The sequence below is a fragment of the Fictibacillus solisalsi genome (genome assembly GCF_900103485.1).
Classification (GTDB): Bacteria; Bacillota; Bacilli; order Bacillales; family Fictibacillaceae; genus Fictibacillus_C; species Fictibacillus_C solisalsi.
Genome location: NZ_FNHW01000001.1, coordinates 55066 through 111871 on the forward strand (window position 1 = coordinate 55066; position 56806 = coordinate 111871).

General features: G+C 45.4%; 60 protein-coding genes and 1 riboswitch (2 of these 61 running past the window's edge). Of the genes, 44 read left to right on the forward strand and 16 right to left on the reverse strand.

Annotated features, from left to right (window positions below; all coding sequences use genetic code 11):
* The 4 genes from BLT53_RS00310 to BLT53_RS00325 form a co-directional block, all read right to left on the reverse strand.
* A protein-coding gene (locus tag BLT53_RS00310; RefSeq protein ID WP_090231901.1) for a GNAT family N-acetyltransferase crosses the window boundary here: on the reverse strand, positions 1 to 5 show its start. The gene continues 412 nt to the left of window position 1, outside the view; only the first 5 of its 417 coding nucleotides appear in the window; the start codon lies at positions 3 to 5; the stop codon falls past the left edge of the window.
* 106 nt (positions 6 to 111) lie between these two features.
* Positions 112 to 1314 (reverse strand): hypothetical protein, encoded by a 1203-nt coding sequence (locus BLT53_RS00315; protein ID WP_090231902.1) that lies wholly within the window; start codon positions 1312 to 1314, stop codon positions 112 to 114.
* A 2-nt stretch (positions 1315 to 1316) separates the two neighbouring features.
* Positions 1317 to 1721, reverse strand: a complete 405-nt coding sequence (locus tag BLT53_RS00320; RefSeq protein ID WP_090231904.1) for a DUF6114 domain-containing protein — start codon at positions 1719 to 1721, stop codon at positions 1317 to 1319.
* Between the two features lie 18 nt (positions 1722 to 1739).
* Positions 1740 to 2336, reverse strand: coding sequence for a DUF6230 family protein (locus BLT53_RS00325; protein ID WP_090231905.1), 597 nt, complete (start codon positions 2334 to 2336; stop codon positions 1740 to 1742).
* A gap of 198 nt (positions 2337 to 2534) precedes the next feature.
* On the opposite strand from BLT53_RS00325, the gene BLT53_RS00330 reads away from it, so the two are divergent.
* Positions 2535 to 4031: a LuxR C-terminal-related transcriptional regulator gene (locus tag BLT53_RS00330; protein ID WP_090231907.1), complete on the forward strand. Its 1497-nt coding sequence runs from the start codon at positions 2535 to 2537 to the stop codon at positions 4029 to 4031.
* Positions 4032 to 4090: 59 nt separating this feature from the next.
* Here BLT53_RS00330 and BLT53_RS00335 read toward each other — a convergent pair whose 3' ends face one another.
* Positions 4091 to 6187, reverse strand: a complete 2097-nt coding sequence (locus BLT53_RS00335; RefSeq protein ID WP_090231908.1) for a DNA topoisomerase III — start codon at positions 6185 to 6187, stop codon at positions 4091 to 4093.
* 184 nt (positions 6188 to 6371) lie between these two features.
* Here BLT53_RS00335 and BLT53_RS00340 point away from each other — a divergent pair, with 184 nt between their 5' ends.
* The 8 genes from BLT53_RS00340 to BLT53_RS00375 all read left to right on the forward strand — a co-directional run bounded on the left by BLT53_RS00340 (position 6372) and on the right by BLT53_RS00375 (position 15051).
* Positions 6372 to 8048, forward strand: a complete 1677-nt coding sequence (locus tag BLT53_RS00340; RefSeq protein WP_090231910.1) for a methyl-accepting chemotaxis protein — start codon at positions 6372 to 6374, stop codon at positions 8046 to 8048.
* Between the two features lie 102 nt (positions 8049 to 8150).
* Positions 8151 to 8984, forward strand: coding sequence for an aldo/keto reductase family protein (locus BLT53_RS00345; RefSeq protein WP_090231911.1), 834 nt, complete (start codon positions 8151 to 8153; stop codon positions 8982 to 8984).
* A 457-nt stretch (positions 8985 to 9441) separates the two neighbouring features.
* Positions 9442 to 9987, forward strand: coding sequence for a peptide-methionine (S)-S-oxide reductase MsrA (msrA, locus tag BLT53_RS00350; protein WP_090231913.1), 546 nt, complete (start codon positions 9442 to 9444; stop codon positions 9985 to 9987).
* A gap of 127 nt (positions 9988 to 10114) precedes the next feature.
* Entirely contained in the window at positions 10115 to 10867 is a 753-nt protein-coding gene (locus BLT53_RS00355; protein WP_090231915.1) for an IclR family transcriptional regulator, read from the forward strand.
* Between the two features lie 21 nt (positions 10868 to 10888).
* The gene (locus tag BLT53_RS00360) at positions 10889 to 11842 is read left to right on the forward strand and encodes a sugar kinase (protein ID WP_090231917.1); all 954 of its coding nucleotides are present in this window, start codon (positions 10889 to 10891) and stop codon (positions 11840 to 11842) included.
* 19 nt (positions 11843 to 11861) lie between these two features.
* Positions 11862 to 12494 (forward strand): bifunctional 4-hydroxy-2-oxoglutarate aldolase/2-dehydro-3-deoxy-phosphogluconate aldolase, encoded by a 633-nt coding sequence (locus BLT53_RS00365; RefSeq protein WP_090231919.1) that lies wholly within the window; start codon positions 11862 to 11864, stop codon positions 12492 to 12494.
* Between the two features lie 15 nt (positions 12495 to 12509).
* A complete protein-coding gene (gene dgoD, locus BLT53_RS00370) occupies positions 12510 to 13658 on the forward strand; it encodes a galactonate dehydratase (RefSeq protein ID WP_090231920.1) in 1149 nt (382 codons plus the stop codon).
* A 58-nt stretch (positions 13659 to 13716) separates the two neighbouring features.
* Positions 13717 to 15051, forward strand: coding sequence for an MFS transporter (locus BLT53_RS00375; RefSeq protein ID WP_090231922.1), 1335 nt, complete (start codon positions 13717 to 13719; stop codon positions 15049 to 15051).
* Between the two features lie 43 nt (positions 15052 to 15094).
* Here the strand turns inward: BLT53_RS00375 and BLT53_RS00380 are convergent, their stop codons facing one another.
* A complete protein-coding gene (locus BLT53_RS00380; RefSeq protein WP_090231923.1) occupies positions 15095 to 16246 on the reverse strand; it encodes an amidohydrolase in 1152 nt (383 codons plus the stop codon).
* A gap of 193 nt (positions 16247 to 16439) precedes the next feature.
* Here BLT53_RS00380 and BLT53_RS00385 point away from each other — a divergent pair, with 193 nt between their 5' ends.
* From BLT53_RS00385 to BLT53_RS00465, 17 genes are all read left to right on the forward strand, one after another.
* Entirely contained in the window at positions 16440 to 16889 is a 450-nt protein-coding gene (locus BLT53_RS00385) for an Lrp/AsnC family transcriptional regulator (RefSeq protein WP_425284642.1), read from the forward strand.
* 71 nt (positions 16890 to 16960) lie between these two features.
* Positions 16961 to 18025, forward strand: a complete 1065-nt coding sequence (locus tag BLT53_RS00390; protein ID WP_090231926.1) for a M42 family metallopeptidase — start codon at positions 16961 to 16963, stop codon at positions 18023 to 18025.
* Between the two features lie 10 nt (positions 18026 to 18035).
* Positions 18036 to 18884, forward strand: a complete 849-nt coding sequence (locus tag BLT53_RS00395) for a M55 family metallopeptidase (RefSeq protein ID WP_090231927.1) — start codon at positions 18036 to 18038, stop codon at positions 18882 to 18884.
* 27 nt (positions 18885 to 18911) lie between these two features.
* Positions 18912 to 19841, forward strand: a complete 930-nt coding sequence (locus tag BLT53_RS00400) for an ABC transporter permease (protein ID WP_244520318.1) — start codon at positions 18912 to 18914, stop codon at positions 19839 to 19841.
* A 1-nt stretch (position 19842) separates the two neighbouring features.
* A complete protein-coding gene (locus BLT53_RS00405) occupies positions 19843 to 20790 on the forward strand; it encodes an ABC transporter permease (RefSeq protein ID WP_090231929.1) in 948 nt (315 codons plus the stop codon).
* Positions 20791 to 20800: 10 nt separating this feature from the next.
* Entirely contained in the window at positions 20801 to 21820 is a 1020-nt protein-coding gene (locus BLT53_RS00410; RefSeq protein WP_090231930.1) for an ABC transporter ATP-binding protein, read from the forward strand.
* On the forward strand, positions 21817 to 22764 hold the full coding sequence (locus BLT53_RS00415; protein WP_090231931.1) for an ABC transporter ATP-binding protein: 948 nt from the start codon (positions 21817 to 21819) through the stop codon (positions 22762 to 22764). The genes BLT53_RS00410 and BLT53_RS00415 overlap by 4 nt, the downstream gene beginning before the upstream one ends.
* Before the next feature lie 32 nt (positions 22765 to 22796).
* Entirely contained in the window at positions 22797 to 24404 is a 1608-nt protein-coding gene (locus tag BLT53_RS00420) for a peptide ABC transporter substrate-binding protein (protein ID WP_090236590.1), read from the forward strand.
* A gap of 71 nt (positions 24405 to 24475) precedes the next feature.
* Positions 24476 to 24826 (forward strand): DUF3899 domain-containing protein, encoded by a 351-nt coding sequence (locus BLT53_RS00425; protein ID WP_090231932.1) that lies wholly within the window; start codon positions 24476 to 24478, stop codon positions 24824 to 24826.
* A 26-nt stretch (positions 24827 to 24852) separates the two neighbouring features.
* Entirely contained in the window at positions 24853 to 26856 is a 2004-nt protein-coding gene (locus BLT53_RS00430) for a S9 family peptidase (protein ID WP_090231934.1), read from the forward strand.
* Entirely contained in the window at positions 26828 to 27478 is a 651-nt protein-coding gene (locus BLT53_RS00435) for a pyroglutamyl-peptidase I (protein ID WP_090231935.1), read from the forward strand. Before BLT53_RS00430 ends, BLT53_RS00435 begins: the two co-directional genes overlap by 29 nt.
* Positions 27454 to 28656, forward strand: a complete 1203-nt coding sequence (locus BLT53_RS00440) for an amidohydrolase (RefSeq protein WP_090231937.1) — start codon at positions 27454 to 27456, stop codon at positions 28654 to 28656. The genes BLT53_RS00435 and BLT53_RS00440 overlap by 25 nt, the downstream gene beginning before the upstream one ends.
* A 170-nt stretch (positions 28657 to 28826) precedes the next feature.
* Positions 28827 to 29669, forward strand: coding sequence for an STAS domain-containing protein (locus BLT53_RS00445; protein ID WP_090231938.1), 843 nt, complete (start codon positions 28827 to 28829; stop codon positions 29667 to 29669).
* Between the two features lie 18 nt (positions 29670 to 29687).
* Positions 29688 to 30119 carry a hypothetical protein gene (locus tag BLT53_RS00450; RefSeq protein WP_090231940.1) on the forward strand — a complete coding sequence of 144 codons (432 nt, stop codon included), beginning with the start codon at positions 29688 to 29690 and terminating at the stop codon, positions 30117 to 30119.
* A 149-nt stretch (positions 30120 to 30268) separates the two neighbouring features.
* Positions 30269 to 30892 carry a YhbD family protein gene (locus BLT53_RS00455; RefSeq protein ID WP_090231942.1) on the forward strand — a complete coding sequence of 208 codons (624 nt, stop codon included), beginning with the start codon at positions 30269 to 30271 and terminating at the stop codon, positions 30890 to 30892.
* 13 nt (positions 30893 to 30905) lie between these two features.
* The gene (locus tag BLT53_RS00460; protein WP_425284643.1) at positions 30906 to 31628 is read left to right on the forward strand and encodes a bactofilin family protein; all 723 of its coding nucleotides are present in this window, start codon (positions 30906 to 30908) and stop codon (positions 31626 to 31628) included.
* A 21-nt stretch (positions 31629 to 31649) separates the two neighbouring features.
* Entirely contained in the window at positions 31650 to 32360 is a 711-nt protein-coding gene (locus BLT53_RS00465; protein ID WP_090231943.1) for a cytoplasmic protein, read from the forward strand.
* Positions 32361 to 32407: 47 nt separating this feature from the next.
* Here BLT53_RS00465 and BLT53_RS00470 read toward each other — a convergent pair whose 3' ends face one another.
* Complete coding sequence (locus BLT53_RS00470; protein WP_244520319.1) at positions 32408 to 33238, reverse strand: PP2C family serine/threonine-protein phosphatase; 831 nt, start codon at positions 33236 to 33238, stop codon at positions 32408 to 32410.
* Positions 33235 to 33408, reverse strand: coding sequence for a hypothetical protein (locus tag BLT53_RS24865; protein WP_170834178.1), 174 nt, complete (start codon positions 33406 to 33408; stop codon positions 33235 to 33237). The genes BLT53_RS00470 and BLT53_RS24865 overlap by 4 nt, the downstream gene beginning before the upstream one ends.
* Positions 33409 to 33499: 91 nt before the next feature.
* Between BLT53_RS24865 and BLT53_RS00475 the strand changes: the two genes are divergently transcribed.
* Positions 33500 to 34183: a Dph6-related ATP pyrophosphatase gene (locus BLT53_RS00475; protein ID WP_090231944.1), complete on the forward strand. Its 684-nt coding sequence runs from the start codon at positions 33500 to 33502 to the stop codon at positions 34181 to 34183.
* Here BLT53_RS00475 and BLT53_RS00480 read toward each other — a convergent pair.
* From BLT53_RS00480 to BLT53_RS00490, 3 genes are all read right to left on the reverse strand, one after another.
* Entirely contained in the window at positions 34170 to 34421 is a 252-nt protein-coding gene (locus BLT53_RS00480; RefSeq protein WP_090231945.1) for a hypothetical protein, read from the reverse strand. The two genes, BLT53_RS00475 and BLT53_RS00480, sit on opposite strands and share 14 nt — an antisense overlap.
* A 95-nt stretch (positions 34422 to 34516) precedes the next feature.
* The gene (locus tag BLT53_RS00485; RefSeq protein ID WP_090231947.1) at positions 34517 to 35338 is read right to left on the reverse strand and encodes a serine/threonine protein kinase; all 822 of its coding nucleotides are present in this window, start codon (positions 35336 to 35338) and stop codon (positions 34517 to 34519) included.
* A 5-nt stretch (positions 35339 to 35343) separates the two neighbouring features.
* Positions 35344 to 35532: a hypothetical protein gene (locus BLT53_RS00490; RefSeq protein ID WP_090231948.1), complete on the reverse strand. Its 189-nt coding sequence runs from the start codon at positions 35530 to 35532 to the stop codon at positions 35344 to 35346.
* Positions 35533 to 35868: 336 nt separating this feature from the next.
* On the opposite strand from BLT53_RS00490, the gene BLT53_RS00495 reads away from it, so the two are divergent.
* Positions 35869 to 36402: a GNAT family N-acetyltransferase gene (locus tag BLT53_RS00495; RefSeq protein ID WP_244520320.1), complete on the forward strand. Its 534-nt coding sequence runs from the start codon at positions 35869 to 35871 to the stop codon at positions 36400 to 36402.
* Positions 36403 to 36448: 46 nt separating this feature from the next.
* On the opposite strand, the gene BLT53_RS00500 is transcribed toward BLT53_RS00495, so the two are convergent.
* Positions 36449 to 37807, reverse strand: coding sequence for an alkaline phosphatase (locus tag BLT53_RS00500; RefSeq protein WP_425284644.1), 1359 nt, complete (start codon positions 37805 to 37807; stop codon positions 36449 to 36451).
* 331 nt (positions 37808 to 38138) lie between these two features.
* Between BLT53_RS00500 and helD the strand changes: the two genes are divergently transcribed.
* Positions 38139 to 40472 (forward strand): RNA polymerase recycling motor HelD, encoded by a 2334-nt coding sequence (helD, locus tag BLT53_RS00505; RefSeq protein WP_090231949.1) that lies wholly within the window; start codon positions 38139 to 38141, stop codon positions 40470 to 40472.
* A gap of 79 nt (positions 40473 to 40551) precedes the next feature.
* On the opposite strand, the gene BLT53_RS00510 is transcribed toward helD, so the two are convergent.
* Positions 40552 to 40773 carry a hypothetical protein gene (locus BLT53_RS00510; protein ID WP_090231951.1) on the reverse strand — a complete coding sequence of 74 codons (222 nt, stop codon included), beginning with the start codon at positions 40771 to 40773 and terminating at the stop codon, positions 40552 to 40554.
* Between the two features lie 228 nt (positions 40774 to 41001).
* On the opposite strand from BLT53_RS00510, the gene BLT53_RS00515 reads away from it, so the two are divergent.
* From BLT53_RS00515 to BLT53_RS00535, 5 genes are all read left to right on the forward strand, one after another.
* Positions 41002 to 41634 carry an SDR family oxidoreductase gene (locus BLT53_RS00515; protein ID WP_090231952.1) on the forward strand — a complete coding sequence of 211 codons (633 nt, stop codon included), beginning with the start codon at positions 41002 to 41004 and terminating at the stop codon, positions 41632 to 41634.
* Positions 41635 to 41754: 120 nt separating this feature from the next.
* Positions 41755 to 42210 (forward strand): DinB family protein, encoded by a 456-nt coding sequence (locus BLT53_RS00520; protein ID WP_090231954.1) that lies wholly within the window; start codon positions 41755 to 41757, stop codon positions 42208 to 42210.
* 440 nt (positions 42211 to 42650) lie between these two features.
* Positions 42651 to 42761, forward strand: a riboswitch (TPP riboswitch).
* 136 nt (positions 42762 to 42897) lie between these two features.
* Complete coding sequence (thiC, locus tag BLT53_RS00525) at positions 42898 to 44655, forward strand: phosphomethylpyrimidine synthase ThiC (RefSeq protein ID WP_090231955.1); 1758 nt, start codon at positions 42898 to 42900, stop codon at positions 44653 to 44655.
* Between the two features lie 277 nt (positions 44656 to 44932).
* Entirely contained in the window at positions 44933 to 45310 is a 378-nt protein-coding gene (locus tag BLT53_RS00530; RefSeq protein ID WP_090231958.1) for a hypothetical protein, read from the forward strand.
* Between the two features lie 521 nt (positions 45311 to 45831).
* On the forward strand, positions 45832 to 46620 hold the full coding sequence (locus tag BLT53_RS00535) for a sugar phosphate isomerase/epimerase family protein (RefSeq protein WP_090231960.1): 789 nt from the start codon (positions 45832 to 45834) through the stop codon (positions 46618 to 46620).
* 35 nt (positions 46621 to 46655) lie between these two features.
* Here the strand turns inward: BLT53_RS00535 and BLT53_RS00540 are convergent, their stop codons facing one another.
* The gene (locus tag BLT53_RS00540) at positions 46656 to 47885 is read right to left on the reverse strand and encodes a glucoamylase family protein (RefSeq protein WP_090231962.1); all 1230 of its coding nucleotides are present in this window, start codon (positions 47883 to 47885) and stop codon (positions 46656 to 46658) included.
* Positions 47886 to 48024: 139 nt separating this feature from the next.
* Here BLT53_RS00540 and BLT53_RS00545 point away from each other — a divergent pair, with 139 nt between their 5' ends.
* The 9 genes from BLT53_RS00545 to BLT53_RS00585 all read left to right on the forward strand — a co-directional run bounded on the left by BLT53_RS00545 (position 48025) and on the right by BLT53_RS00585 (position 54629).
* On the forward strand, positions 48025 to 48816 hold the full coding sequence (locus BLT53_RS00545; RefSeq protein ID WP_090231964.1) for an SDR family oxidoreductase: 792 nt from the start codon (positions 48025 to 48027) through the stop codon (positions 48814 to 48816).
* Positions 48817 to 48951: 135 nt separating this feature from the next.
* Entirely contained in the window at positions 48952 to 49656 is a 705-nt protein-coding gene (locus BLT53_RS00550) for a class I SAM-dependent methyltransferase (RefSeq protein WP_090231966.1), read from the forward strand.
* Positions 49657 to 49699: 43 nt separating this feature from the next.
* The gene (locus BLT53_RS00555) at positions 49700 to 50557 is read left to right on the forward strand and encodes a DUF1028 domain-containing protein (protein WP_090231968.1); all 858 of its coding nucleotides are present in this window, start codon (positions 49700 to 49702) and stop codon (positions 50555 to 50557) included.
* Between the two features lie 118 nt (positions 50558 to 50675).
* On the forward strand, positions 50676 to 51119 hold the full coding sequence (locus BLT53_RS00560) for a hypothetical protein (protein WP_090231970.1): 444 nt from the start codon (positions 50676 to 50678) through the stop codon (positions 51117 to 51119).
* Between the two features lie 109 nt (positions 51120 to 51228).
* A complete protein-coding gene (locus BLT53_RS00565) occupies positions 51229 to 51684 on the forward strand; it encodes a GNAT family N-acetyltransferase (protein ID WP_090231971.1) in 456 nt (151 codons plus the stop codon).
* A 72-nt stretch (positions 51685 to 51756) separates the two neighbouring features.
* Positions 51757 to 52404: a GntR family transcriptional regulator gene (locus BLT53_RS00570; RefSeq protein WP_090236598.1), complete on the forward strand. Its 648-nt coding sequence runs from the start codon at positions 51757 to 51759 to the stop codon at positions 52402 to 52404.
* Positions 52405 to 52420: 16 nt separating this feature from the next.
* Positions 52421 to 53392 (forward strand): DMT family transporter, encoded by a 972-nt coding sequence (locus BLT53_RS00575; RefSeq protein ID WP_090231973.1) that lies wholly within the window; start codon positions 52421 to 52423, stop codon positions 53390 to 53392.
* Between the two features lie 79 nt (positions 53393 to 53471).
* A complete protein-coding gene (locus BLT53_RS00580) occupies positions 53472 to 53891 on the forward strand; it encodes a hypothetical protein (protein ID WP_139168355.1) in 420 nt (139 codons plus the stop codon).
* A 123-nt stretch (positions 53892 to 54014) separates the two neighbouring features.
* Complete coding sequence (locus tag BLT53_RS00585; protein ID WP_090231977.1) at positions 54015 to 54629, forward strand: DUF2238 domain-containing protein; 615 nt, start codon at positions 54015 to 54017, stop codon at positions 54627 to 54629.
* A gap of 34 nt (positions 54630 to 54663) precedes the next feature.
* Here the strand turns inward: BLT53_RS00585 and BLT53_RS00590 are convergent, their stop codons facing one another.
* Positions 54664 to 55170: a cupin domain-containing protein gene (locus tag BLT53_RS00590; RefSeq protein ID WP_090231978.1), complete on the reverse strand. Its 507-nt coding sequence runs from the start codon at positions 55168 to 55170 to the stop codon at positions 54664 to 54666.
* A 171-nt stretch (positions 55171 to 55341) separates the two neighbouring features.
* Between BLT53_RS00590 and BLT53_RS00595 the strand changes: the two genes are divergently transcribed.
* Complete coding sequence (locus BLT53_RS00595; RefSeq protein ID WP_090231980.1) at positions 55342 to 55941, forward strand: nitroreductase family protein; 600 nt, start codon at positions 55342 to 55344, stop codon at positions 55939 to 55941.
* 45 nt (positions 55942 to 55986) lie between these two features.
* Here the strand turns inward: BLT53_RS00595 and BLT53_RS00600 are convergent, their stop codons facing one another.
* Positions 55987 to 56806 carry the 3' portion of an LLM class flavin-dependent oxidoreductase gene (locus BLT53_RS00600; RefSeq protein WP_090231982.1) on the reverse strand. 176 nt of this gene lie beyond the right edge of the window, so only the last 820 of its 996 coding nucleotides appear in the window; its start codon lies beyond the right edge, outside the window; it ends in the stop codon at positions 55987 to 55989.

Consider the following 56806-nt stretch of genomic DNA (forward strand, 5'->3'; position numbering starts at 1 on the left):
TACATTTTACCTCCCCCTGCTCTATATCATTTTTTTAATTTTACCTTTCGTACGCTGTTAATGACAGGGAAAAAAGCAGCCTGGATAACGTTCTCCAGACTGCTTCTATTATCAAAAGGTACCGTCCAGCGGTTTTAAAAGATCAGGCAAAAGTTTGAGAGAAGAGTGATTCTCCATTTCTTTCTCCATCTTTTTTAACAGATCACGATCGGCAAGCTGATCTTTGTCCAGGGAAGATAAGTGAAGGTTCTTTAATAGCTGATCCTGTAAAAGCATTAGCTGTGTGGTTGCAGACTCATTATTCGGACAGAGGCCAGTGAGTGGGTTCTTTTCTTTTTGGGCCTCATCGATGAGGTTAAGTCCAAGCTTTTTTGGTACAGATCCATTTAGTTTCCCTGCCTCCTTGCAAAGCTGCAGTTTCGTTTGTTGTATCTTCTCCTTGAGTTTTTCCGGCTCGTTTTTGGCTGTTCCCTTTGTTTTATCAATGGCTTTTGGCACTTTCGCAATTTCCTTTTTTACTGGATGGGTTACATGCTCCAATGGTTTTTTTACGTGTTTTACAATATGTTCAGCATCAGGCTTTTCTTGCTTTTCATCAAGTTTTCCCTTCTTTTTGCCCGGTTTTTTTATAGAGTCCTTTGACGGTTTGGGAACTGCTTTTTTTGCTTCATCCAAAGGTGAAACAGGCTTTTCAGGAGAGTTTTCTTTGTTCTCTTTTTGGTTTTCACATGTCAGCGGCAAATGGCCATTCATGAGCTTGTCAACTGCTGCCCTTGCTTCCAACAAGGGCAGCGAGGCAAGATCCTGAAGCACTTTGGGAGCCTCTGGCCGCTGTTGTCCATGATTGCCTTTTACCGTGGAAAGCCTCAGTCTGTCCAATTCTCCCTTTGAGGCTTCCATTTTGTGTACAAGCATGGTTACCTTTTTAAGCCCAGGGTCGGGGATTGGTTTTCCCGCTGTCAGGCATGCTCCTTTTAGTGAAAATGCCGAAGCATCTGCGGTCAGATTTGTCATATGAACAGGTCCTTGTGCCTGCATAATCACAGTGACCGGCCCTTCTTCAGTCGAAAGTACCTTTGTAAGCTTCATCCCATAAAGTGTGGCATTACGGTATTGAAAGCGGATCATGGGCTTTGATTTTGCTGATGATGTTTCCCCCATGACTACTTGTGGGAGCATGATTCCGCCCTCGACCCGGTCTGCACTGACCACAAACCCTTCTTCATATTGTCCGCTTGCTGCCGCCTGTGCCTGATTTGGAACATGGAGCAAGGCCATCACAAGCAAACAGGCCAAGACTTTTATTGCCCGCATCCTCATTTCGCTTCTACCAGTTCAGGAGACTCATAGCCGGTATAGGCAACATTTTGATCATCATTCTTCTGATGGGGGGCAGGAGGGTTCCATGCAATCATCAGGGATCCCCCAGTAATGCCAAGTAATGTTCCGATGAGAAACCCACCCAGAGCTCCGATCACGGACAATATGGATAAAAAAATCGTTATAATGCCGAGCACTTTGGAGAATTGAGGGAAAGACATAGCTATAGCACCAAGCAAAAGAATCATGCCGCCAAAGAAAATGCCAATTACAGAGACAGTACCTGGGAGAAAAGCTTTCACGATAAGATTCAAGGGCACCCACAGGGTCAATGCCCCTGATATCAAGGTCAGCAGTGACCCGGTAAAGGGGCGTTCATATTTCCATTGTCTAACGGACATCTTTATTCCTCCTTGTCGTTAATTGGCTGGTTTGTTGATGCGTTCCACCGTAACTTTCATTCCATTCATCACAATCTTCTCTTGGAAAAGGTAATGCGTTTTAATTTTTGCATGATTTAGTTCAATAGTTGAAGACATTTGCTGAAACTGTTTCTGCCAGTCACTGCTCTGTTTTTCTTTCAATGCAAGGTTGCTGAACTTGGCATCTGCATTGATCACAGATGCGTCCTGCTGCAGACCGGAGATATGAACCGGTTTACTGGCGGCAATTTTAACACGGATCCATTTGTCACCGCTAATATTGAAATCTTTATACAGCTGCAGATGATCAATGGTTAAATCCTTAATCAGGTTGGTGCCCTGAGGAGCCGATTTCTCCTTGCTGGATTCACCCATTTTCGGGTAGAAGGTATAGCCGTTTCCTTCCAGGTGATCAAACTCAACATAGAAATTGCCCACTCCTGCCATAGGGATGGCGTAAGCAGTTCCGGATATTCCCATAAAGCTCAGCAGTGCAGCCAGTACCACCATGCCTGATGCAAAAGCTTTCCAAAACACTTTTTTGTTCATGTTTCCTTTGTTGATGGTTGTTTTCAATTCGATCGTTTTACCCATCAGTATCCCACCCTTTTTTAAAATGTTGAAAGCGCTTTAATAATGTAACTGTACGGTTTGGTTAGTATGTTGACAATTCCGATAAGTATCGTAATTAAGATGATTACCCCGACATTTGTCGGGGTAAATGGGCGGATATTGTAAAAAGATTTCGAAAACTATAAAGTGAATGTAAGCAGTGGGGAGGAGGGGCATGAGATGGACGAGCTTTTTTTAAATGGCATGGCATTATTGGCGAAGTATGGCGGAGACATATTAAATAACTGGAAAACGATAAAAACTGAGCTATCCTCTTTGCATGAACAGGACCTCATTACGGAATTTGACGGAATGATGACTTACTCCTTTGAAGAATTGCTGAAAAAGAACGATTGTCAGCATATCAATCAGCTCATACTTGCCATGATTTCACAATGGAGAGATCATTATTCCATGGATGTTGACTACAGCCAGGTTATTTTTTTGCTGTCAGCCATTGAAAATATGATTCACCACATTCTTGAACAGGAAGAAAATCCAAGGATTATCGATCATCAGTCCATTCAGTATATTTTCAACAAGCTTTTAGACCACGTCCTGATTCCTTTAACATCGGAAACGAGCGGGCGCCAGTGGCTGGATACGATGATTACCTCTAACATTATCCCGCTTTATTGGGCTGCGCTGCTGCGAATAGAGGATGTCGAGTATAAAGTAATCGATCTGAAAAGCGTGGATACCGGCCAGGACAGTCAATCGCTCATAGAAATCTGTAAAACGATGTCCGCTCCCACCTCCGAACAGCTGTCCCTTGCTTTGTGCCGCCTGATGAATCCTGGTACCCAACAGCCGATAGTCATACCTGTTTCCTTTTCTAAAGAAACCTTGCTGCTTTGTGTAAAATCAACCGAAGCGGGAAGCATTTCTTCCCAGCGTATTGAATTGATTTCGAACATGTACAAAAAGCAGCTCAAGATGAATACACTTGAAAGTGAAAATGAATGGAAGGATGCAGCGCTTTTATATACACTCCGATTGCTTATGGCACAAACATGTACCGAAACGCTTAAAACGGTTACGGATGGATTTGTGGATTATTTAAAATTTGAAAGAAGTGCCCTCTTTCTTTACTCCCCGCGGGTGGAGCGGGTTGTATTTGCGGCTCACCGCAACCTGGGTTATAATCTTCAGGATATCCAAGTTAATTTTACTGAGGTTGCTTTTTTAAAGAATCATTTGCAGAAAATTCTTCAATCCAAGCCCATTTATCTTGAGGATGCTTCCAAGCAGATCCCTAAAGAGCTGACAGACCAATTCAAGGTGGCATCACTCATTGCCGTTCCGGTGTTCACACCGCGAAAAGGACGTTTTCTCGGTCTCGTATTGCTTGATTGTAATGGAGCACAGTTTGAGGAACCGACACCAAACGAGCAGGCCATGCTTATGAAATTCGGTCAGTATGCTGGAGAGGCTCTTTATAAGCAATGGAGAACGGTTATTCAGCTGCTTGACATGGATTCACCAATCTTGACACCAAGAGAAAAAGAGGTACTGAAGCTGATGGCACAGGGGGAAACCATCCAGCGGGCCGCTTCACTTCTTCATTTAAGCCATTACACCGTAAGGGATTACGTAGCCGGTATCATAAAAAAATTAAAAGTGAAGAATCGGACGGAGGCTGTTGTGAAAGCCATTCGGATGAATTTTATTGAATAAAAAAGGCCAGAGGCTGCTGATGAGCAATCATCAACGGACTCTGGTCTTATTAATTGGGTTTAATCTTTTTTCTCGAGGGCCGCTTTCAGTGCATCGGCCAGGCTGTTGCCCATTGGGGCTTCTTCTTTTTTCTTGTATTTATTCATCAGCTGGCGTTCCTCACGTTTGGATACGGTCTTTTTGCGGTCCTCTCCTTTTTCAACCACGTTACATGGCCGGCATTGGAAATAGATCCCGGCTTTGCCGTTGTGGATCTCCATTTTTTTATGGCATTGCGGACAGCGGCGGTTGGACAGCTTGGGATCCTTTCGCTTTCTGTAGCCGCATTCTCTGCTTGAGCATACGAGCATTTTTCCGTCGCGCCCTTTGACTTCCTTCATGAATTCTCCGCACTCCGGGCACTTCGAACCGGTCAGGTTATGCGCTTTATAGGTTTGTTCACTGCCTTTGATTTCCTTGACGAGCTGCTTGGTCTGCGTTCTGATATTCTCGAGGAAATCTTTTGGATTGCCTTTGCCCCGAGCGATATCCTCCAGTTGTTTTTCCCATTTTGCCGTTAATTCCGGCGACTTCAGCTCACTGTTGACCAGATCAATCAGCTGTTTTCCCTTTGGTGTAGGGTGGAGACGGTTATTCTGGCGGTCAATGGTTTCGGTGCTGAGGAGACGCTCTATAATATCGGCGCGGGTTGCCGGTGTCCCGAGTCCGAATTTTTCCATGCGCGCAAGCAAATCAGCTTCATTGAAGCGGGCAGGCGGCTCGGTGAGTTTTTTTTGCATCCGTGACTCTGTTACACTGAACTCCTGTCCGGATTTCAGATTTCCAAGCGGTTTGCCTTGGGAATCTTCCTCGTCCTTACCGGTGATTTTTTTGAACCCTGCGTCAACAACCTTTGTTTCTCTGGCCGAAAAGGTTTCGCCTTTTACATCAATGACCGCATGAATGGTTTCGGTCTGGTACGGTTCGTAAAATAATGCGAGAAACCGGCGGACAATGATGTCATACAGCTTCCTTTCATCGGCTGACAGATCACCCAGGTGCGGAGGTTCATCTGTTGGGATGATCGCATGGTGATCGGACACTTTATCGTTATTAAAGACTTTTTTGACAAGTACCGTTCCTTTATTTTTCAGGGCAGGCTGAACTTCGTCACGATACGCAAAAGAGAGGGCCTTCAGCCTGTCATTCATCGTACTTTTCATATCCACAGTCAAATATTTGGAATCTGTACGCGGGTAGGTAACAAGCTTATACCGTTCATACAGATTTTGCAGGACACTGGAGGTTTTCTTGGCAGAGAACCCGAAGCGCCGGTTGGCATCACGCTGCAGTTCCGTTAAATCATACGGCAGGGGCTGCTGTTCTGATTTTGATTTCGTATTCAGGGAAATAACTTGCCCTTTTTCGTTTTTTACAAGCTCCACTACATTTTCCGCTTTAGAACGAGTAAAAATCCGGCGTTCGCCATTCTTCTCCCACATCGCCTCAAGAGGGCCGATTTTGGCATCAATCGTAAAATATTCTTTTGGCACAAACGCTTTGATGTCTGCTTCGCGTTCCAGGATCATGGAAAGAGCAGGTGTCTGAACACGGCCAGCGGAGAGCTGTTCATTATATTTCGTAGTTAAAGCCCGTGTGACATTCAAACCAATCAGCCAGTCCGCTTCGGAACGGCATACGGCGGATTGATAAAGAAAATCATATTGCTTGGCAGGCTTCAGGTTTTTGAAACCATCCTTGATGGCCCGGTCGGTCTGTGAAGAAATCCAGAGCCGTTTAACGGGTTTTTTCCAGCGAAGCTTTTCAAGAATCCAGCGTGCAACCAGCTCTCCTTCACGGCCGGCATCTGTTGCAATAATAAATTCACCCACGTCTTTTCTGCGGGCGAGCTGTTCAATCCCCTTATATTGGTGGCTTACTTGACGAATCAGTTTTAATCCCATTTCTTTTGGAATGATGGGCAGGTCTTCCATCCTCCAGGTTTTATATTCTTTGTTATAATCCTCGGGCATTTTTAGCTCTACGAGGTGGCCGAGTGCCCAAGTTACAATGTATTTCGGTCCTTCTATATAGTGTTTTGATTGCTTACTGCACCCAAGCACACGGGCCAGGTCTCTGGCAACACTCGGTTTTTCAGCAAGTACAATGGATTTCATAAAATGAATAAGCTCCCTTCTACAACAGCAGTTTCCTAAACTGCATCCCATACCAGTATAGCCGATTGAAGGCTTCTTCGAAAATGATATGAAAAAACACACTGAATAAAGGTTAAAAAGATGGAATGATTTCCGATAAAAAAGATGGTTAACGTAAAAGTAAAAAAATGTAGAGGTGCAGCGAATGAAAATCAGAAGCAAATTATTCATTTTATTGGGAACCGCTGTAGTTGCTTTGATGGTTGCCGGCAGTTATGCGTTTTATTCCATTTATGATCAGACGCAGCTAAGCCAGGAATTGGCCAGAAAGCAAGACGTGCAGACAGAGTTTAAGGAGCTTCAATATTATCTGGCAGGGTATTCGAATGATGAACGGGCATACCTTCTTACCGGCAGGAAGGAATTTAAAACCGAATTGGCAGATAAAAAGCGCAGGATACAAGAGCTAGAGAAAAAACTTTTTCCTTTGCTTGATGCAAAAACAAAAAAGACTGCTGAGAGAGGACTGACCGGGTATTTTAATTCCAGCACTCGTGCGGTTCAAGCTTATGATGGCGGTGGGAAAGAACTGGCCATGACGGTTCACTTTGGGGATGAAAGCTCAATACGAAAAGATGTACTGAATCCTGTTATAGAGAAAATGGTGCAAACGCTTCATAAAGATATTGAAATTCAGAAGCAGAAAAATAAAACAAATATGACCATTCAGATGGTTGTTTTTGCGGTTGTCTTGCTTCTTTTAATCGTGGGTGGTTTGGTTTTTGGCAGCTTTATTGTTGCTTCCATCGTTCGTCCGATTGGAGTGCTTCACCAAAATATGAAGGAGATCGCTGAGGGGAAAGGTGACTTAACTAAATCCGTAAAGCTTGGCAGAAAGGATGAATTGGGTCAGCTGTCCGACACCTTTGATCAATTTACCGCCAGCCTGAGGACCATGATCATGCAGATTTCAGAAACCACTTCTGAAGTGGCAGCTTCCTCACAACAGCTGACAGCAAGTGCTGAACAAAATAGCCATGCCGCAAGCCAAGTTACGTTAAGTATTCAGCAAATTGCATCGAATACCGAGGTACAAACAGAAAAATCAACTGAGACTTCCCAAATGATGGAACAGACGGTAAGCCAGCTTGAGGTTATTTCTGAAAATGCCATCCTGGCACGTGACCTGACATCAGCAGCTTCAGAACAGGCTGATGAGGGGCAGGTGCATGTTAATCGGACACATGATCAGATGAAAGACATCGTCGACTCGGTCGATACGGCCCAACAAGGCATTGAAGAACTTAATGCGCAATCCGAATCCATTGGAGAAATTGTAACCATCATTACCGAGATTGCCAATCAGACAAATTTGCTGGCGCTTAACGCTTCCATTGAAGCCGCCCGTGCCGGCGAAAGCGGAAAAGGCTTTGCTGTGGTGGCATCCGAAGTACGAAAACTTGCCGAGCAGTCGGGGAAATCTGCTCAGTCGATCAGTGACCTTGTTAAAAAGATTCAGGAGGGGACCCATAACTCCAGTGAATCCGTAAAAATGGTAAGAAACAATGTTTTTGCCGGTCTCACAGTAGTCAAGGAAACCGAAAAGCAATTCCAGAATATCCAGAGCTCAACAAAAGAAGTGAATCAGCAAATTATGGGAATAACTGGATCGATTGCTCAGCTTGCCAAAGGTTCAGAACGCCTTTCGTCTTCATCAGAAATTATTGCAGCAGGCGCAAGAGAGTCGTCCGGCAGTGTTCAAAGCATTGCCGCCGCCACAGAAGAACAACTGGCATCCATGGAAGAAATTGCAGCATCTGCTCATTCGCTCTCCTTTATGGCCGAAGAACTGCAAAAGATGATATCAAAATTCAAAATCTAGCAAAAAAAGGAGACTGTTTTTACGGTCTTCTTTTTTAGATAGATATGAAAAAATGCTTAACCGCATAGAATGTAAAAAGTATGAAGGATTAGGGGGACTTAAATGATGATGGGTCTGGAGGAAGGAACGGTGTTGTCAAATGGAGTTCATATCCCTTGGATCGGATTGGATTCCTGCAGTATAAATAACCCTGAAACAGTAGAAAGAGGAGTGCTGGCTGCGATTGAAGCAGGATACCGTGCCATTGACACCGCCGCATCCTACCAAAATGAACAAGAAATTGGAAACGCTTTATCCTCATCCGGCATTGATAGGAAGCGCCTTTTTATTACCGCAAAGTTAAACAGTATTTCTCATGGGTATAATAACACCCTTTCCGCTTTTAATGAGAGCAGAAAGAAACTTGGAGTCGATTATATTGATCTTTACATGATTCAATGGCCGGTAAGGGGAGAGCTTGAGGAAACATGGAGGGCGCTTGAAATTTTGTATAATCGGGGTGAAGTGAGAGCTCTCGGTGTTTGTAACTTTGAAGAAAATGATCTGAAACTGATCATGAGGCACAGCCAGATAAAGCCGCACGTTAACCAAATTGAGTATCATCCGCTAAAGTCTCAAAAACACCTGATCCATTTCTGTAAGCAGAACCAGATTCAAGTTCAGGCAAGAAACCCGTATGCAAGGGGGGAGCTTTTCCAGCAAAAAGTGCTGTTGGACATTGCTGAAAAGCATGAAAAAACACCGGCTCAGATTGCCATGAAATGGGCTCTGCAGAATGGTACTCCTGTTGTTCCTGCATTCTCGTCCATTAACGAAATCCAGGAAAATATTGAAATGGCGTCTTATACTCTTCCAATTGAGGATATGGTTACTCTGCATTTTTTGAATAACAACCGGGTGACAGGTCCGAATACAGGAGAGTACTTTTGCGAATAGCCTTTCACATCACCTTCCACTCGTTGGAAGGTTTGTTTTTTTGCCACATTTTCCATGTCTAAACGTTGTAAAACAGGGGTAATAAAAATAACAGTTAGCCCGGAGCTTATGAAAAATGGAAGTGAAAATAGATTAATTTTTACTCCGCCAGGGTATTGTAGAGGGGAAGAGGTGAATACAGCTATGGAATCAATTACAGATTGGCTAAAGGACATACTACTGTTTTTGGGCGGTTTTTTAAATGTTAGCATATTGTTGATCATCATAATTGTAATATTCGTCGTTCGGTCGGTCCGACGCAAAAAAAGAAACAGAACGCACGGAGATTATCTTGGAAAAGATGATAAATAGCATGCAGAGTAAGGCGGGTCATTATTTGACCGGCCTTTTTTATGGATTTTCCCTCTTGGAACAGATATGATAAAAAGAATTCAGCAGGATAATGAGGGGGATTTTGATGAAGGAAAACAATCAATTGGAAAAAGCGACGTTTGCCGGAGGATGCTTTTGGTGCATGGTTAAGCCTTTTGATGAATTGCCGGGAATCCACGGGATTGTTTCCGGATATACCGGAGGGAATGTGGAAGACCCATCGTATGAACAAGTGAAAACAGGAACAACCGGACATTATGAAGCGGTGGAAATTACATTTGATCCGGCTATATTTCCCTATCAGCAATTATTGGATCTGTATTGGCCGCAAATTGATCCAACAGATGAGGGGGGACAATTTTTTGACCGGGGCAGCCAGTACCGAACCGCGATTTTCTATCATAATGAAGAACAGAAAGAGCTCGCGCTGGCGTCCAAACAAAAGCTCGAGGACAGCAGCAAGTTCCGTCAAGCCATTGTAACGGAAATCGTACCGGCATCTGTCTTTTATGCCGCTGAAGAGGTTCATCAGGATTTCTATAAAAAGAATCCAGATAAATACAAGCAGGAACGAATTGAATCTGGCAGAGATGCATTTATAAAAGAAAACTGGAGCAAACAAGGCAGCTGATGACGGCTGTCTTGTTTTTATTTTTTTAGAAAGCGGTTGCAATTCAAAAAGACCTGTGGTAGTTTCTAGGTGTCAAAAATCACATACAGAATATTAAATCACATATGTGATTTAAATGGAGGGGAAGATGTCAGTTAAATCAGCTCAGCGGGTAGTCCAGGTTTTTGAGTGCCTAACCATTCACACAGAGGGGCTGTCCATTAAGGAAATTAGTGAAACCCTGGACTTTCCTCAAAGCAGCACCTCAAATTTAATTAAAACCTTAGCAGCTGAAGGCTACCTGCGACAGGACACACAAAAAAAGTACAAGCTCGGGCCCAAACTCATTGGAATTGGAACCGCTGCCATGGAATCGCTGGATGTTTCGGCGGTAGGCAAGCCCTATCTGAAGACGTTAATGGAAGAAGTACAGGAAACGGTTTTTATGGCGCTGATGGCAGAAGAAGAACTTGTTTATGTTGCAAAAATTGATAATAACCGCTCCATCCGCACCACCGCCCAGCCTGGAAACAAAAAGCCAATATACTGCACAGGGCTTGGCAAGGCATTCCTTTCCTTCATGCCCGAAGAATCAAAAAACAAGCTGCTTGATTCAACACAGCTGCTTCCGATTACGAGTCACACCATTACAAGCAGGGAACAACTGGAACACGAGCTTGCCGAAAGCAGGAAACGGGGCTACGCCATCGATAATGAGGAAAACGAAGAGGGATTATTCTGTCTGGCGGCTCCGGTATATGGGGGCGACAGGCAGATGCAGGCTGCGATCAGCGTAGCAGGACCCAAAGAGAGGATGACTGCACGTAAAGATCAGATTGCAAAAGTATTGCTGCTTACTTCAAAAAAGATATCAGCCAGTCTCGGCTATTTGGCCAGATAAAAAAGACAAGGAGGGAAAAAGATGGATGTGATCAGCATAGGAGAAGCCATGGTGCTTTTTACTCCCGAAACGAGCGGGCCTATGAGGTATGCACGGGATTATACCTCGAGAATAGCCGGAGCCGAAATCAATACACTCATTGGGCTGGCTAAACTTGGACATGAAACAGGATGGATTTCAAGAGTGGGAATGGATGAGTTCGGCGCCATGCTCAAAAACGCCGTAAGAGGTGAAGGGGTGGATGTGAGTGAGGTTGCCGCAGACGATGAGGCACCAACAGGCATCTTTTTTAAAGAAAATGTATACGGGGACCACGTACGCGTTCATTACTACCGTAAACACTCGGCCGCCAGCTTTCTGAATCCGGAAAGCATTAACGAAGCCTACCTGTCAAAGGGTAAAGTGCTCTACATAACCGGCATTACCCCAGCTCTGTCCGATTCGTGTTCAAAGGCTGTTTTTCAGGCCATCGAAATAGCCAAAAAGCATAAGTTGACCATTGTCTTTGATCCAAACATCAGGTACAAGCTCTGGACAGAGGAGAAGGCACGAAACACCATTCTGCAGATTGCAGGCCATTCCGATATTGTTTTTCCGGGTACAAGTGAAGGAGAATTTTTATTCGGAACAAGCCATCCGGAGGAAATAGCAGATGCGCTGCACGAGCTCGGACCAGATACCATTGTTGTAAAAAAAGGAGAAGAAGGCGCCTACTATTCCTGCCTTTCAAAAAAGGAACAGGGGCATGTGGGAGGTTTTCGTGTCAAACAGGTAATCGATCCGGTCGGGGCAGGTGACGGATTTGCGGCAGGAGTGGTATCGGGGCTGCTTGACGGTTTTGCTCTCAAAGAATCTGTTACAAGAGGCTGTGCCATCGGCGCTATGGTCACCATGGTCAATGGTGATATTGAAGGCCTTCCTGATCGAAAAACGCTTGAGCTTTTCCTATCCAGTAAAAGTGACGTAAGCCGGTAGAAAAAGAGGAGGAATCATTTTGTCTGATGTACTTTCATCCATAAAAGAAAACAAATTGGTTGCCATCATCCGCGGAGCAGAACCAAAGAGCGTACTGAAGATTGCACGGGCGCTTCAAGCCGGAGGTATAAGAACGCTTGAGATCACCCTAAACTCACCGGGAGCGCTTAAAGTCATCGAAGAGGTGTCATCGGAATTGGGAGATGAGCTTTTGGTCGGTGCGGGCACCGTTCTTGATCCGGAGAGTGCGAGATTGGCAATCCTTGCCGGTGCGCAATTTATCCTGGCTCCAACCGTGAACTTGAAAACAATACAAATGGCAAAAAGGTATGGAGCGGTAAGCATTCCGGGCGCGTTCACACCAACAGAAATTTTAACCGCCTATGAGCATGGCGCCGATATTGTCAAAGTGTTCCCTGCTTCTGTCGGGCCCTCTTATATCAAGGATTTGAGGGGGCCGCTCCCCCACATTCCGCTGCTTCCGACAGGCGGAGTGACGCTTGAAAATGTTTCAGAATTCATGAAAGCGGGTGCTGTCGGATGTGGTATAGGCAGTGCACTTGTGAATACAAAAGAAGAAGTTACAGAAGCGTATTTATCAAGGCTTACGGAAAAATCACGTAATTTTGTAAAAGCCGTATCACAAAATTAATAGGGGGACGAGATCATGAAAATTACAGGATATGAATTGTTTCAGGTGCCGCCGCGCTGGCTGTTTTTAAAAATTACCACTGATGAAGGAATCGTCGGCTGGGGAGAGCCGGTGATTGAGGGCCGTGCAGCCACGGTTAAAACAGCGGTTGAAGAATTGATGGAATACTTGATGGGCAAAGATCCTATGCAGATTGAGGATCATTGGAACCTGATGTACCGGGCAGGCTTCTACCGGGGAGGTCCGATTATGATGAGTGCCATTGCGGGTATTGATCAGGCGCTCTGGGACATTAAAGGAAAGTATTTTAACGCTCCTGTCCATCAGCTGCTTGGCGGAAAATGCCGCGATTCCATTAAGGTATATTCATGGATTGGCGGAGACCGGCCGGCAGAGGTGGGGCTCGCTGCCAAAAAGGCTCAGGCTGCCGGATTTAAAGCAGTGAAAATGAACGGGGCGGAAGAGCTTCAATATATTGATTCCTATGACAAAGTGGATAAAATTCTGGAAACCGTTGCCACGGTCAGGGAAGCGGTTGGACCGCAGTTTGGAATTGGTCTCGATTTTCACGGACGTGTGCATAAACCGATGGCCAAGCTGCTGGCAAAAGAGCTTGAAGTCTATAAGCCTATGTTTATCGAAGAGCCGGTTCTTCCTGAAAACAATGAAGCGTTGCGCGAGATCGCAAGAGCTACTTCCATTCCAATCGCCACAGGAGAAAGAATGTTTTCTAAATGGGATTTCAAACCGCTGCTGATGGATGGATATGTCGATATTATTCAGCCGGATCTATCTCATGCCGGGGGAATTACCGAGTGCAAGAAAATCATGTCGATGGCTGAAGCTTTTGATGTGGCAGCTGCTCCGCATTGCCCGCTTGGACCGATCGCACTGGCCTCCTGCCTGCAAGTGGATGCAACCTGCCATAATGCGTTTATTCAGGAACAGAGCCTTGGTATTCATTATAACGAAGGCAGTGACATTCTCGATTATATCGTGGACCGTTCCGTCTTTCATTATGAGGAAGGCTATGTCAAGATTCCAGATGGTCCAGGTCTGGGTATTGAAATCAATGAAGACCATGTCAGAAAGATGGCCGAGGAGGGTCACAACTGGAGAAATCCGGTTTGGCGGCATAAGGACGGCAGTATTGCAGAATGGTGAGATCCTAACCATTCATGCCTGATCTGTAAGCGCTTCATCAAAGAAAGGGGTTTGCATCATGTACAAACAAAAGAAGGAAAGGCGCACAAGGGCGAGGTACGGGGTTCTTGCTCTTGTTTTTATAAATGTCATCATTAACTATATGGACAGAAGCAATATCTCGGTTGCCGCCACTTCTATGGGAAAAGACCTTGCGTTAAGTTCGGTGCAAGTAGGTTTGATTTTTTCAGCATTCGGGTGGGCATACTCCGCCCTGCAGATCCCGGGAGGATGGATGGTTGACCGTTTTGGCCCAAGAGTAATGTATGCTGTAAGTTTATGTACATGGTCACTTGCCACCTTATTTCAGGGGTTCACGAAGGGCTTTGCCGGTCTTTTCGGACTCAGACTTGCGACCGGAGCATTTGAAGCGCCTGCGTTTCCGACGAATAACCGGATCGTCACCAGCTGGTTTCCGGACAATGAACGGGCTTCGGCCGTTGCCATGTATACGTCCGGACAATTTGTCGGTCTGGCATTTCTGACACCGGTACTTGCCACCATCCAGCATTATACAGGATGGAGAGGGCTGTTCATCATTACGGGGATCATCGGTATTGTCTGGTCTCTTATCTGGTATTTGGTCTACAGGGATCCCGATAAAAGCAGAAAAGTAAACAAGGAAGAACTATCTTATATAGAGCAAGGCGGAGGACTGGTCAATCCAAAAGGCAAAGAGAATCAGGAAAAAGAGAAGCTGAAATGGAGCGATTTGAAAGAAACCTTATCCCACCGAAAGCTTTGGGGCATTTATCTCGGCCAGTTTGCTGTCAATTCTACACTCTGGTTTTTTCTGACCTGGTTCCCTACTTATCTGGTGGAATACAGGGGATTGGATTTTATTAAATCTGGTTTTCTGGCTTCTCTTCCATTTCTCGCCGCATTTGTCGGTGTTCTGATCTCAGGATTTGTTTCGGATTACATGGCCAAGCGGGGAGTATCCATGGGTGTTGCGAGGAAAACACCGATTATTACAGGGCTTCTTTTATCCATCGCCATTATTGGAGCAAATTATGTCGACAATACAGCGATGATCATCTTTTTCATGACCATTGCCTTCTTCGGAAACGGTCTGGCATCCATTACATGGTCGCTTGTTTCCCAGATCGCGCCTCAGCGTCTGGTCGGGCTGACTGGCGGGGTTTTCAACTTTATCGGAAGTCTTGCATCCATCATTGTTCCGATTGCCATCGGATACTTGGCGAAAGGCGGAAACTTTGCGCCGGCACTAGTCTTCATTGGCGTTCTGGCGCTGTTTGGCGCGTTATCTTATATTCTTTTGGTTGGAAAAGTGGAGAGAATCGCAGAAAAAGGCGATGGTGGGAAACGTCCAAATCTATCTCATCATGCATAGATAGAAAAAAGGCAGCGGTCATTGCTGCCTTTTTTCTATGATTCTACTTTTCTATCGAATGATCATAAACAATAGCACCATTGATAATGGTCGTTTCTACCGTGCTGCGGGCATCAAACGGATCGCCATCCCAAATAACCACATCGGCATCCTTGCCCTTCTCAAGGGAACCAACCCGGTCCTCTACACCCAGATGTCTGGCCGCATTCAATGTAATAGCCTGCCAGGCTGTTTCCTGCTGAAGGCCATGTTTAACAGCACTGATCGCGCTCAAAATCAGGCTGTCGATTCCCACTACTGGATGATCGGTGGTGATGGATACCGGCACTCCAGCTGCATTCAACTCTTTAAGCGTATGCCATCCTTTATCAGCCAGTTCAATCTTGCTTCGTGTGGAAAGGGTCGGCCCTACAGAAACTCGTACATGATGTTCTGCGATAAAGGAAGCAATTTGATGGCCTTCCGTGCAATGCTCGATTGTCAGGTCAAACCCAAATTCCGTGGCCAGCCGGAGAATCGTGGCGATGTCATCTGCACGGTGGGCATGTGCCCGAATGGGTATTTCTTTTTTCAGGACTTTGATGAGGTGTTCGATTCCTAAATCAGGTGTGAGTTCTTCACCCTTCTCAAGCTTTTTTAAAGCATGCTGCGCGGCTTTCATCTCCTTACGAAACAGGGCGGCAATGCCCATCCGGGTAACCGGTGCTTTACCTTTGCCTCCATAAAAACGTTTGGGGTTTTCTCCGAACGCCGCCTTCATGCCGGAAGGATTGCGGATGACCATTTGGTCAATGACCGTTCCTGCCGTTTTTAGGACCACCATTTCTCCTCCGATGACATTGGCACTGCCCGGCATAACCTGAACAGTAGTCACACCGGCTTTCCGGGCGTCTTCAAATCCTTTCTCGTTTGGGTTAATTCCGTCTATTGCACGCACATACGGAGTTACAGGATTGCTCGTCTCATTGTAATCGTGCCCGGCTGGGCCGATTCCCTCTTCATGAATTCCCAGATGTGTATGTACATCGATCAAGCCAGGCGTTACAAATTTCCCTTCTGCATCGAGAACAGTCCCTGTTTCGGGAAGGCCGCTGATTTCGCCGATGCCGGCGATTTTTCCTTGACCCAGCAGAACATCCCCTTTATACATCATTCCTGTACCGGTCATGAGCATTCCATTTTTGATCAAAAGCATGACAAAAATCCTCTCTTTTCAATTTTTTTCAAAAAACACTTGAATAAATATTCTGAAAAAATTATACTATTTAAAAATTACTTATTTCAATACCATTTCATAAAAATAGTATAGTTTTTAGGTAATAAATACTAATAATAGTACTAAATTAGTGATTTTTTGAAGTTTTTTATTACTGAAGGGTGGAAATATGGTGTCGGTGGAAATTATTGATCATCTGGATAAGGGAATTATTAAACTTTTATCCAAGGATGGAAGAATGTCATTTACAGAGATTGCGAATCGTTTGAATGTAACCGAGAAGACAGTTCGTTCCCGGTACAACAACCTTGTGGAAAATAACATACTCGAGGTCGTTGGAGTGGTTAACCCGATTTCTCTGGGTGTTAAGGTAGGAGCGATCATTCAGATCAGTGTGGTTCCACCAAATATGAATCACACCATTCAGCAATTGAGAGACATTACCGGCATCCGGTTTATTACATTAACGTCTGGTGAGTACCAATTGCTCGTTCAGGCAAACGTCAGGGATTATGAGGAGATTACCGAGATTGTAAAAAGCATTCATCAACTCCCTGGTATCAACAAAACCAATGTAATCTTACAGATGGACGTGTACAAAAATTCATTTGAATATATTTAAGGCCTCCGGGTCTTTTTTATATCAACATCGGGTTCAGAAAATTCCGTTTCCTTTTAAGGGGGATTGCAGTAGTGTATCAATTGATTAAAGGATTGACCGAGCTTCATGGACCATGCGGCCATGAGCAGCAGATCACCCGCTATATCCGTGAAAAAACAGCAGTGCTTGCAGATTCGGTGGAAGTGGATGCCGTTGGAAATGTGATTTGCAGAACGAAGGGGAGCCAGCCGGGGCCAAGGGTCATTGTGACGGCCCATATGGATGAAGTTGGATTTGTGATCAAGAAAATAGAAGCGAATGGCCTGCTGCGCTTTGAAAAGTTAGGCGGACACGACGACCGTATCCTGCTTGCCCAAAAGGTGGAGGTAACGACAGATCAGGGGCATTTAAGGGGAGTCATCGGTACCATTTCCGCCCATTACATGAAATTTGATAATCCGGATGGGGTCCGAAAACATAAGGAACTATATATCGATATTGGAGCTTCATCTAAGAGTGAAGCTGAATCGCTTGGTGTACAGGTCGGAGACATTGCGACCTGGTGCAGTGAGACGGAATATCTCGGCAGTGAAAAAACCGGACGAATCGTGGGAAAGGGCTTCGACGATAGAGCCGGATGTGCTGTTCTCATCCAAGTGCTGCAGGAGTTAAAGAACAGAAACTTTGCAGGAGAGGTTATTGCCCTGTTTTCGGTTCAGGAAGAAGTGGGACTGAGAGGAGCATCCATTGCGGCCAACCATATCGAAGCAGCAGCCGCCATTGCCGTCGATACCACTGCAGTGAGCGATACACCTGAAAGCACGATGGACAATAGCTTAAAGCTTGGAGACGGGACAGGCATTAAAATTATGGATTTTAGTTTGATTGCCCATCCCGCCATCAAAAAATCATTGGTGAATCTGGCGAGAGAACGTGAGATTCCCTTTCAACGAGAGGTCTTTCCGGGGATCGGGACGGACGGCGGGGCACTTAGCCTTGGCGGACGAGGCATACCAACCGGTGTCCTTTCCATTCCATCAAGATATGCCCACTCACCGGTAGAAGTGATTGATATGGGAGATTTGCAAGCCACCGTGGATCTGCTGCTCTCTTTTATCGAATCGTTATCGGAACGTTCATCATTTACATTTTTATAGGAGGAGAAACATGAAAATTTTTATTTCTGCAGATATGGAAGGCATTTCAGGAGTAGCAACGAACATGCAGCTGAAAAAAAACGATGAGTATCAGCGCTTTAGAAAGTTAATGACACAGGATGTCAATGCGGCCATTGCCGGAGCGTTTGATGGGGGGGCAACCGAAGTGACTGTAGCTGATGGCCATGGGAATATGTCCAACATCCTTGTTGAGGAGCTGGATGAAAGAGCGCGCCTTGTATCCGGAAACAACCGGGTGCTATGCCAGCTGGCCGGGCTGGATGACAGCTTCGACGGGATTATGTTTGTCGGGCACCATGGACGAGAAGCGGGTTCCGAACGTGCGGTGATCAGTCATACGCTCGCCGGTGTCGCGGTTGCTGAAATGAAAATCAACGGAAAGGTTGTCGGGGAAACAGAAATGAATGCAGGCGCTGCGGGCTTTTTCGGTATACCTGCCATTCTTGCCACCGGTGATGATGCATACATAGAGGAAGTAACGGAGACCTTGCCGGAAATCGAAGGTGCGGTTGTGAAATTCGCCGTTGACCGGTTTGCAGCAGAACTACTTCATCCCTCAAAGGCAAGGCAGATTATCCGTGAAAAAGCAAAGCGGGGAGTAGAGAGAGCAAAAGAGATTCCGCCATACGTGGTAGATGGCCCAGTTACGTTTGAAATTGAGTTTAAAGGAACAAATCAGGCGATGATGACAACCACTTTGCCGACAGTTGAGCTCATCGGGCCAAAGACGATCCGGTTTACGTGTGAGGATTATATTACCGCCTACAAGCATATGTGGGGTGCAGTCATTATCGGTATGGCAGCGACCAATGGAGTGCTGGGACATGCCAACGCCTAAAATCTGAAAAGAAAGGAGCGTGGGGAAATGAAGTTCATCCTGAAGCGGCTGCTGACCATGCTTTTAACCATCTGGGTCATTACAACGCTCACATTCGTAATCATGCATACGATCCCGGGGGATCCTTTTTCATCGGATTCCGATGTGCTGCCTGAAGAAGTATTGAACAACATGCGCGCAAAGTTCAATCTCGATAAGCCGCTGCCTTTTCAATATCTGTTGTATCTGAAAAACTTGGCATCGTTCGATCTGGGGCCTTCCATTGAATCGGAAACACGCAACGTGAACACACTCATTGCCGAAGGCCTGCCGGTTTCCGCACTTCTCGGGTTCCAGGCATTGGTCATCGCCCTTGTCTTTGGACTGATCCTTGGAATCATTGCTTCTCTGTTTCATAACCGGACCATCGACTATGCTGCCATGACGATCGCCATACTCGGAATATCTGTTCCAAGCTTCATCCTTGCGCCATTGATGATCAAGGTCTTTGCCGTTCAATGGGGGATGCTGCCGGTCGCCTCATGGGGCACATGGAAACATACCATATTGCCGTCCGTGGCGCTTGCCGCCGGGCCGCTCGCCATTATTGCCCGGTTTACGAGATCAAGCATGCTTGAGGTGCTTAAACAAAATTACATGAAAACTGCAGATGCCAAGGGACTTGGTGCAGCAGGAATTGTCGTCAAGCATGGCATTCGCAACGCAATTATCCCGGTCGTTTCCTTTATGGGACCGCTTGTTGCTCATCTTCTGACAGGAACATTTGTTATTGAAAAAATTTTTGCGATTCCGGGGCTGGGCAAATACTTTGTGGATAGTATCTTTAACCGGGATTATCCCGTTATTCTTGGAACAACCATCTTTTTCAGCGTAGTGCTGATCGTAACGCTTTTTCTTATTGATCTATCGTACAGGCTTATTGATCCGCGAATCAAATTAAGCAGCAGGGGGGACTGACATGCTGGAAAAAGCTTCACATGATTCACTTTTCAGGCCGCTTGAAAAGGGCCGTCTGAAAAAAGAAGAGATACGGCGGCCAGGTGTCAGCCAGGCAAAAGAAAGCTTTCGAAGGGTATTGAAAAACAAGCTGGCCGTCACCGGAGCCATCATTTTGCTGCTTATTCTGTTCTTTGCCATCTTTGGTCCCAGAATGGTTCCGTATAGCTATTCCGACCAAAGTCTGGCGAGCGGAAATCTTTCGCCCGATGGAAAGCACTGGTTTGGTACGGATGATCTCGGCCGTGATATGTGGGCAAGAACATGGTATGGCGCCAGAATTTCCTTAACGATCGGGGTCGCCGCTGCGTTGATCGATCTCGTCGTTGGCCTCCTGGTTGGCGGTATTTCAGGCTACATGGCAGGCAGGGGGAAACTCGGTGACCGGATTGACAACGGTTTGATGCGTATTGTTGAGATTTTGTACAGCATTCCTTATTTGCTCGTCGTTATCCTGCTTTTGGTGGTTATGAAACCTGGATTATGGACCATTGTTATTGCTCTTTCCATTACGGGGTGGGTATCGATGGCCCGTGTTGTACGGGGCCAGATTCTCCAGATTAAACAGCAGGAGTTTGTGGCAGCTGCGCAAAAACTTGGAACACCGCACGGAGCCATTATTCTTAAGCATTTGTTTCCCAACATGCTGGGCATCATCATCGTCAACCTGACATTTACCATTCCAAATGCCATCTTTGCCGAAGCCTTCCTGAGTTTTATCGGCCTTGGGGTACAGGCGCCTATTGCAAGCTGGGGGACGATGGCCAACGATGCACTCGGTGTAATTTTAAGTGGGCAGTGGTGGAGATTGTTTTTTCCAGGATTCATGATTTCACTGACGATGTTTGCATTTAACGTGTTCGGAGACGGATTGCAGGATGCACTGGATCCGCACCAGGCAAAAGATTAGGGGGGAGACGATGGCACAGCTTTTGGAAGTGGATCAGTTAAAAGTATCGTTTCGCTCCCATGGGGGCGAAGTTCAGGCGGTCAGGGGAGTCAGCTTTAACATAGGTCACGGCGAGGTGCTCGCTGTAGTAGGAGAGAGCGGCTGCGGCAAGTCAGTAACCGCTCAGGCGATCATGAAGCTTCTTCCCAAACGAGGCTGCAGGATTAAACAAGGCTCCATTCATTTTGATGGTAAAGACTTATTAAAGCTGTCAGGAAAAGAAATGAAACAAATTAAAGGCTCGCAGATCAGTATGGTATTCCAGGATCCGATGACCTCCCTCAATCCGACAATGAAAATTGGAATCCAGATTGCAGAAGGGATTATCAAGCATAAGGGGCTGAATAAAACGCAAGCGAAGGCAAGGGCACTGGAATTGCTGAAGCTCGCCGGGATACCCAATCCTGAATCGAGGTACAATCAGTATCCGCATGAACTGAGCGGCGGAATGCGGCAGCGTGTGCTTATCGCCATCGCGCTGGCGTGTGATCCCAAGCTCTTGATTGCTGATGAACCGACAACTGCTCTTGATGTGACCATACAGGCCCAGATTCTGGACTTAATGAAGGATCTGCAGCACAAGTTCGGCACCTCCATCATGCTGATCACCCACGATTTGGGAGTGGTGGCTGAAATGGCTCAGAACGTCATCGTGATGTATGCGGGAATCGTGGTGGAGAGCGGTACGGTGGCAGATATCCTGGAACGGCCAAAGCATCCGTATACCATGGGGCTGCTGAATTCTCTTCCTAATTATGAGGAGGGAGAAAAGGAACGGCTCATTCCAATCGAAGGTTCACCTCCGGACTTATATGATCCGCCAAAGGGCTGCCCGTTTGCTGCCAGATGTGAATTTGCCATGGAAATTTGTGTCGGGGAGCTTCCTGAGCCGTTCGCCGTAAACGACGGCCATCATTCCAGATGCTGGCTGAACGACCCAAGAGCGCCTAAGGTCACTGAATTTGCAGCTGCGGGGAGGGATGAATCATGACAGAAATGCTGCTTGAGGTGGAAAATCTGAAGAAGTATTTTAATGTAGGAAAGCACTCCTTGAAAGCTGTGGATAATGTTTCATTTTCCGTGAGAAGGGGAGAAACCCTGGGATTGGTTGGAGAAAGCGGCAGTGGAAAATCCACATTGGGCCGGACGATTGTCGGCCTGAATGAGGCAACAGGCGGAAAAATGGTCTTCGAGGGTAGGGATGTCAGCACACTTAGTAAAAAGGAAAAAAGAAAGTATAACCGAATTGTTCAAATGATTTTCCAGGACCCGCATGCTTCTCTTAATCCGAGAATGAAAGTAGGGGATATCATTGCCGAAGGCATGGATGCCCATAAACTTGCTTCTGGAAAGGAGAGGATGCATCGCATCTTCAGCTTGCTAGAAAGGGTAGGCTTGCAGGGTGATCATGCCAAACGTTATCCACACGAGTTCAGCGGAGGACAGCGGCAGAGGATCGGTATTGCACGGGCGCTCGCAGTTGAACCGAAGTTTATCGTAGCCGATGAACCGATCTCTGCGCTGGATGTTTCCATTCAGGCGCAGGTGATTAACCTTATGGAAGATCTGCAGCGGGAAATGGGGCTCACGTTTTTGTTTATTGCCCATGATCTCGGGATGGTCAAACACATCAGCGACCGTATCGGTGTAATGTACCTTGGAAGCTTCATGGAACTCGCGGACAGTGGTGATCTTTTCAGTGAACCGCTTCATCCATACACCCAGGCACTTTTGTCAGCGATCCCGGCACCAACGGTTTCCAGAGAAAAGCAGGAGCGGATTATTTTAAAAGGAGATCCGCCAAGTCCCATCTCGCCGCCGTCGGGATGCCGGTTTAGAACCCGCTGTCCTCATGCCATGGAGGTGTGTGCTGCAGCTGTTCCGGAATGGAAAGAAATACGTCCACAACATTGGACAGCTTGTCATTTATATTAAACAGATGGGGGAATAGGAATATGATAAAAACGATGAAAAAGCCGTTTGCCGGATTGCTTGTTTTGGTCCTGATCATGTCGGTACTGTCTGCTTGCTCGGGCAACAGCAAATCGACTTCCACAGAAGGTGTAAAACAGGAAATTACGATGAACGCGGTAAGTGAACCGCCGTCTCTGGATCCTGCGCTGGCAACAGACACTACTTCGGGATGGATTTTGGATCATTTGTATGAAGGATTGTACATGAAAAACAAGAGCGGCGATTCTGTAAAAGGCCTTGCCAAAGGCGTTAAAGTATCAAAGGATAAAAAGGTATATACATTTAAACTTCGGGATGATGCAAAATGGTCCGATGGCGACCCGGTAAAGGCTCAAGATTTTGAGTATGCATGGAAGCATGTGCTTGATCCAAAAACAGGAAGTTCTTTTGCGTTTTATATGTACTATATTAAAGGCGCAGAAGCCTACAACAAAGGCAAAGGTTCCGTTGAAGATGTAGGGGTGAAGGCGCTTGATGACAAAACCCTTCAGGTTGAGCTTGCAGCACCCATTGGTTTTATAGAAAAGCTCCTTTCGTTCTGGGTCTATTACCCCGTAAAGAAAGAAACTGCCGAAGGAAACAAAAACTGGGCTGCCGAGGCAAAAGACTATGTTTCCAACGGCCCTTACAAGTTAACAGAATGGAAGCATAATCGTTCCGTTGTGATCGAAAAGAACAAGAGTTACTATGGGAAAGACGATGTGAATATGGAAAAGGTAACCTGGAAAATGGTCAATGACGCCACCACGTATTACCAGATGTACAAATCGGGAGAGCTGGATTTGATCCAAACCCTTCCATCTGATGTTATTAACCAGGAAAAGGATAATAAAGAATACAAGGTAACACCATATTTCGGCACCTATATGTACATGTTTAATGTGGACAAGGAGCCATTCAACAACCAAAAAGTCCGCGAAGCCTTTAACCTTGCGATCGACCGCAAGATGATCACGGACAAGATTACACAAGCCGGTGAAAAGCCTGCACAGGCCTTTGTGCCATATGGAGCGGAAAGCGGCGGCAAGGATTTCAGAAAAGAGAAAGAACAGTATTTCCAGGAAGATGTGAAAAAAGCGAAGCAGCTGATTAAGGAAGCAATGAAAGAAGAAGGCTGGAGCCAGTTCCCTGAGACAGAACTGAAGTACAATACGTTGGACAGCAACAAAAAGATTGCTGAAGCTGTTCAGGAAATGCTGAAGAAAAACCTTGGAGTCGACGTAAAGCTGACCAATCAGGAATGGAAGACGTATCTGGATACAACGAAACAAAAGAACTTCCAGATGGCGCGTATGGGCTGGATCGGCATCTATGTGGATCCAACACCAATTCTTGATTACTATCTTGGAGACAGCCCGAATAACCGTACAAACTGGGTGAATCCAAAATATGACAAGCTGCTTGCGCAGTCTAAAACCGAGCAGAACGAAAAGAAACGTATGGAACTGCTTCACCAGGCAGAGAATGTACTGATGAAGGATCTGCCATTCATGCCGGTATACTATTACTCTAACAATTACTTAACTTCCAGCAAGTTCAAGGGAGTGGTTTATCCGGTTAACCGTTATCCGTATGTCCGCTGGGCAGAAAAAACCGAATAATTAAAATGGAGGGCCGCCTGCCGTACTTGGCAGGTTCCTCCTATTTTGTTTCAATGGAGTGGTGGTAGGATATGAAATTTCTTACAGCTGTCCTTTTATCGGCAGGTGCATGGCTTATATATATGAACGCATGGAAACTGGATGCTTTGGACGCAGTCAATCAATCTTTTATTCTCGGACTGTGCTTTCTGGCAGCAGGAGCTTCTGCTGTTGTTCTCTCGAGCGGGTTCCTTTCACCGCTTAAGCGGGCCTTGGATTTCGTTCGTATGAGAAAACAACACGCCCATTCAGCGGTACGGATGGCTCAAAGGGAAATGGAAGCCTCACTGGCCGAAAGAAAACCATTCTTGGCTTCCGCTTTACTGGGAATAGGAACAGGATTCAGTACGGTATCCATACTCTTGCTTATGATCCAACACTAGAATGATACAGAGAGAAGGAGTAAAACATGAAACAGGGAATAAAAGCAGAAGACTTATACAGATTGCAATTTGTCAGCGATCCTCAAATTTCACCGGATGGGGAAAGGGTTGCTTATGTTGCAAAACGGATTAATCAGGACAAAAACTATGAATCTCATCTTTACATTTGCGGGTTAAACTCCGGCGCATCTGTTCAGTGGACGAATGGGTGCCACAAAGATTTTAGTCCCCGCTGGTCTCCGGATGGAAAAACGCTTGCTTTTGTATCAGACAGGAGTGGCAAGAATCAGGTTTGGCTCATTTCATCGGAAGGCGGTGAAGCGGTTCAGCTGACCGGCAGTACTCAAGGAGCGGGAAGCCCGGTCTGGTCTCCGGATGGAAAGTCTCTCCTGGTGACAGTGGCTGTGGAAGAGGAAAAAGAAGAGGAAAAGGCACTAAAGCCATTGGAAGTTACACACCTGAAATATAAAGCAGATGGAAAAGGCTTACTTAACGAAGTATACAGCCAGCTTTTGCACATTAATCTGGAGACAAAGGAAGAAGTACAGCTGACTGATGGGGCCTATCATCATTTTGACGCAGCCTGGTCGCCGGATGGACAAAAAATCGCGTATTGTAAAAGCCGGGGGCAGGGGGATACGATTTCGTTTGCTTCTGATCTCATTGTTCGAACGATGAATGGAAAAGAAGCACGGATTAATCAAGAAACAGGCTCCTTTACTGATCCGGTCTGGTCAGCAGATGGAGAACACCTGGCGTTTTTGGGGCAAACGTTTGAATTTGGCAGTGCAACATTAGGAAATGTTTACACAGCTGAGGTGGGGAGCGGGAAAGTCTTGTGCCTGACCAGAGAATTCGATGACCACGCCGGAGATGCAATGGTTGGTGATATGCACTTTGGGCATCCCTCCCCAAAACCATTCTGGTCAAAAGACGGAAAAGGGATTTTTTTCATTGCAAGTACTGAAGGCAATGCTTCTCTTCATTATGTCACGATGGAAGGAGAAGTTTCACAGATTACTCAGCAAAAATGCCATCTGTATGGCTACAGCATGGATGTAGAGAGTGATTATGCCGTTTTCGCGGCAAGCTCTCCGACGGTGCCGGGAGATTTATTTTATGCTTCGCTATCCAATTTGAGCGAAGAAGTAAGGCTGACGGATATGAATGAAGAACTGCTTTCAAGTGTTTCTCTTTCACAGCCGGAGGAGTTTACATTTATAAATGATGAGGGCTTTACGGTGCAAAACTGGCTTTTAAAGCCGCCTCACTATACAGAGGGATGTAAGTATCCGATGGTGCTCGAAATTCACGGAGGCCCTCATGCCATGTACGGTAATACCTTTTTTCATGAACTGCAACTGCTCGCAGCTTCGGGCTATGTGGTGCTGTACAGCAATCCGAGGGGGAGCTATGGCTACGGCCAGCAGTTTGTAAAAGCGTGCATGGAGGATTACGGAGGCGGTGACTACCGTGATTTAATGGCTGCCGTAGACCATGTGGTAACGCATTGTGATTTTGTGGATCCTGATCAGCTTGTGGTTACCGGGGGCAGCTACGGTGGTTTTATGACCAATTGGATCGTGGGGCATACCTCCCGGTTTAAGGCTGCTGTCACCCAGCGCTCCATTTCCAACTGGCTGAGCTTTTACGGCGTCAGCGATATTGGTTACTATTTTACAAAATGGGAGATTGGAAATCATGTGTGGGAAGACCCCGAGAAGCTGTGGCAGCATTCTCCTTTACGCCTGAGCAGCAAGGTGGAAACCCCGCTTCTCATTTTGCATGGTGAAGAAGATTTCCGCTGTCCGATCGAACAAGGTGAGCAATTATTCATTGCTTTAAAACAGCAGGGAAAATCCGTTAAATTCGTCCGGTTTCCAAAGTCCGACCATAATCTTTCACGAAACGGAGATCCGGGTTTAAGGGTGAACCGCCTGCAGTATATTGTAAGCTGGTTTGATGATCATCTTGGACAGGCGGAGCAAGGGGGGCGTTTGAATGAAAACATTGCTGCTGACAGGGTTTGAGCCTTTTTTGGAGCACCCGTTCAATCCGGCGGAATATATTGTCCGCCAACTGAACGGAAAACAAATCGGCTTCTATCAAATTGCGGGAAAAGTTTTGCCAGTGGATTACAGAAGGTCGGCTCTTGAGCTGCTCGGCCACTATGAAACACTGCAGCCGGATGCTGTCATGATGCTCGGTCTTGCGGCAGGGCGAAACCGGATTACGCCCGAGCGGATTGCCATCAATATCAATGACGGACCAAACGACAATTCGGGCGAAGAGATGACGGATGTTCCGATTGCGAGCGAGGGTCCAGCCGCTTATTTTTCAACACTTCCTGTCAGAAAATTTGTAAACCTGTTAAATAAAAGAGGATTTCCGGCTGAATTATCGAATACAGCAGGTGCCTACCTTTGTAATAATGTCATGTACAGTATGCTTCACCACATAAATAAAGTGAAGCACCGTATTCCTGCAGGGTTTATACATGTTCCTCCGTCAAACGAGCTTGCGGTGAACGATCGCCGGTTGTCCGGCTGGCCGAAGGAAACCTTGCAAAACAGCATTGAAATTCTTATTGAATCTTTGGATCAAAAAATAGCGGGAGATGAACGCACATGGAAAAGCTATACGACAGACTGAAGGAATGCTACCCGGAAATGGTGGAAATCAGAAGGCATCTACATGAACATCCTGAACTTTCGTTTGAGGAAGTGGAGACGCCGAAGTACATTGCCGCTTATCATGAAAAACTCGGCCATGACGTTCGAACCGGGGTGGGTGGAAGAGGAGTGGTCGCTGTCTTAAGAGGCGGAAAGCCTGGTCAAACAGTTGCACTACGAGCAGATTTCGACGCGCTTCCCATTCAAGAAGAGAATGACGTGAAGTACAAATCCAAAGTGGACGGAGTGATGCATGCCTGCGGCCATGACGGACATACGGCTACCCTTCTGGTTCTGGCCAAAGTGCTGAATGGCATGAGGGATGAGCTTGAAGGCAACATTGTGTTTATTCATCAGCATGCCGAGGAACTCGCTCCCGGAGGAGCCATTGCCATGATTGAAGATGGCTGCCTTGATGGCGTGGATGTCATTTTTGGGACACACCTTTGGGCGGTTACGCCGTATGGCCATATTCAGCACCGGACAGGTCCTTTTATGGCTGCCGCTGATAAGTTTGACGTTATTATTCAGGGCAAGGGAGGACACGGAGCGCAGCCTCACCTTACAAAGGATGCGGTTGTGATCGGTTCACAGCTGGTAATGAATCTGCAGCAGCTGGTCAGCCGCCGGGTAAATCCGCTGGATTCCGCTGTATTGTCCATCGGGCGGTTTGAAGCGATTAATGCGTTTAACGTCATTGCCGATACGGCCAAGATCACCGGAACCGTACGTACCTTTAAAGAGAATGTACGGGACTTGATGGAACGGGAAATTGAGCGGGCGGTAAAAGGAACCTGCCTAACAGCGGATGCAGAGTATACGTTGTCGTATCAACGGGGGTATCCGCCGGTTGTAAATCATAAGGATGAGACCGATTTTGTTGCGAGAGTGGCCGGGGATGTGCCGGGGGTAACCGCCGTCGTGGAATGTGAACCGGATATGGGCGGCGAGGATTTTGCTTATTATCTTCAACATGTAAAGGGAACTTTCTTTTATACCGGGGCACAGGACGCAAACCGTGATGAAGTGTATCCGCACCATCATCCAAAGTTCAATATTGATGAGCGTGCCATGCTTGTTGCCGCCAACACTCTTGGAGCAGCTGCGGTGACATTTTTGAAAGAAGCAGCAATTAAGGAAGAAACAACGGTCCAATAAAAAAGTAAGGCAACAGGAAGCTGGCTTGCATCAAAGGTGTTTATGATGCATCCAGCTTTTTCATGCTTGCTTTGCACACTTTCATCGTCTTTAATAAAACTTATAGGATTGCTTTTAGGATAAAAGGAAATGGCGTCGACTTGTAAAATACAAAGTAAGGAGCATATCCCATGGAAAAGTTATATAAAGATGAAATTACTTCATATATTGTCGGAGACAGAGAAGATTTTTACAGCAAGTTGTTAAATGAGGCAGACGAAGTGGCTTCAAAAATCAATGAAATCTTGCAAAAAGGCAATATTGATTTGCTGAAGAATGCGGAGAAGCTGGTTCAGTTTGTGGTGGAAAACAGGGAAGCAGCCCTCATTGCTTTTGCCCGGCAAGAAGGCATTGCATGGGCCGAGCATTCGTTGACGCTGCAATTTAAATTGGAATGGGTGCATGCTATACGCAGGACCATCTGGCATTATTTGAAGGATTATGATAAAGAAGAAAATGCCTATCTTTCCCTTTCGGAATTCAGAATTCTGATCTATCAGATGGAAAAACAAATTAACGACAGCCTTGACCAATTTCTCAATAGCTTTTTTATCAGTTATTCGGAATATAAAGACGAATTGATTAACTCCCAGCGTAAAACAGTTGAGCATTTGTCAGTGCCCATCATTCCGCTCAGTGCTCATGTTGCTGTTCTTCCGCTTATCGGGATTATTGACGTATACCGTATTTATACTATTGAAGAAAAGGTATTGACTGATATTTCCATGCTGAAGATCAGGACACTTATCCTTGATCTTTCCGGGATTACCGATATGGATATGGAAGTGATTCATCATTTTCAAAAGGTGCTTGAGGGCATTTCGCTGATGGGATGCAAAGCAGTAATTACCGGGTTGCGGCCCGAACTGGTGAGAAAAATGATACAACTGGGTGTAACCTTTGATGACAAGGCGGAAACGAAGGGGACACTGCAGCAAACACTTCCAGAATATTATAAACCCGAACGATCTTAAGAAAGACGGAGGCAACCGATGAAAGCAACAAAGCTGCCCATGCCGGCAGGGATGAGGATTGAACAGGCCCGGGCGGCGGGATTGGAAGATGAGACTCTTTTTCAGGCATTGAAGAACAAAGATCTATCTCTGTTAAACGCCGCTGGGAAAGAATTGGACTGGGAGTACTTGTTCTCCTATACCGAACAACATGAAGAACAAATAAAGAGTGCCATTTTTTACGGATATCAGTTTAAATTTCTGACAATCAACGGGTTAAGGAACCTGCTGGAAACCCGTTTTGCACTGATAGAAGAAAAAGACTTTAAACTAACAAACACAGGTGTGACCATACTCGAAATGAGTGTGGAAGATGCCAAGGAGCTTGAACACGTGCTGGACGGACACTGGCTTGTGAGCAGGCAAGTTTCCGGTTCTTTTGCTAACTTGAAGGTAAGCCTTTTAAAATAAACGAATAGACTAAGAGTTTAAACGGCAGGAACAGGCTCCTGCCGTTTTTTTATGCTTTTGGAACAAGAACAAGAGAAATCCATTAAACGTATTTACAAACGTAACAGTGTTATGTTACATTCTATTCATAAAAGAAAGGAGCATTTACCTTGAGCAATGAACTGATATCGAAAAAAGATCTGCTGGATTTGACTGGAATCTCTTACGGACAGCTGTACCGCTGGAAAAGGAAGAATCTTATTCCTGAAGAGTGGTTTATCCGCAAGTCCACGTTTACCGGGCAGGAGACGTTCTTTCCAAAGGAAAAAGTGCTTGAACGTATTGATAAAATTCAATCGATGAAAGAGACGCTCTCACTTGATGAGCTTGCGGAACGGCTATCCCCCTCATCAGCGGCGGGGATGGAATTTTCGAAGAATGAATTATTGAAACGAAACATTGTTACGAATACATCTCTTGAACTGTATGGTAATGAAAGTGGGATCAGTGATCCGTTGCCGTTTGATCAGCTTCTGGAAGTATTTATTTTGGATAAACTTCTGTCTTCCGGGGATATCAGTCTGGATGAAGGAAGGATGCTTCTTCAGGTGTTAAAGGAAGCACGAAGTATACTCGGCAAAAGCAAACATGAACTTTTACTGATCCGCAAGCTGGGTGTCACATCATGCTTGCTGGTGAACGGTGCAGAAAATATCATAGTGGATCAGGGTTCGAAAGTAACAGTCAGGCTGTCTGTAAGGAGCTGCATAGAAGAACTGAAAACAAATCTGTAGTGGAGGAAAAGTTATGGGAAATGGAATGAAAGGAAACCTCATGATTAATGGATACGGTTCGTCAAATGGCGGCCATTTTGATCAAGTTAAGCTGAATGGACGTGGCATAGTAAACGGAAACCTGGAATGCGTTATGTTTGAATGCAACGGGTCAGGTGCAGTTCATGGTGATTTAAAAGTGGATAACGGAAAGATCAGCGGCAGCGGTAAAGTAAAAGGAAAAGTGGAAGGTAACAATTTTACCATTGAAGGGCATGGATCGGTGTCTGAAGGAGTTAGCCTGGTTAACAAAATGAATATTTCGGGATCGGGTAAAATCGGAGGCAGCCTTCGGGCGAATGAAGTTAAAATCAAAGGGAAAGCAACAATTGCCACTAATTGTGAAACAGAAAGCTTTCGATCGGACGGTCAATTTGCCATCGGCGGGCTGCTGAGTGCTGATCACATTGACGTCAGGCTTTATGGGGAGAGCAATGCTGCTGAAATGGGCGGACAGACCATAAAGGTAAAAGGTAAAAGGCGCGGCTTTTTTCAACTATTCAAACCTTTTTTTCAAACTAAGCTGACGGTAAATGTCATTGAAGGCGATGAACTTGAACTAGAAAGCACAAAAGCGGAAGTTGTCCGTGGAAAAAATGTGATCATAGGGCCTGAATGTGAAATTGATCTGGTGGAATACAAGGAAAGCTTTCGCAGGGTTGAGGGCGCGAAAGTACGGGAGTTTAAAAAAATATAACCACTTGAAAGGAGGATGGCAATGACGAAAGCAAGTAATTTGATGATGAATGGGTCTGGAAGTGCAGCAGGCGGTTTGTATAATAAAGTAAGAATTATGGGAGAGGGAATCATCACGGATGACATTGAATGCAATTTTTTTAAGACGTACGGATCAAGTGAAGCGTCTGGAAATGTGAAAGGCGGAAATTTAGAAATCTTTGGTGAGACTGAAGTAAAAAGGAATGTGCAGGCAAGTAACCTGAAGGTATATGGAACGCTCTCTATTGGAGAATCAGCCATGGTCGAAAACACGAAAATCCGTGGATCTGTGGACGTCGCTGGAAAATTTACTGGCGATAAAGTGGATCTGAAAGGAAGTATTGCGGTGAAAGGCGATTTAGAGGCGGAGGAATTTATCTCAAGCGGGCTTTTCGAGGTTTCCGGCCTGCTGAATGCGGATGTTATTGACGTGAAGCTGAGGTACAGCACAAGTCAAGTGCAGGAGATGGGCGGACAGACCATCCGTGTACAAAAGAAGGGGGCGTTCCTGCCGTTCGTGAAGAACGAAGGCTTTCTGGAAGCAACGGTCATTGAGGGGGATGATGTCTTTCTGGAGAATACTACAGCTGATATCGTACGGGGAAAAATTGTGCGAATCGGTGCAGGCTGTGAAATCCAGCTGGTCGAGTATTATGATGAGTTTAAGGCTCTTTCGGGATCGTCTGTGAAAGAACACCGGAAAATTGGTTAAACAAAAAAACGTGATGCAGGCCAGTCCGGCATCACGTTTTTCGTTGTTTATTCTTCCCGGGGAACACGTCTATCGCTTGGCTCACTGCCTTCCACCGGACAATCTACCTGCCATCCAACCAACGTTGCACTGTCACGGCCGCGTTTTTCTTCGACAGTTTTGAGAAGCTGTTGCACACCGGCTTCGGGGTTTTCAGCCTGCTCAAACACCTGATATACGTTTTTTGCATTCTCAAATCCGGTTCCAGGGCATTCGATCATGCCATCAGTTGCCAAGAGGAGGATAGTATTGCCTTTTCTCAGTTCACGAGTGCCTGAACTAAAACATGGTACCGGTTTTTCAAATGTATTCACCTTTCCGATCCATTCATAAAAGTTCCGCTGGTTTAACTGGTACTGGTCAAAAGCGGCAAGTTCCGGGTGGAAAAGATAGAGTACGCAGTCACCGATGGAAAGCCACCATACATAGTTTTCTTTTCGAAAAACGAGCAGACAAGCGGTCTCGCCTTTTACCTTCTGGCACTTGGCACGGAACTCTGCACTTTTAAATAAGGTAATGATGCGGGTTTCAAGCACTTTAAAACTATCAGGAACCTCCAGATGGATTCCTTTTAATACATCCGCTTTTATTCCCTCCAGTTCTTTAACGACCAGCTTTGCACTCTCTGCACTACAATGGGCGTCGAGGATGGCGGCAAACTCCCAATCTCCTTTTTCGCATGCCCAAACAAGACAGCCATCTTCGTTTTTCTTTGCACCCGATGATGAGTGGCCTCCATACCTTCCGAGCGTGATATGATAGAGAGCAGAAACATAAGGATGATCAATATAGGGCTCCGAGCTTCCGACCCAGTTTATTTCATGCATTGCCGGTTTCATGGTTTGCCTCCAAACGACGCTTCAGATTGATCATGCAATAGCGAACGATAGGCAGGATTTTCTCCATTATCAATATGTCCACTGAAAACATATTCATCTTCGAAGATCATTTTGCCTGCTGTACGTATTGTGCGATTATGTTTGCTGCAAATAAAACAGGAATCAGACATCGGTGGACAGCCCCTTTTATTGGTATTTTAGAAAGTATATAGGAATTGCATGTTAAAAGAAATAGTTTTCTATGTGAAAGGGGGAAATGATGTGAGTAAACGATGGGCGCTCTCCTGGAGCGGGGGAAAGGATGCCTGCATGGTGCTTGATCACCTCATCAAACGGGGAGATGAGGTGGTATGCCTGATTACAACTCTTCCAAAAGAGATCGGAAGGACATTTGGGCATGGGGAAAGAACAGAGCTCATTCAAGCCCAGGCGGATGCAATCGGCATCCCGCTTGAATGGATCTCATGTTCGTTCGATACGTATACGAGGGATTTCCTATCAACCCTGCAGTCATTGAAAAATAAATATGAAGTGGATGGAGTGGCGTTTGGCGACCTTTATCTGGATGAACACAGAGGATGGGGAGAAAACGTGGTTGAACAGGCTGGTCTCATGTCCGAATTTCCGCTTTGGATGAAAAAGGAAGATGCTGCTTCGGCCTTAAAGGTTTTTATTGATTCAGGATATAAAGCAAAGGTGATCCGGATCTCAAACAGCCAGCTTGATGAACTATGGCTGGGTAGAGAAGTGGATGGGTCTTTCTTGAATGAAATTGTGGAAACAGGCATCTGTCCAATGGGAGAAGCGGGCGAATACCACACCTATGTGTATGATGGCCCTCTGTTTCAGTTTCAGGTCATGATAGAAAAAGGTGATATTGTGGAATTGGAAACGACGAAACGAATGGAGCTTTCATTGCAAGAAGAGCGTGTTAAAAAGGGATAAACCAGCCGGGATAAGAATAGTAGGGATAAGAAGAAAAGGGATAAGACACAGAGTAGGACAAGTGATACGGAGTTGAATAGTAAGGGTGAGTGTAGGAGGAGCCAAAGGCTAACGGAACAGGCGGATGGGGAGCGGGAGTGAAAGGGACTGCGGGTACTGCTGGCACAGCCGGAACAGCCGGAACTGACACAGCACGTCTGGTTGAATGATCATGATTTTGCTGATGAAAAAGATACATAAAAGATCCTCCTGTAATCAGACTTTAACGTAATTTATTCAGCATCCGGATAAAGAGTGAAACAGAAAAGGAGAACTGAAAGCCAGTTCTCCTTTTTACATAGTTTTGGTTATCTCTCTGCAGTTCTGCATGGATTGTATATGCGAAATAATTTCTTCAGCAGAAGTGAAACATTCATCGATTTGCAGCAAACGCCTGAGCATTCCGTGGACGTCCGGGGATAAAGAAAGCTCTTCTTCCCAGCTGTTTTCCTTCTTCGATTGGGGTTCATAACCTGAATACAGAAGAAAAAGAAGGAAGTGACCAAGCGCATAAAAGTCGCTTGTTACAGAAACCTCCCGCATCAGATTCCGGTGCTTTCCTGTTGGTTTGACCTGAACTTTACCGGAGAGCTTGCAGGCAAGTCCAAAATCGATGATATACAGCCTGCTGCCAGAAGAAATGATATTGGGAATCCGAAGATCTCTGTGAACGATGCCTTTTCCGTGAATCTTTTGTACAATTTTCACTACTTGATAAAAAATGGACATAGCATCCTGCTCGGAGTAAACCTTACCTTCTGAGAAAATCAAATCCTCAAAATTTTTCCCGGGCACATAATCCATAACAAGAAACGTGCTGTGTTCATTCGGTGATTGTGGATGAACAGCAGGAACTTCTGGTAGAGAAAGCTGCTGAAGAAGTTGCCTCTCCTTGTCAAAGGTTTTTCTTCCTTCTTCTGTCCAGGATTTCGTTCTTCGAAGTTGTTTAACCGCTACGTGGTTACCGGTCATGTAGTCAATCGCACGGTACGTAATTCCATAGCTGCCCATTCCAAGTACTTCTGCAATGGTATACCGCTCAAAAAGGAGATACCCTTTAGGGAGCGGCCGGTCCACAATGAACCTGTAAATCGTTTTTGTCCAATGAAAATTCATGGTCTTTAACTGCTGAAGAATCCGCTTTTTCGACGCTTCCCTTTGTAGTAGGAGTGGCCGTGGCCTTTGCCGTAATGATGCTTTTTATAGCCGCTGCTGCTGCTGTATTTTCGGTAGGAATGTTTGCGGTGATCACTGCTGCTGTATCGTCTGTGACTGCTGCCAAGTATGGATTTCAGTAATTTTTTAATCATCTCGATCAACTCCTTTTTTAACTATACGTGTACTTATGGATTTAGTTTCATTTTTACCAAAATGAAAGGCAGGCAATCCACAGGTGGAATGAAAAGAAGGCTGGATCTCACAATGATTGTTATAATATGGGGAAGGCTGGGGCGATATGACGACAATCTGTTCCTTTTTTGGCGGCATCGCATTATTGTACTTGTTGGTCATGATTCCTGTTCAATCTTTCATCGGCCCTCGCCGCAAGCTTGATTTATAAAGTAAAGCATGGAAAGCCACAGTAGTTGTTTTTGGGGCAGATCCTTGATAGTTTTATAGTGAGAGAAGAACAGAGGAGGATCAGCTTGGGTACTTTTACTATTGTTAAGCCAGAAGTAAGTGAGGATGTCGTTGCATCTCAGGCTGTTGCAGCAGAGACCGATGACATTATGGGGCTTCTTGTCCGGACGGCTCAATGGCTTCAAAGCAAAGGATCATCTCAATGGAGTGAGCTGCTTGAAGGCAAAGATGTTCACGGAATGGCCCAATCCATTACAGATGGAGATGTATTTGTTTTTAAAAAAGCCGGACGGATTGCCGGAGTGGTGATGCTTCCGCAAGAAGCCAGAGAATGGGATATCCGGCTATGGGGTAACGAACAGCCGGAGGCCATTTATCTGCATCGCCTGGCCATTGACCGGAGTGTTGCGGGGAAGAACCTCGGGAAAGAAATTCTTAACTGGGTGACAGAGGGAATTATTTTTGAAGGGAAAAACGTGATTCGTTTGGACTGTATTGCCACAAATGAGAGTTTGAACACGTTTTACCGTGAAGCAGGTTTTACCTACAGAGGAACAAGTGATACCGGATTTAACATTTATGATAAACTGAAAAAATAGAAAAAAGCAACCCTCGGGAGGTTCCCGTTGGTTGCTTTTTTTCTGGTTATTTCCCAGTGTGGACGATCTTGAAGACCTTTTTCGCCTGGTCTGTGTTGTTGATTAATCCGGCAAACTTTTCTTTGCCAGGACCGTATGCATATACGTTCACATCCTCGCCAGTATGGCCGGTGGTTGTCCATCCGGTGTTGGAACGAAGATCGGCAATTTTCTCGATGGCGGCATCGATTTTTGTTACATCTTTTGTTTTAGCCGCTTCCTTTACATTGTTGGTTTCTTCAGGTGTCAGGTTGAGGTCAATGTACTTGTCGAGTGTGGATTCAATATCTGCTCCGGAAGCAATGGTTTCTGCGAGGAAATCGGGAGTGCGCTTAAACGCTTTGATCGGATCAGTGAGCCAGTTATATTTTCCGTTCGCCCCGACCGATATTCCCCCTGTCGCATGGTCAGCTGTAGCCACGACGAGAGTATGCTTGTCTTTTTTGGCGAACTGGACCGCAGCCTGGACCGCCTTCTCAAAGTCCTGCATCTCGCTCATGGTACTGACGATATCATTGTCGTGTTCTCCCCAGTCAATCTGGCTTCCTTCCACCATGAGAAAGAAACCGTCTTTGTCTTTATCAAGCCGCTTAATGGCGGAGGTGGTCATGTCCTTAAGTGAAGGCAGGTCATGATTACGGTCAATCATTTTTGGCATTCCGCCTTTAGCAAACAGTCCCAGTACTTGTTCGTTTTTGTTGCGGAGCAATTGATCCTTTGTGGTCACATAGCTGTATCCTGCGTTTTTAAATTCTTTCACCAGGTTTCTGTCACTTCGTATAAAGTTGGATGAGCCTCCTCCAAGAAGGACATCGACCTTATGCTTATGGCTGATTTTTTCATCGAAATAATCGTTGGCAATCTCGTTCATGTTCTTACGGCTTGGGTCATGTGCGCCGAAAGAAGCAGGGGTTGCATGAGCGAGCTCGGAAGTGGCGACAAGCCCGGTAGATTTGCCTCTTGCCTTTGCCGCTTCAAGCACCGTTTTTAATTCCTTTTGATTCTTATCCACGGCAATGGCGGCATTGTATGTTTTTTCTCCGGTGGACATTGCTGTGGCAGCGGAAGCGGAGTCAGTAATATTCTCTTCGGGGTCATCTGCGTAGGTCATTTGTTTACCGACGAAATACCGGTCAAAAGTGGTTTTTTCCATTTCCATCGTATCCGGATCATCCTTCCAATACCGTAATGCTGTGGTGGCGGAAGGGCCCATACCGTCCCCGATCATGAAAATAACATTCTTTATTTTGGGTTCTTGCTTGGTGAGGTTCTTTGCATCGCCATGCATCGACATGGAAACGGCTCCAATCCCGACAGCGGTACTAAGGGCAATAGGAAGCCATTTTTTAAAGCGGTCCTTTTTCAATGTCGTTCCCTCCTGTAAAATTTTATATTTATCTGTCAATTTAAGTATATGCCATCCCCAAGAGTTCCCTCAATGGACCATAGGTATTGCATAGAATGTACTAGAAGAAAACGGGATGGAAAGAAAGGCATTAAAAAAAGAGCCGAACAGGTTTCGGCTCAGGGGTTTATATGTAAATAAAAGGTTGATTCATTTATGATAGCTGTGCTAAAATAAAGATTGTGGCTTGCTAATGTATAATAAACTATAACTATCCAAATTTATTATACTATGTAAGCTGATCTGTTGTCAAGTGATATACGTAAAAATTTATAGATAAAGGAGAGGGGCCATGAACCAGTGGGAAAAAGAATGGCAGATAGAGCAGGAGCGTGTGAATTCAGTTGTTGAAAAGGCTGATCATAAGATCCGGAGGCTGGAGGAACATCTCGGCGGTAAAAAAGAAGACGTGGTTGACATCCGTAAAAATTTCTGGGAAGACGTGACCGTCAATTTAGAAGATGCCGATGAAGCGATCGAGACTGCGGCGAGCATTAAACAGCAGGCGGAATTGCTTTCAGAACTTGAACGCAGCCACAAAAATGCCGAAGATCAAATGAAAAGCCTGGTGCGCTTGAGTGATTCTCCCTATTTTGGAAGAATCGACTTTAAAGAGAAGAGCGATGCCGATTCTCAGCCGATTTACCTTGGCATTGCCTCTTTCTATGATGAAGAAAAGGATCAATTTTTGGTTTATGACTGGCGTGCACCCATTTCAAGCCTGTATTATGACTATTCTTTGGGCAAGGCGGAATACGATGCTCCTGGCGGTGTTATTTCGGGTGAAATGGAACTCAAGCGCCAATATATCATTCGAAACGCCATCATCAAAAGTATGTTTGACACCGGTGTAACCATTGGTGATGAATTGCTTCAGGAAGTATTGAGCCGTCAGGCGAACCCGCACATGAAAAGCATTGTGGCGACCATTCAAAAAGAGCAAAACCAGATTATTCGAAATACGAAGGGGTCCCTGTTGATCGTCCAGGGTGCTGCCGGATGCGGAAAAACCTCCGCTGCCCTTCAGCGTGTGGCTTACCTGTTATACCGTTACAGGGAAACACTGACAGCCAACCAAATCGTTCTTTTTTCTCCAAACAACGTATTTAACAGTTATGTATCCAATGTCCTTCCTGAGCTCGGTGAGGAGAATATGATGCAAACGACGTTTCAGCAGTATATTCACCATCATTTGGGAAGCTCCTTTTACCTTGAGGATCCGCTCGAACAAATGGAAGCGGTGCTGACGGCTGGAGAGGGTTCACAGGATCAGGCAAGGCTGGCCAGTATCCAATACAAAGCGTCCTTGGACTTTATGGATATGATTGAAAAGCACATTTCCCGTCTTCGTAATGAGGGAATGATCTTTAAACCGATCAAATTCAGGGGGAAAGTACTCATCACGGGTGAGGAGATTAAAGAAAAGTTTTATTCCTACGCTCCATCGGTCTCCATTCCGAACCGGATGAAACTTGTTTCCGAATGGCTGGTCCGTGAGGTGCGCAACTTTGAAAAAGCCGAAAGAAATGAACCATGGGTAGAGGAAAAAATACAGCTGCTCGACAAGGATGTATACGTAAAGCTGTATCAAAAATTGCAAAAGAAAAAGCAGTACTCAGAAAATACATTCAATGATTTTGAAAGAGAGCAAAAGCTGTTATCGGCTTATGTCGTATCAAGAGCATTTAAGCCGCTGAAGAAAAGGATTAAAGCTTTAACTTTCATTAATTTAAAAGCACTTTATATGGCGTTGTTCAAAGAGGATGGATTGGTTTCACCTGCAGAAGTACCGTCCAGGTGGAAGGAAATATGCCTGCTTACAGCAAAAACTCTCGCCCGGGAAGAGCTGTATTATGAAGATGCTACTCCGTTTTTGTATCTAAAAGAACGGATGGAAGGCTTTCAGACCAATACGGCTGTAAGACATGTATTCATAGATGAAGCCCAGGATTATTCACCGTTTCAGTTTGCCTTCATACAACGGCTGTTTCCGCGGAGCAAAATGACAGTGCTGGGGGATTTGAACCAGTCCATCTATGCGCATTCCACAGGAGACGCTTTTCAAATGCTGTACGACCGTTTTGGCAGGGAGAATACAGAGCGGATTATTCTGACCAGAAGCTACCGGTCAACAAGGCAAATCGTAGAGTTTACGAGAGAACTGCTGGATGAACCGGATAAGGTCGTTCCATTTAACAGGGATGGGGAAAAGCCGGTGCTGAAACAATTTTTTGCTCCTGAAGACCATGCCCGCTCAGTTGCAGATACGATTAAACAACTGCAAAACGAGAAGGTTAAAACGATCGCCGTGATTTGCAAAACCGAACAAGAGTGCAAAGAAGCCTTTGAAGCATTGAAGGATCAAGTGGAAGTAGAATTGATGCTTAAAGAATCGTCCTCGTTTAAGCAAGGAACACTGATTATCCCGTCCTATCTCGCCAAAGGGATTGAGTTTGATGCTGTTCTTGTCTTCGATGCTTCAAACGAAGTGTATGGGAAAGAGAGCGAACGGAAATTGTTTTATACGGTTTGCACCCGTGCTATGCATGAACTACATCTTTTTTCCAAAGGAGAACTATCACCGTTTTTTGAGCGTATTCCTTCAGATACCTTTCATACTGAATAATAAATAATTATGATTGTCGAAGCTTGCCGAAATGGCAAGCTTCTGTTTTTATCAAAAAAAACACACCCGAATGGGTGTGTTAATTGGCGGCTAGGACTTTATAGCCAATTTCCTCTAGCTCGTGAATGTCCTCTTTGCTGGTTACACAAACGGAATCGTCATTAATTCTGCAAACAACTGCTTCATTTTCGTGACAATTCTGTAAGGCGCCTACCACCGAGTCGTATTCTTTTCCTTGTATTTCTTTTTGTCCAACTGACCAGGAACGCTGCCGGCAAACGTGATTGACTAACGAAACCATGACGGGACCACCTCCGTATTGGTTTATATAAGAGTAATACCACAATTTTAGCATTTTACTCTTGTACAGGCAAAAAGAAATTTAATTGTAACAAATTATCTTTTTATGGCGAAAATTCAGTTATTATGCAACGAGCATAACGCGGGGATAAGAAGACAAAAGCGGACTAGGAATAAGTTTAAGCGGGTATGAAAAGGTAATAGTTAGAGTAGAAGGGAGTTTTGAAAAATGAAAGTAGCTGTTGCAGGAGCAAACGGAACAACCGGCAGGCTGATTCTGCAGGAATTGGCTGGCGCAGGACATGAAGCCAAGGCGATTATACGCAATAAGGAACAAGCCTCAGAACTCGAAAAGCTGGGAGCCGAAACCGTGCTGGCCGATCTGGAAGGGGGTCTTTCAGATGCGATCAGAGGGTGTGATGCCATCATTTTTGCTGCAGGCTCAGGTTCCAAAACAGGTCCGGATAAAACTGAGGCGGTTGACCGGGACGGGGCCATCAAGCTGATGGAAGAAGCAGAAAAGCAGCAGGTGAAGCGGTTTATCATGTTAAGCAGTATGGGTGCCGGAAGTCCTGAAAAAGGCCCGGAAGAACTGCAGCATTATTTGCGGATGAAGGGTGAAGCAGATGACCGGCTGGAATCCAGCAGGCTTCACTATACCATCGTAAGGCCGGGTGCACTGACCAATGACGAAGGAACTGGAAAAATTAAAATTGGTGGGCAGCTGGGCCATGGGAGCATCCCCCGGGCAGATGTGGCGAAAGTCATGGTCCAGTCGCTGGATTTGGAGAATGCGAATCACAAGATTTTTGAAATCCTTGAAGGAGACCAGCCTGTAGCCGATGCGCTTAAATCCTTATAATAAAAACATAAAAAAAGCATGCTTTGTAGCATGCTTTTTTTATTTGGGACCTTCTGTACTGCATTTTGAAGGTATTTTCTGTTAGTGTAGGAAATAGGGTTATGGAAAGGAGAATAAAAAATGAACCAAGAACTTTACAGGCAATTCGAAATGACAAGAGGATTTTTTTTAAGAAGCATCAGTAAGATTTCACCAGAATTGGTTGATATTCAGCCACAGGGGTATAACAACACGATACACTGGCACATCGGACACGTGTTAACCGTTACCGAACAGTTTTTATTTGGTAAATTCTTTTCTTTGCCCGGGAAATATGTCGAATGGTTTGGCAAGGGTACACAGCCGTCTGACTGGCAAGGAGATGTTCCGTCCGTCGAGGAATTGACTCCCGAGCTTGAGAAACAGCTTCTCCGCATTAAGGAAATTCCGGAAGAAGCCCTTGAGCAAAAGCTGGAAAAGCCGTTCCTTGGGTTGGAAACGTTCCGGGAATTGGCCGCCATGTCTCTTTTCCATGAGTCCAACCATTTGGGCCAGCTGCACTCTATGAAACTAATGCTCGAACGCACACCACACTAAAATAGCCCGGAGGACATTTCAGGTTCTCCGGGTTTTTTATGTACAGGTAAAGGGCTGAAAGTAACAGAGGTCTTATGTTTTATGTAAAGGCATTCACCACTAAACTTGAAGTCAGGAGTGAATGACTGAATGTAAAAAATCGATATCATCTTTAATCTTTTCTTTTAATTGATGATCTCTGCAACGTATATATTCGCCAGTGAGTGTAGCGATTTCTTTCATAAACAAAACAACCTCTGTATGTTTTAGCATGCATTCTCCCTGCCTTGATTTAAAATATATAGTTCTTCTTCTCCATCCATTCCTCTTTTTTCGCCAAATTAAACCATGTTCTGCGACGTTTTTATAATTTAAGAGAAAAAGGTGTACATCAGTCTGTGACAAAAGGCGGATTGCGTGAAAGTTGAATAGAAGCTATGATGACATGGAAAATAAAATATATTTTCTGCTAGGGGAGCCCGTAGCCGGGCTGAGAGAGGGGAGCACGATCCCTTTGACCCTTTGAACCTGATCTGGGTTATACCAGCGTAGGAAAGTAGGAGTCGAAGTTAACGGTATGTTTGTTTGCATGTTTCTTTGTCTATCCTGTCGGGTTCTATTGATTAGAACCCGGCTTTTTTATTTTACCGTTACTTCGCTATTCCCCGTTGCGTGTAGCTCCGACTTTTAACAAGAGGAGGAAGTGGCATGACAGTACAGAACGAAAAAAAGGTTTCATTGAAATCGCAATTCCCGAACAGTGAGAAGGTCTATCAGAAGGGAACTCGTGCCGATATCAAGGTGCCCATGAGAAAGGTCAATCTGAGTACCACCCGCCTTTCTGGAGGGAAAGAGGAGAATCCGCCGGTGCTTCTTTATGACACAAGCGGACCTTACACCGATCCGCTTTATACATCGGATGTTGAAAAAGGACTTCCTGTTTTAAGGAAACCATGGATTCAGGAAAGAAATGATACAGAAAATTATGAAGGACGTAATGTGAAGCCTGAAGATAATGGATATAACGAAAATAATGAACGGGATGCCAATACTTTTCCGGTTGCTGTTAAAAAACCGCTGCGTGCCCGAAAAGATAAAAATGTGACCCAGATGCATTACGCAAAAAAAGGCATCATTACGCCGGAAATGGAATTCATCGCGATCAGGGAGGGATTTGAGTCTGAATTTGTCCGCAACGAGGTTGCCTCTGGAAGGGCGATCATTCCAGCAAACATTAACCATCCCGAATTGGAGCCCATGATTATCGGCCGAAATTTCCATGTGAAGATCAATGCCAATATCGGCAATTCAGCAGTAACCTCGTCCATTGAAGAAGAAGTCGAAAAAATGACTTGGGCGACCTACTGGGGAGCGGATACCATTATGGATTTGTCTACCGGAAAGGACATCCATACGACAAGGGAATGGATTATAAGAAATTCACCGGTACCTGTTGGCACAGTCCCGATTTATCAAGCGCTTGAGAAAGTGAACGGAATAGCAGAGGATTTATCCTGGGAGGTGTACAAAGATACGTTAATTGAACAGGCGGAACAAGGGGTGGACTACTTTACCATTCATGCGGGGGTTTTGCTCCGATATGTTCCATTAACCATCAACCGGGTGACCGGGATCGTTTCGCGAGGCGGATCCATCCTGGCCCAGTGGTGCCTGGCTCACCATGAGGAGAACTTCTTGTACACCCATTTCGAGGAAATTTGCGAGATCTGCAAACGGTACGATATCTCCATTTCCCTTGGTGACGGTTTGCGTCCGGGATCGATTGCCGATGCGAACGATGAAGCACAGTTTGCCGAACTGGAAACGCTGGGTGAGCTGACAAAAATCGCCTGGAAGCATGACGTGCAGGTCATGATTGAGGGACCGGGACATGTGCCTATGCATCAGATCAAGGAAAATGTGGATAAACAAATGGAGATCTGCCATGAAGCCCCTTTCTATACACTCGGGCCGCTAACCACAGATATTGCCCCGGGCTACGATCACATTACCTCTGGCATTGGAGCGGCGATGATCGGCTGGTTCGGAACCGCCATGCTTTGCTATGTTACACCGAAGGAGCATCTGGGATTACCCAATAAAGATGATGTACGCGAGGGGGTAATTACCTATAAGATCGCAGCACATGCGGCTGATTTGGCCAAGGGTCACCCGGGAGCGATGGAGCGTGACAACGCACTTTCCAAAGCCCGTTTTGAATTCAGATGGGAGGATCAGTTCAATCTCTCTCTTGACCCGGACCGTGCGAGAGAATACCATGATGAAACCCTGCCTGCACAAGGTGCGAAGACTGCCCATTTCTGTTCAATGTGCGGACCGAAGTTCTGCTCCATGCGAATTTCTCACGATCTGCGGAACATGCCTGAACTGAAAAAAGAAGCCGAGAAAGAAATGAAGAAAAAAGCAAAAGAGTTTCAGGAACAGGGCTCCAATCTTTATTTATGAAAAACTGTGAAGAGCTTGCCGAACGAGTGAAGCATTTAGAAAAACAGCTGAAGGAAATACAGTCCCATTGTTCTCACGTTTTCTTTGAAACCTCCGAATCGGACGTACGTACCTGTATAAAGTGCAGCTATACTGAAACGGTTTTTTACCGATTTCCTCAAAAACAGTCCTGAACTTGCTGGTGGATGCATATTTCTGGAAAAGGACACTAAACTAGATATAGTGTGTTTATACGTGACACCAGACCAAGAATGCAGGTGAAAACGGAGGAATCGGTATGAACAATTGGCTGCAGCAAGCTATAAGCTGGACAGAACAAAGACTGGGACAAGCTTCCGAGGGATTCAGGGAAATTTTCAACAAGGTGAAGCAGGAATCCTCAATGAGTGTGAATGACTTGGCTACATTTATCATGCTCCATCCGGAAACCGTAAAAAAACGGCAGGAATTACTAGGGCTTACCTTTGCCACCTATACTTTAAAAATGGGAGAGACAGATTTGATTTTGGAAGCAAAGGAGAATTCCTTGCCAAAAGTACTTGAATGCCTGGTGGTCAACAGGAATAAAGTCATTTCCCATTATCGTTCCTATGACAAAAAGAATAAGACAATAATGGCCGTACCGGATGACATTAAAAACTATAATAGTCATTAAGGCGGTTCTCAGGCAGTAAGCACCTCCTGAAGAGAACCGCCAAGGCGGTTCTCAGGCAGTGAGCACCTTCTGAAGAGAACCGCCAAGGCGGTTCTCAGGCAGTGAGCACCTTCTGAAGAGAACCGCCAAGGAGGTTCTCAGGCAGTGAGCACCTTCTGAAGAGAACCGCCAAGGAGGTTTGCAGACTGAGAGTCCCTCTTAAAAAGAACCGCCAATGCGGTTCTTTTTTTATTAAGATTTTTTAGAATATTTAAAAAGTACTTGTAAGAAAAGAGGAATCATATTAAGATTATGTCGAAACGTTTCAATTTTTACCCTCCTATTTTTATTCATCAAGAAGAGTAATTACCTCAATAATGTAAGCGGTCTTACCTGTTGCTAATTGACCATTTTTGCGTACACCTTGATGGACACTGCAGTAAAACGCAGAATGTAGTTCTTGCGGATCTGGAAATCCAGCGAAACAAAGATCATTGTAAAAAAAAGAAATGACAGCATTGCTGCAATAAGGAGGGATCGATATGCAAAGAAAAGCCTTACAGCTTTATACGATTAAAGAACTGTGTGAGAAGGACTTTATCGGAACGCTGAAAAATGTGGCACAGTGGGGATATGAAGGTGCCCAGTTTGCCGGATTTTATGATACACCAGCCCGGCAGTTGAAAAACACGCTGTCTGAACTGGGATTGAAGCCTGCAGGCAGTCATACGGGTCTGGACCAGCTAAAAGAAGATGCCCTTAAGCGGCAAATCGAATACAGCCATGAAATTGGGAATGAACTTATCATTCTGGCTTATTTGACGGAAGAGAACAGACGGAACCTGAATGATTATAAACGGGTAGCCGATACTTTGAACAAAGCTGGCGACCTTTTGAAATCAGAGGGGCTGAAACTCGGATACCACAATCATGATTTTGAGTTTAAAAAGCAGGAAGCGCTTACCGGTTATGAGATTCTCTTGTCGGAGACCGATCCGTCACTTTTGTCTTTTGAACTGGATGTGTATTGGGCAGCCTATAAAGGTTATGACGTTGTTCAGTTTATGGAAACACTTCGTGACCGTCTCATCACCCTCCATGTGAAAGACATGGCAGTAAAGGGAACAGAGCGCAAAAGCACGATTTTGGGTACAGGTGAACTTGATCTTGCGTCAATTGTATCAAAAGGCAAAGAGATGGATGTTTCCTGGTTCGTCGTCGAGCAGGAGGACTTTGAAACCGATCTGGAGACGGCTGTCCGGGAAAATGTTAAAGTTCTTCAAGACCTTTTAAATAAGAAAACTGATAAAACGGGGATTTCAGGAGAATAAGAAAATGCCTGCCAGGCAAAGCTGGCAGGCATTTTCTATAGAGGTTTCTCGGTGAAACCGGTCAGTTCCAGTCCTTTTTTGGCAAATTTGTTTTTCATGAACCATTTCCAGACCAGCCCGGTACGGTGGTTTTCAATCATGAGCAGTGAAATGCCCTTATCAATCCCGATGACATCGCGGCCATACCAGGGAGGAGAAACATCCAGATTGTAGGCATCCCTGAATCCGTATTCTCCCCAAAGCTCAGGAACATGAGTATAATAATGCTGCATCGCATCCAGGCTTTCTTTTGGTGTAAAAGGAATGGAACCGATGGCGCCTGCCGGAGGAACGGTTCCATCAGAATGATGCTGATCGTTGGCTCCTGACCGCCCGGAAGGGGGTGCTCCGTAATCTCCTCTGTAGCCGTAAGGCCCATCGCAGGCCGTAAGCCCCCATGAGTTGGAACCAAGCGTCTTGAAGGCTTCCGATTCATCCATGCTATATTGACGGTGGGCACGCGTGGCTTTAACCGAGTTCTCCCACCAGTCAAGGCCGTCCCGGTCCGTCTTGTTCTGTAAATCAAACCAGGCATGGGAAAATTGATAAGTGAACAGAGAGCCAGTCCAGGTATAAATGAACAGAGGAACATCACCATATGTACTGACCTGCCGGTGGAAATCGTAAAACATCTCAGGATCCACCGGATGTGTAGGAGAAGCTGCCGCGAGAAAATACATCATGAATTGCTCGGCATACATGTCCCAGGCGCCCCAATGGCCTCGCTCAGGTGTATATCCTTTGTAAAACTGGTTGGTCTCCGGATTTCTATACCACTCCCAATCCACGCGTTCAAAAAGCTGTTGTGCTTTTTCCTTCAACTTTCCGCCAAAATATTCACCAGCCGTAATGGCCCCGCACACGGCAATGGCTGTATCAATGATGGAAATCTCGGAATTATCATACCGTTTGCCCGTTTCCATCGAAAGAAAGTGATAGAAAAATCCGTTCAATTCTTCTGCGTGCTGCAATAGTGTATCAAGTGTCCCCTCGGCGCGCTGCCGAGCTTCATCCGTGGTTATCCACCATCGTTCTGCACCGATGACAAGCGCAGTTAATCCGAATCCGACCGAAGCGACAGAGCACTTCTCGGGATCACCCGGAGAACGGTCTCGAAGTAATCCGAAGCCCGGGCTGCCAGGAGTGCTATTGGCCTCCCGCCAGAAAAACAGGAAGGAATGTTTGCTTTCAAGTTCCATTAATTCTTCATTGGAAAGTGGTGTCATTATTCAACCTCCTCAACAGTTGATACGTTTTTAGCTATGCAATCCTCAAACCCAGTGTAACATAAGAAAATTTCTGAATTTTATAAAAAGTAAAGAATAAGTGGGTATATAAGTAATAAATCCAAAGGAGGAGATACATATGGGAACCGTTTATAGTCAGGAAGAAGGCAAAGTGGCCGTTGTCACAGGTGGAGGATCGGGAATCGGAAAGGCCTCCTGCATTGCGTTTGCGAAAGAGGGAATGAAGGTCTGCGTCCTGGACGTCAAGGAAGAGCGTGCGGAAGAAACCGCAAAGGAAATCAGGGAGGCCGGAGGGGAGGCCATTGCTGCCGAAGTGGATGTCACAAAGGAGGACCAGGTCAAAGCAGGTATTGAAAAAGCGGTAAAGGAATGGGCCAGGCTGGATGTTCTGTATGCCAATGCCGGAATAAATGGAACTCTCTCTTCCATTGAGAAATTTAAGCTGGAAGACTGGAACACGACCATTTCCACCAACTTAACCGGTACCTTTTTAACGGTTAAGCATGCGGTGCCTCATTTAAAAAAGGGGGGTGGAAGCATTGTCATTACCGCTTCCATTAATGGAAACCGAAGTTTTTCAGGATTTGGGATGTCGGCATACAGCTCTACCAAGGCAGCACAGGTGGCCTTTATGAAAATGGCGGCACTGGAACTTGCCCGATATAAAATACGGGTCAACGCCATCTGTCCGGGAGCCATCTCCACGAACATTGGGCAAAATACCCATCCAACGGATGACGTAAAAGAAATCAGCATTCCTGTCGAATACCCGGAGGGAAATCAACCACTTGAACATAAGGCTGGTGAGCCCGAACAAGTAGCGGACCTTGCCCTGTTTCTCGCGTCCGAACGGTCGAGCCATATATCGGGCACGGAAGTCTATATTGACGGGGCAGAAACACTGCTGTAGTAAAGAATTATTATATGGAAGAAAGAGCCCTTGAGGCTCTTTCTTTTTTGCTGAATGGTGTGGAAAAAAGAGGAATTAAAGGTGATTTTGAAGAAGTAGATAGAGTAAAAAAATTTATAATCGGGAGACGATCAAGTGAGCGAAGACATTCTGAATAAAGAGGACCTTTTCAAGATGCTGGATTCTTTATTGAGAGAGCCGGCGTCTTTTTGGGATGGATTCTATAAAGACCGTACAAAAGACATTCCTTTCTTTCATAACGTTCCGGACGAAAACCTGGTCAGTTATTTTGAAAAGGGTTTGCTGACTCCGGGAAAGGTTTTGGAATTGGGCTGTGGACCCGGGAGAAACGCCCTATACTTAGCTGACAAAGGGTGTAATGTGGAGGCAGCAGATGTATCGGAGGAAGCGTTGGAATGGGCAAAGGAACGGGCTCGGAAGGAACAAAAGAATATTCATTTTATTCACAAAAACATTTTTGAACTGGACCTGATATACGAATCGTATGACCTCATTTATGATTCGGGCTGTTTTCACCATTTAGCCCCACATCGAAGACTTACCTATGTTGATCTGCTGAACAAATGGCTAAAGCCTGGCGGCCATTTTGGCCTGGTTTGTTTTTCACCCGGGGGCGATTTTGGAGGTTCTGAATTGTCCGATTGGGAAGTGTACCGCTCACGTTCTTTAATGGGCGGCATGGGATATACAGAAGAGAAACTTATGAAAATATTTAATGGCTTTACGCTAGTGGAAATCAGAAAAATGAAGGTCATGGAAGAAAATGAGAGATGTTTTGGTCTCCCAGGTTTCCAGACAACTTTGTTCAGAAAAGCATAACATTCAGGATTCTTACATATTAAAAGACAGGAGAGATTTTGTCATGACATATTCAATTGTGGGCTTTGACCCTATTGAAAAAGAATGGGGGATTGCGGTCCAGTCCAAATTTTTGGGAGTGGGTGCGGTCGTTCCCTGGGCAAAGGCAGGCGTTGGTGCTGTTGCCACACAGTCCTATGCGAATACCTCATACGGGCCGCAGGCACTTGATGCCATGGAGCAAGGAGAATCAGCGGAGGAAACGCTGAAGATGTTAATCGAAAAGGATGAACAACGTGAAATGCGCCAGATCGGCCTGATTGATGGAAACGGAAATGCCGCTACCTTTACCGGAAAAGAATGCTACGACTGGGCGGGAGGAAGAACGGGTGCCCATTTTGCTGCCCAGGGCAATATCCTGGTCAGTTCAGCAACTGTGGAAGCGATGGGGAAGACCTTTTCTGAAACGGGGGGATCACTCGCCGAACGTTTGCTTGCCGCCTTGCAGGCAGGACAAGCAGCTGGCGGGGACAGCAGAGGCCAGCAGTCCGCCTCTTTGCTGGTTGTGAAAGACCAGGGAGGGTATGGCGGATACAATGACCGGTATATTGATTTAAGAGTGGACGATCATCAAGAACCCATTAATGAACTGAGACGAATCTATAAGCTGCACCAATTATACTTTGCGCCTTCCAAACCGGAAAATATTATAGAGATTAATGAAGAAGTTAAGCAGGAAATCAGCAGGGAGCTGCTCAGGTTAAACTATCTGAAAGGAGCATCGGCTGACGACAGCAAGTTGTATAAAGCACTAACCGCCTATATCCACACTGAAAACTTTGAAGTCAGGGAACAGGAGAAAGGAAGGGTTGATACGGAAGTTTTGGCATATATGAAACAGGACAAAATGATCAAAAAGTAGTACAATCTTACCAATTAACGTTATTTTGCAAAAATTTTTAAAAAACAGGTTTAAAATTCAGATTGTTTTTTGTATGATAAGACGATAAACATATAAGTCATTTTTTGGGGGAAAGATGATGCATTCATGGAAACGGAGATTACAGAACCATAGAGGCATGGAGTTTGCTTTGTTTTATCTTGTACTGCTGTTTGGGGTAGGAGCGTATCAAACCATTAAAGTATTTATGAATATCGATTTGTATTCCGAGCAAGTGCTTTTTGGTTTATCGTCCCATTCCTTTATTGCAGCTCTTCTTTTTTTCTGGGCGGTTGTCAGCATTTTTTGGATCACGGCTTTGCGTGTTCTCGACTGGGCACACCGCACTTCACTGACAACAACTAAAAACGCGATATTCGGATCGGCTGTTCTATTTTTCGGTGTTCCGATTGGCATTTCCATTCAAATCTACAATGCAATGGCCTTTAATTCGCTTCTAAGCTCGATTACTGAGGCGTTGCTCATTACGACAATCATTTCATTTGCAATTGGTATTTCAGGAAAATACAGAAAAACGGCATAATCCCAAAAACCGGCAAACGCCGGTTTTTTTATTTTTATGGAGGAAAATGCAAACCTGGTGAGGAAAAAGAGAGTACAAACGGTTTGGCTTGGCAGGAGGAGACGGCATAATGGAACTAAGGAACGTCGATCGTGAAAATTGGGAAGAAGCAATAAGATTAAAGGTGAAGAAGGGGCAGGAGAAACTGGTACCGTCAGTCGCAGTATCTTTGGCTAAAGTGTATATCAAACCCGACGGTGATGACGTTGAATATCTGCCCTTCTCCATTTATGTTAATGGCAGAATGGTGGGTTTCATTATGCATGCGTATGTGCAAAAAACAGATAACATGTATTGGATTAATGGCTTCCTTATTGATGAACAGCACCAAGGCAAAGGATATGGAAAGAAAGCGTTGAATGAGATGATTTCTTGGATTGAAAGGAAATTTCCCCATTCAAAAGAAACGCGGCTCACCGTAAACAAGGAAAATCACCATGCGAAGGCTCTTTACGAGAAGTTGGGTTATGTGCCGACAGGAGAAGAATATGATGGAGAAATCGTCTGCAGACGAAAACGGGTATAAGCTATTGAAATCAGTTTCGAAGGAAACTGATTTTTTATTGAGCTTAAAACCAATATGCGATATATTGGTTTTATGAAAAACATTCAACGAATTAAACGACAATCATTACGTGATGAAGTGTATCACAATTTAAAGGATGCCATTCTCTCACTGGAGCTTGAACCCGAAGAGAGGATTAATGACAAGGATTTGGCAGAACAGTTTGGAATCAGCCGGACCCCGGTAAGAGAGGCACTAAAACGACTGGAAGATGAGGGACTGGTGGAGGCGATGCCAGGTTCTGCGACACGGGTGGCCCCGCTACATAAAGAGGAGGCAAAACACGCTTTTACCGTGGTTGCAGCTTTACATGCACTTGCCGCCAGGCTGGCTGTTCCTGTCTTCCACAATGGCGATGTTCGAACATTGAAGGAATACAACCAACGTCTAAAAAAAGCGATGGAAGAAAAAAACGTAAGTGCTGCGATTGCAGCGGATGAACGTTTTCATGAAGTGTTTTTGGAGGCCGCCGGCAACCCTGAGCTTAGAAAAGCCCTGGTGGCCAGCACGGCAAAAATTCGCCGGCTGGAAATGGCGCAATTCGGGTCATTAAAAGGAATTCAATCCGTGCAGCAGCATGAGCAAATTATCTCTGCCTGCATAGAAAAAGATAGGGAGAAGACGGCGCAGTTAACGGAAAAGAACTGGCTGAGTCTTGGAGAACTGCTCATACAAGAATAAAACTAGAGGTGTTGTCATGCGTCCGGTATTGATTGGTATAGGTTCAGCGTTCTTTTTTGCTTTTACGTTTGTTCTTAATTCATTAATGGAAGTTTCGGGAGGAAGCTGGATTTGGAGTGCTTCACTCCGTTATTTGTTCATGGTGCCGTTTCTTTTTATCATTGTGGGCATAAGAGGAAATTTGAGGGCTCTTTTACAGGTGATGAGGGAGGACCCAAAAGCATGGGGGATTTGGAGCATCATTGGGTTTGGCCTTTTTTACGCTCCCATTTGCTTTGCCGCGGCTTATGAACCGGGATGGCTTATTGCCGGTACCTGGCAGATTACCATCATCTCCGGATCACTTTTGGTGCCTTTTTTTAAGGAAACGGTTCAAACACCGAATGGGATGGAAACCGTGCGTGGGAAAATCCCGTTTAAAGGGCTGTCGATGTCGCTCATTATCCTGCTCGGCATTGTTTTATTGCAGCTGGAGCAGGCAAGAACATTGTCGTTTAACGATGTTCTGCTTGGCGTCCTTCCTGTGATTGTTGCCTCGTTTGCATATCCCCTCGGGAACCGGAAGATGATGGAGGTGTGCAGGGGAAGACTCGATGCGTATCAGAGGGTGTTCGGTATGACACTGGCGAGCCTGCCATTATGGATCATTCTCTCTGTAATAGGGATAGCAACCGTGGGGCCGCCTGCCAAAGCACAAATCTTACAAACAGGAATTGTGGCTCTTTCTTCAGGTGTAATCGCTACTGTGCTGTTTTTTTATGCGACTGACCTGGTACGGGGAAGCATGCAGCAGCTTGCAGCGGTGGAAGCAACTCAGTCGGCAGAAGTTTTGTTTGCGGCAGCAGGCGAGATTTGGCTGCTTTCACTTCCACTGCCAACTGCTTTAAGCTGGCTTGGAATGTTTCTGGTTATGCTTGGCATGGTGCTTCATAGCTATTTCTCCCGCTCTTCTGTAAAGGAGACGCTAAGGAAGGCAAGTGCATCGTGATAAAAGGAAGTTCTTTCCTTGCCTATTTTTTAGGTGAACAGGGTAATATTCTGATAAAAAGGAAGGGATGACAAAAATCATGGCTTGGTTGGAGAATCATCTTCTGCTTGTTATTCTTGCTGTCGTGGCCATACTTGTTTTTATTTTCTTGCTGAAGCTTGCTGTACGTGCTGCCATTCTTTTTGGAATTATTGCCCTCATCGCAATTGTTGTATTTGGAGTCAGCCCGGGAAAAATTGCGGATATCGGTAAAGAAGGCGCAAATTCCGCATCAAAGGCTTATGAGAAAACCATTGAGCCAGTGATCAACAAAGAGCTGGGAAATGCCAAACATGTAGAAAAGAAGGACGGAAGCTTTGTTATTAAGAGCAAAAGCGTGAAGATTACGGGCAGGGATGGGGATGACAAAGCCAAAGTGACATACAACGGGAAGACATACAATGTGGATATGAATGTGATCAAACCGATCAGAAATCGCATAGAAACAACCAAACAATGATACGTTATAGAGTTCGGGCCCGGAACAAAAATTGTTCCGGGCCTTTCCATGTCACTGAAACATTCATATTTCAGGAGGGAGTGGCAATAATTTATAAGAAGGAAGAAACAAAGAGGTGTTGTTATGAAACGAAAATGGGTGCTTATGCTCAGTCTGGCTTATACCGTTTTTATGGCGGTTTTGTTTTTTTACTATTTTTCAAAAGGAACAACGCACAGCTATCAGGTTGCTCTTGCAGGCGTATTATGCGGAGCCATCCCGCTCTTGCTGGCGAAGTTCACGAAACTCACGTTTAACCTATCGGTTACACTTTCCTATCTCGCGTTTCTATTTGCTTCCCAATATTTAGGGTCGATTCTGCATTTTTACGGATTAGGATGGTGGGATACCTTTCTTCATTTGCTAAGCGGGGCGCTGCTGGCATTTGTGGCCATCGCTCTTTATGAACGTCTGGTCCACAGAGAAGGGAAAAAAGAAGTTTCCCCTTGGCTTCTTTTTTGGTTTGTGGTTTCTTTTGCTGTGTTAGGCGGGGTGGTATGGGAAATGTACGAATTCAGCATGGATCAACTGTTTCACATGACCCTGCAGGGCGGCGGCAACAGCGATACAATGGTGGATTTAATCGCGGATACGACAGGTGGTTTGGTGATTGCCGTCATTTCTCTTATCAAAACAAAATCAAAACTAGATAAACCTACCCTGAAAAAAGAGCCGCTGCCACCAGAATCAATGGCATAAGGAAGGCCCGAATCGCTAATGATTCGGGCGCTTTTTATTTTACATGCCAATACTGGAGCAGAGGGCCGTCTGTTCCGAATAAAGGGTCTGTTTCAGGAAGTGGAACCGCACCAATCTCCTCAAGAACACGTGGACGTTCCCCGTCAACACCACGCATCAGGTTATGGTCCATCCCATGTGGATAAGCACCGGCGACTTGAAAATCGGCGCTGGAATCCACATTCATATGTCCGGTCCCTGCAGGGAGAACAAGTACATCTCCGGTATGGATCTGAAGTTCCTCACCTGATTTCCCACCAATTTTTACTGTCGCAAAACCCGAAACCACACCCAGGGCTTCATGAGTATTGCTGTGATAATGGTGAAAATCGTATACTCCTCCCTGCCAGCTGTTCAGCCAGTTATTGGAATGGAAAATTTCTTCTGCCTGCTGAGGTTTTTCGGATAAAACACCTTCATAAAACAAAACGGGCAGACGTGGGTTGTTAGGAATAAAGCCATCGTCCTCAAGAAAATACGTTTTCACTTCATAGATTTTCATGGTGAATCCTCCTCATTAGGGTTTTAAAAAGAATTCCCGCTATTACTCAGAATTAACCATACTAATCGGTTAATTTATTTTTTACCTTGTACTTGACGTAATGAAATATAATAATTATACTAACTTGTATAAAGTAATTAACATTAAAAAATGTTGGAGGGAAACACCATCATGGCAAAGGATTTTTTGAAGTCAGTTGAAGATCGACGTACGTATTATGGAATCAGTAAAGAAGCAGTTGCTTCTGATGAGAGAATTCAGGAAGTTGTGGAGCATGCAGTAAAGCATACGCCTTCTTCCTTTAACTCTCAAAGTGCACGTGTTGTTGTGCTACTGGGTGATAATCATGACAAGCTATGGAACATTACGAAAGAAACACTGCGCAAAATGGTGCCTGCAGACAAATTTGCTCCAACCGAAGATAAAATGAATGCTTTTGGCAGCGGCTATGGTACGGTATTGTTTTTTGAAGACCAAAAGGTGGTTGAAGGACTTCAGGAAGCATTTGCGTCCTATGCTGACAACTTCCCAATCTGGTCTCACCACTCATCAGGGATGCTGCAATTTGTCATCTGGACTGCTCTTGAAAACGAAGGCTTTGGTGCTTCACTTCAGCACTACAATCCACTTATCGATAATGAGGTAAAACAGGAATGGAATGTGCCTGAAAGCTGGAAGCTGATTGCACAAATGCCGTTTGGCAAACCGGTTGCCGTACCTGGGGAAAAAGAATTTCAGCCGCTTGAAAACCGTGTGAAAATCTATAAATAATAAAAAAGAGACCCTAAAAGGTCTCTTTTTTGTGCAACCGAATCATTAAAGAAAACAATTTGCCAGCCTTTCATACGATTTTTTTCTTTCATCAAAGGAATAAAGGTTGGTCAACACCATAAACTCATTCGTTTGATAACGTTCGGCCAGGCTTTCCAACTGGTCTTTTACCGTTTGGGATGAGCCAATCACCATTCGCTTTCTATTGATCCTGATTTTTTTCCGATCAGCTTGTGAATAGGAATAGGCGTGCGCTTCCTCAAGACTCGGGAGTCTGCTGTCGAGCCCTTTTTCCACACGAAGAAGCCATAAATCCTGGCTTAATGCCAGCTCTTCGGCATGTTCATCACTCGCCCCGCATATAACAAAGATCGCCGTAATCCCTGCGGCGGGTTGTTTAAGAAGTGGGGAGGAAGCAAAATTTGAATAGTACGCTTTGTATGCCTCCTGTCCACGGTCAGGGTCGATAAAGTGTCCGAAAACATATCCAATTCCGAGTTCAGCTGCCTGCAGTGCACTGTTTTCTCCGAGACCGAGCTCCCAAACCGGGGGAGGTGAAGAAACAGACGGGACGGCCTTTATACCGTAGTAAGGATGATCCGAAGGGAGAGTTCCTGACAAATAGTAAGTAAGGTCCTGAAGCTGACGGGGAAATTGCGTCATGCTTTTTTTGATGCTGTCAGTCAGGGCAAGCCTCGTTTTCATCGTTCCTCCAGGTGAACGGCCCACACCGAGGTCAATTCGCCCGGGATACAATGTTTCAAGCTGCAAAAAGGTTTCAGCGACTTTAAAAGGGCTGTATTGTGGAAGCAGCACCCCGCCTGAACCCACACGGATTGTTTTCGTCCGGGCGGCGATATGTGCC

Coding starts and splice junctions, on each gene's coding strand:
- BLT53_RS00470 (WP_244520319.1), bottom strand. CDS start 33,238: ATGAAACCGGCAATGCATGAAATAAACTGGGTCGGAAGCTCGGAGCCC.
- BLT53_RS00445 (WP_090231938.1), top strand. CDS start 28,827: ATGGAAAAGTTATATAAAGATGAAATTACTTCATATATTGTCGGAGAC.
- BLT53_RS00480 (WP_090231945.1), bottom strand. CDS start 34,421: ATGTATCTTTTTCATCAGCAAAATCATGATCATTCAACCAGACGTGCT.
- BLT53_RS00560 (WP_090231970.1), top strand. CDS start 50,676: ATGCATTCATGGAAACGGAGATTACAGAACCATAGAGGCATGGAGTTT.
- BLT53_RS00410 (WP_090231930.1), top strand. CDS start 20,801: ATGGCACAGCTTTTGGAAGTGGATCAGTTAAAAGTATCGTTTCGCTCC.
- BLT53_RS00515 (WP_090231952.1), top strand. CDS start 41,002: ATGAAAGTAGCTGTTGCAGGAGCAAACGGAACAACCGGCAGGCTGATT.
- BLT53_RS00510 (WP_090231951.1), bottom strand. CDS start 40,773: ATGGTTTCGTTAGTCAATCACGTTTGCCGGCAGCGTTCCTGGTCAGTT.
- BLT53_RS00355 (WP_090231915.1), top strand. CDS start 10,115: ATGTCAGTTAAATCAGCTCAGCGGGTAGTCCAGGTTTTTGAGTGCCTA.
- BLT53_RS24865 (WP_170834178.1), bottom strand. CDS start 33,408: ATGTCTGATTCCTGTTTTATTTGCAGCAAACATAATCGCACAATACGT.
- BLT53_RS00315 (WP_090231902.1), bottom strand. CDS start 1,314: ATGCGGGCAATAAAAGTCTTGGCCTGTTTGCTTGTGATGGCCTTGCTC.
- BLT53_RS00405 (WP_090231929.1), top strand. CDS start 19,843: ATGCTGGAAAAAGCTTCACATGATTCACTTTTCAGGCCGCTTGAAAAG.
- BLT53_RS00545 (WP_090231964.1), top strand. CDS start 48,025: ATGGGAACCGTTTATAGTCAGGAAGAAGGCAAAGTGGCCGTTGTCACA.
- msrA (WP_090231913.1), top strand. CDS start 9,442: ATGAAGGAAAACAATCAATTGGAAAAAGCGACGTTTGCCGGAGGATGC.
- BLT53_RS00590 (WP_090231978.1), bottom strand. CDS start 55,170: ATGAAAATCTATGAAGTGAAAACGTATTTTCTTGAGGACGATGGCTTT.
- BLT53_RS00320 (WP_090231904.1), bottom strand. CDS start 1,721: ATGTCCGTTAGACAATGGAAATATGAACGCCCCTTTACCGGGTCACTG.
- BLT53_RS00430 (WP_090231934.1), top strand. CDS start 24,853: ATGAAACAGGGAATAAAAGCAGAAGACTTATACAGATTGCAATTTGTC.
- dgoD (WP_090231920.1), top strand. CDS start 12,510: ATGAAAATTACAGGATATGAATTGTTTCAGGTGCCGCCGCGCTGGCTG.
- BLT53_RS00555 (WP_090231968.1), top strand. CDS start 49,700: ATGACATATTCAATTGTGGGCTTTGACCCTATTGAAAAAGAATGGGGG.
- BLT53_RS00415 (WP_090231931.1), top strand. CDS start 21,817: ATGACAGAAATGCTGCTTGAGGTGGAAAATCTGAAGAAGTATTTTAAT.
- BLT53_RS00440 (WP_090231937.1), top strand. CDS start 27,454: ATGGAAAAGCTATACGACAGACTGAAGGAATGCTACCCGGAAATGGTG.
- BLT53_RS00580 (WP_139168355.1), top strand. CDS start 53,472: ATGGCTTGGTTGGAGAATCATCTTCTGCTTGTTATTCTTGCTGTCGTG.
- BLT53_RS00530 (WP_090231958.1), top strand. CDS start 44,933: ATGAACAATTGGCTGCAGCAAGCTATAAGCTGGACAGAACAAAGACTG.
- BLT53_RS00395 (WP_090231927.1), top strand. CDS start 18,036: ATGAAAATTTTTATTTCTGCAGATATGGAAGGCATTTCAGGAGTAGCA.
- BLT53_RS00380 (WP_090231923.1), bottom strand. CDS start 16,246: ATGCTTTTGATCAAAAATGGAATGCTCATGACCGGTACAGGAATGATG.
- BLT53_RS00330 (WP_090231907.1), top strand. CDS start 2,535: ATGGACGAGCTTTTTTTAAATGGCATGGCATTATTGGCGAAGTATGGC.
- BLT53_RS00490 (WP_090231948.1), bottom strand. CDS start 35,532: ATGATTAAAAAATTACTGAAATCCATACTTGGCAGCAGTCACAGACGA.
- BLT53_RS00435 (WP_090231935.1), top strand. CDS start 26,828: ATGAAAACATTGCTGCTGACAGGGTTTGAGCCTTTTTTGGAGCACCCG.
- BLT53_RS00420 (WP_090236590.1), top strand. CDS start 22,797: ATGAAAAAGCCGTTTGCCGGATTGCTTGTTTTGGTCCTGATCATGTCG.
- BLT53_RS00465 (WP_090231943.1), top strand. CDS start 31,650: ATGACGAAAGCAAGTAATTTGATGATGAATGGGTCTGGAAGTGCAGCA.
- BLT53_RS00595 (WP_090231980.1), top strand. CDS start 55,342: ATGGCAAAGGATTTTTTGAAGTCAGTTGAAGATCGACGTACGTATTAT.
- BLT53_RS00345 (WP_090231911.1), top strand. CDS start 8,151: ATGATGATGGGTCTGGAGGAAGGAACGGTGTTGTCAAATGGAGTTCAT.
- BLT53_RS00575 (WP_090231973.1), top strand. CDS start 52,421: ATGCGTCCGGTATTGATTGGTATAGGTTCAGCGTTCTTTTTTGCTTTT.
- helD (WP_090231949.1), top strand. CDS start 38,139: ATGAACCAGTGGGAAAAAGAATGGCAGATAGAGCAGGAGCGTGTGAAT.
- BLT53_RS00540 (WP_090231962.1), bottom strand. CDS start 47,885: ATGACACCACTTTCCAATGAAGAATTAATGGAACTTGAAAGCAAACAT.
- BLT53_RS00485 (WP_090231947.1), bottom strand. CDS start 35,338: ATGAATTTTCATTGGACAAAAACGATTTACAGGTTCATTGTGGACCGG.
- BLT53_RS00325 (WP_090231905.1), bottom strand. CDS start 2,336: ATGGGTAAAACGATCGAATTGAAAACAACCATCAACAAAGGAAACATG.
- BLT53_RS00360 (WP_090231917.1), top strand. CDS start 10,889: ATGGATGTGATCAGCATAGGAGAAGCCATGGTGCTTTTTACTCCCGAA.
- BLT53_RS00460 (WP_425284643.1), top strand. CDS start 30,906: ATGGGAAATGGAATGAAAGGAAACCTCATGATTAATGGATACGGTTCG.
- BLT53_RS00375 (WP_090231922.1), top strand. CDS start 13,717: ATGTACAAACAAAAGAAGGAAAGGCGCACAAGGGCGAGGTACGGGGTT.
- BLT53_RS00335 (WP_090231908.1), bottom strand. CDS start 6,187: ATGAAATCCATTGTACTTGCTGAAAAACCGAGTGTTGCCAGAGACCTG.
- BLT53_RS00565 (WP_090231971.1), top strand. CDS start 51,229: ATGGAACTAAGGAACGTCGATCGTGAAAATTGGGAAGAAGCAATAAGA.
- BLT53_RS00450 (WP_090231940.1), top strand. CDS start 29,688: ATGAAAGCAACAAAGCTGCCCATGCCGGCAGGGATGAGGATTGAACAG.
- BLT53_RS00425 (WP_090231932.1), top strand. CDS start 24,476: ATGAAATTTCTTACAGCTGTCCTTTTATCGGCAGGTGCATGGCTTATA.
- BLT53_RS00535 (WP_090231960.1), top strand. CDS start 45,832: ATGCAAAGAAAAGCCTTACAGCTTTATACGATTAAAGAACTGTGTGAG.
- BLT53_RS00520 (WP_090231954.1), top strand. CDS start 41,755: ATGAACCAAGAACTTTACAGGCAATTCGAAATGACAAGAGGATTTTTT.
- thiC (WP_090231955.1), top strand. CDS start 42,898: ATGACAGTACAGAACGAAAAAAAGGTTTCATTGAAATCGCAATTCCCG.
- BLT53_RS00340 (WP_090231910.1), top strand. CDS start 6,372: ATGAAAATCAGAAGCAAATTATTCATTTTATTGGGAACCGCTGTAGTT.
- BLT53_RS00400 (WP_244520318.1), top strand. CDS start 18,912: ATGAAGTTCATCCTGAAGCGGCTGCTGACCATGCTTTTAACCATCTGG.
- BLT53_RS00585 (WP_090231977.1), top strand. CDS start 54,015: ATGAAACGAAAATGGGTGCTTATGCTCAGTCTGGCTTATACCGTTTTT.
- BLT53_RS00570 (WP_090236598.1), top strand. CDS start 51,757: ATGAAAAACATTCAACGAATTAAACGACAATCATTACGTGATGAAGTG.